The 56079-nt window shown below is 72.9% G+C and carries 50 protein-coding genes (1 of these 50 only partly in view); 24 read left to right on the top strand and 26 right to left on the bottom strand.

From position 1 onward, the window contains the following. The coding region (locus tag BM076_RS05675; RefSeq protein WP_093712272.1) for a substrate-binding domain-containing protein at positions 1 to 188 on the top strand (188 nt) is incomplete at its 5' end. A gap of 175 nt (positions 189 to 363) precedes the next feature. Further along, positions 364 to 1833 carry a GH1 family beta-glucosidase gene (locus BM076_RS05680; protein WP_093712273.1) on the top strand — a complete coding sequence of 490 codons (1470 nt, stop codon included), beginning with the start codon at positions 364 to 366 and terminating at the stop codon, positions 1831 to 1833. 95 nt (positions 1834 to 1928) lie between these two features. Here the strand turns inward: BM076_RS05680 and BM076_RS05685 are convergent, their stop codons facing one another. Further along, a complete protein-coding gene (locus BM076_RS05685) occupies positions 1929 to 2402 on the bottom strand; it encodes an Lrp/AsnC family transcriptional regulator (RefSeq protein WP_093712274.1) in 474 nt (157 codons plus the stop codon). 130 nt (positions 2403 to 2532) lie between these two features. Between BM076_RS05685 and BM076_RS05690 the strand changes: the two genes are divergently transcribed. Further along, on the top strand, positions 2533 to 2973 hold the full coding sequence (locus BM076_RS05690; protein WP_093712275.1) for a DUF2000 domain-containing protein: 441 nt from the start codon (positions 2533 to 2535) through the stop codon (positions 2971 to 2973). A gap of 138 nt (positions 2974 to 3111) precedes the next feature. After that, on the top strand, positions 3112 to 5199 hold the full coding sequence (locus tag BM076_RS05695) for a SpoIIE family protein phosphatase (protein WP_093712276.1): 2088 nt from the start codon (positions 3112 to 3114) through the stop codon (positions 5197 to 5199). Positions 5200 to 5265: 66 nt separating this feature from the next. Here the strand turns inward: BM076_RS05695 and BM076_RS05700 are convergent, their stop codons facing one another. After that, on the bottom strand, positions 5266 to 5877 hold the full coding sequence (locus BM076_RS05700) for a LysE/ArgO family amino acid transporter (protein ID WP_093712277.1): 612 nt from the start codon (positions 5875 to 5877) through the stop codon (positions 5266 to 5268). 66 nt (positions 5878 to 5943) lie between these two features. On the opposite strand from BM076_RS05700, the gene BM076_RS05705 reads away from it, so the two are divergent. After that, positions 5944 to 6888 carry a LysR family transcriptional regulator ArgP gene (locus BM076_RS05705; protein WP_093712278.1) on the top strand — a complete coding sequence of 315 codons (945 nt, stop codon included), beginning with the start codon at positions 5944 to 5946 and terminating at the stop codon, positions 6886 to 6888. A 25-nt stretch (positions 6889 to 6913) separates the two neighbouring features. Here the strand turns inward: BM076_RS05705 and BM076_RS05710 are convergent, their stop codons facing one another. From BM076_RS05710 to BM076_RS05720, 3 genes are all read right to left on the bottom strand, one after another. After that, positions 6914 to 9877, bottom strand: a complete 2964-nt coding sequence (locus BM076_RS05710; protein ID WP_093712279.1) for a glycoside hydrolase family 3 C-terminal domain-containing protein — start codon at positions 9875 to 9877, stop codon at positions 6914 to 6916. 197 nt (positions 9878 to 10074) lie between these two features. Beyond that, positions 10075 to 10602, bottom strand: a complete 528-nt coding sequence (locus tag BM076_RS05715; RefSeq protein WP_093712280.1) for a hypothetical protein — start codon at positions 10600 to 10602, stop codon at positions 10075 to 10077. Positions 10603 to 10696: 94 nt separating this feature from the next. Then, positions 10697 to 11419 carry an SDR family NAD(P)-dependent oxidoreductase gene (locus BM076_RS05720; RefSeq protein WP_093712281.1) on the bottom strand — a complete coding sequence of 241 codons (723 nt, stop codon included), beginning with the start codon at positions 11417 to 11419 and terminating at the stop codon, positions 10697 to 10699. Between the two features lie 114 nt (positions 11420 to 11533). On the opposite strand from BM076_RS05720, the gene BM076_RS05725 reads away from it, so the two are divergent. After that, positions 11534 to 12196: a TetR/AcrR family transcriptional regulator gene (locus BM076_RS05725; protein WP_093712282.1), complete on the top strand. Its 663-nt coding sequence runs from the start codon at positions 11534 to 11536 to the stop codon at positions 12194 to 12196. Positions 12197 to 12199: 3 nt separating this feature from the next. Here BM076_RS05725 and BM076_RS05730 read toward each other — a convergent pair whose 3' ends face one another. Further along, positions 12200 to 12532, bottom strand: coding sequence for a hypothetical protein (locus BM076_RS05730; protein WP_093712283.1), 333 nt, complete (start codon positions 12530 to 12532; stop codon positions 12200 to 12202). A 113-nt stretch (positions 12533 to 12645) separates the two neighbouring features. Here BM076_RS05730 and ykgO point away from each other — a divergent pair, with 113 nt between their 5' ends. Then, positions 12646 to 12768 carry a type B 50S ribosomal protein L36 gene (ykgO, locus tag BM076_RS05735; protein ID WP_033172643.1) on the top strand — a complete coding sequence of 41 codons (123 nt, stop codon included), beginning with the start codon at positions 12646 to 12648 and terminating at the stop codon, positions 12766 to 12768. 367 nt (positions 12769 to 13135) lie between these two features. Next, the gene (locus BM076_RS05740; RefSeq protein ID WP_093712284.1) at positions 13136 to 13795 is read left to right on the top strand and encodes a zinc ribbon domain-containing protein; all 660 of its coding nucleotides are present in this window, start codon (positions 13136 to 13138) and stop codon (positions 13793 to 13795) included. A 98-nt stretch (positions 13796 to 13893) separates the two neighbouring features. Here BM076_RS05740 and BM076_RS05745 read toward each other — a convergent pair whose 3' ends face one another. Both BM076_RS05745 and BM076_RS05750 read right to left on the bottom strand, forming a co-directional pair. Further along, positions 13894 to 14544, bottom strand: a complete 651-nt coding sequence (locus BM076_RS05745) for a TetR/AcrR family transcriptional regulator (protein WP_093712285.1) — start codon at positions 14542 to 14544, stop codon at positions 13894 to 13896. Between the two features lie 41 nt (positions 14545 to 14585). After that, entirely contained in the window at positions 14586 to 16058 is a 1473-nt protein-coding gene (locus BM076_RS05750) for an MFS transporter (RefSeq protein WP_093712286.1), read from the bottom strand. Between the two features lie 226 nt (positions 16059 to 16284). On the opposite strand from BM076_RS05750, the gene BM076_RS05755 reads away from it, so the two are divergent. Continuing rightward, complete coding sequence (locus tag BM076_RS05755; protein ID WP_093712287.1) at positions 16285 to 17022, top strand: class I SAM-dependent methyltransferase; 738 nt, start codon at positions 16285 to 16287, stop codon at positions 17020 to 17022. Between the two features lie 33 nt (positions 17023 to 17055). Here BM076_RS05755 and BM076_RS05760 read toward each other — a convergent pair whose 3' ends face one another. After that, positions 17056 to 18585 (bottom strand): extracellular catalytic domain type 1 short-chain-length polyhydroxyalkanoate depolymerase, encoded by a 1530-nt coding sequence (locus BM076_RS05760; RefSeq protein ID WP_093712288.1) that lies wholly within the window; start codon positions 18583 to 18585, stop codon positions 17056 to 17058. A 398-nt stretch (positions 18586 to 18983) separates the two neighbouring features. Here BM076_RS05760 and BM076_RS05765 point away from each other — a divergent pair, with 398 nt between their 5' ends. Next, a complete protein-coding gene (locus BM076_RS05765) occupies positions 18984 to 19823 on the top strand; it encodes a 3-hydroxybutyrate dehydrogenase (RefSeq protein ID WP_093712289.1) in 840 nt (279 codons plus the stop codon). A 205-nt stretch (positions 19824 to 20028) separates the two neighbouring features. Continuing rightward, positions 20029 to 21966 (top strand): helix-turn-helix domain-containing protein, encoded by a 1938-nt coding sequence (locus BM076_RS05770; RefSeq protein WP_093712290.1) that lies wholly within the window; start codon positions 20029 to 20031, stop codon positions 21964 to 21966. Between the two features lie 111 nt (positions 21967 to 22077). On the opposite strand, the gene BM076_RS05775 is transcribed toward BM076_RS05770, so the two are convergent. From BM076_RS05775 to BM076_RS05795, 5 genes are read right to left on the bottom strand one after another with little or no spacing between them, the layout of a single operon-like run. Next, complete coding sequence (locus tag BM076_RS05775; RefSeq protein WP_093712291.1) at positions 22078 to 23196, bottom strand: branched-chain amino acid ABC transporter permease; 1119 nt, start codon at positions 23194 to 23196, stop codon at positions 22078 to 22080. Continuing rightward, complete coding sequence (locus tag BM076_RS05780) at positions 23193 to 24080, bottom strand: branched-chain amino acid ABC transporter permease (protein ID WP_093712292.1); 888 nt, start codon at positions 24078 to 24080, stop codon at positions 23193 to 23195. The genes BM076_RS05775 and BM076_RS05780 overlap by 4 nt, the downstream gene beginning before the upstream one ends. Beyond that, complete coding sequence (locus BM076_RS05785) at positions 24080 to 24871, bottom strand: ABC transporter ATP-binding protein (RefSeq protein WP_093712293.1); 792 nt, start codon at positions 24869 to 24871, stop codon at positions 24080 to 24082. The genes BM076_RS05780 and BM076_RS05785 overlap by 1 nt, the downstream gene beginning before the upstream one ends. Then, positions 24868 to 25647 carry an ABC transporter ATP-binding protein gene (locus BM076_RS05790; RefSeq protein ID WP_245795757.1) on the bottom strand — a complete coding sequence of 260 codons (780 nt, stop codon included), beginning with the start codon at positions 25645 to 25647 and terminating at the stop codon, positions 24868 to 24870. Before BM076_RS05790 ends, BM076_RS05785 begins: the two co-directional genes overlap by 4 nt. Positions 25648 to 25650: 3 nt before the next feature. Then, the gene (locus tag BM076_RS05795; protein WP_093712638.1) at positions 25651 to 26898 is read right to left on the bottom strand and encodes a substrate-binding domain-containing protein; all 1248 of its coding nucleotides are present in this window, start codon (positions 26896 to 26898) and stop codon (positions 25651 to 25653) included. 185 nt (positions 26899 to 27083) lie between these two features. On the opposite strand from BM076_RS05795, the gene BM076_RS05800 reads away from it, so the two are divergent. Further along, entirely contained in the window at positions 27084 to 27857 is a 774-nt protein-coding gene (locus tag BM076_RS05800; protein WP_093712294.1) for a CoA transferase subunit A, read from the top strand. Positions 27858 to 27859: 2 nt separating this feature from the next. Next, positions 27860 to 28510 (top strand): 3-oxoacid CoA-transferase subunit B, encoded by a 651-nt coding sequence (locus tag BM076_RS05805; protein ID WP_093712295.1) that lies wholly within the window; start codon positions 27860 to 27862, stop codon positions 28508 to 28510. A 28-nt stretch (positions 28511 to 28538) separates the two neighbouring features. Here the strand turns inward: BM076_RS05805 and BM076_RS05810 are convergent, their stop codons facing one another. From BM076_RS05810 to BM076_RS05820, 3 genes are all read right to left on the bottom strand, one after another. After that, positions 28539 to 29444: an alpha/beta fold hydrolase gene (locus BM076_RS05810; protein ID WP_093712296.1), complete on the bottom strand. Its 906-nt coding sequence runs from the start codon at positions 29442 to 29444 to the stop codon at positions 28539 to 28541. Positions 29445 to 29591: 147 nt separating this feature from the next. Further along, positions 29592 to 31325: a glycoside hydrolase family 9 protein gene (locus BM076_RS05815; RefSeq protein ID WP_245795758.1), complete on the bottom strand. Its 1734-nt coding sequence runs from the start codon at positions 31323 to 31325 to the stop codon at positions 29592 to 29594. A 134-nt stretch (positions 31326 to 31459) separates the two neighbouring features. Further along, on the bottom strand, positions 31460 to 33082 hold the full coding sequence (locus BM076_RS05820) for a purple acid phosphatase family protein (protein WP_093712297.1): 1623 nt from the start codon (positions 33080 to 33082) through the stop codon (positions 31460 to 31462). Between the two features lie 417 nt (positions 33083 to 33499). Between BM076_RS05820 and BM076_RS05825 the strand changes: the two genes are divergently transcribed. Both BM076_RS05825 and BM076_RS05830 read left to right on the top strand, forming a co-directional pair. Next, the gene (locus BM076_RS05825) at positions 33500 to 35557 is read left to right on the top strand and encodes a phosphocholine-specific phospholipase C (protein ID WP_093712298.1); all 2058 of its coding nucleotides are present in this window, start codon (positions 33500 to 33502) and stop codon (positions 35555 to 35557) included. A gap of 131 nt (positions 35558 to 35688) precedes the next feature. After that, the gene (locus tag BM076_RS05830; RefSeq protein WP_093712299.1) at positions 35689 to 36069 is read left to right on the top strand and encodes a cupin domain-containing protein; all 381 of its coding nucleotides are present in this window, start codon (positions 35689 to 35691) and stop codon (positions 36067 to 36069) included. A gap of 37 nt (positions 36070 to 36106) precedes the next feature. Here BM076_RS05830 and BM076_RS05835 read toward each other — a convergent pair whose 3' ends face one another. Next, the gene (locus BM076_RS05835; protein ID WP_093712641.1) at positions 36107 to 37012 is read right to left on the bottom strand and encodes a LysR family transcriptional regulator; all 906 of its coding nucleotides are present in this window, start codon (positions 37010 to 37012) and stop codon (positions 36107 to 36109) included. A gap of 96 nt (positions 37013 to 37108) precedes the next feature. On the opposite strand from BM076_RS05835, the gene BM076_RS05840 reads away from it, so the two are divergent. The 3 genes from BM076_RS05840 to BM076_RS05850 are packed head-to-tail and all read left to right on the top strand — an operon-like array spanning position 37109 to position 40535. Next, positions 37109 to 37813, top strand: a complete 705-nt coding sequence (locus BM076_RS05840; RefSeq protein ID WP_093712300.1) for a succinate dehydrogenase cytochrome b subunit — start codon at positions 37109 to 37111, stop codon at positions 37811 to 37813. Between the two features lie 5 nt (positions 37814 to 37818). Next, positions 37819 to 39789: a fumarate reductase/succinate dehydrogenase flavoprotein subunit gene (locus BM076_RS05845; protein WP_093712301.1), complete on the top strand. Its 1971-nt coding sequence runs from the start codon at positions 37819 to 37821 to the stop codon at positions 39787 to 39789. Then, the gene (locus tag BM076_RS05850) at positions 39786 to 40535 is read left to right on the top strand and encodes a succinate dehydrogenase/fumarate reductase iron-sulfur subunit (protein WP_093712302.1); all 750 of its coding nucleotides are present in this window, start codon (positions 39786 to 39788) and stop codon (positions 40533 to 40535) included. Before BM076_RS05845 ends, BM076_RS05850 begins: the two co-directional genes overlap by 4 nt. A 73-nt stretch (positions 40536 to 40608) precedes the next feature. On the opposite strand, the gene BM076_RS05855 is transcribed toward BM076_RS05850, so the two are convergent. Then, positions 40609 to 40830, bottom strand: coding sequence for a hypothetical protein (locus tag BM076_RS05855; RefSeq protein ID WP_093712303.1), 222 nt, complete (start codon positions 40828 to 40830; stop codon positions 40609 to 40611). Between the two features lie 150 nt (positions 40831 to 40980). Here BM076_RS05855 and BM076_RS05860 point away from each other — a divergent pair, with 150 nt between their 5' ends. After that, a complete protein-coding gene (locus BM076_RS05860; RefSeq protein ID WP_093712304.1) occupies positions 40981 to 41349 on the top strand; it encodes a DUF427 domain-containing protein in 369 nt (122 codons plus the stop codon). A gap of 88 nt (positions 41350 to 41437) precedes the next feature. On the opposite strand, the gene BM076_RS05865 is transcribed toward BM076_RS05860, so the two are convergent. After that, positions 41438 to 42322 (bottom strand): hypothetical protein, encoded by an 885-nt coding sequence (locus BM076_RS05865; RefSeq protein ID WP_245795759.1) that lies wholly within the window; start codon positions 42320 to 42322, stop codon positions 41438 to 41440. Then, positions 42319 to 43602, bottom strand: coding sequence for a VWA domain-containing protein (locus tag BM076_RS05870; protein ID WP_093712305.1), 1284 nt, complete (start codon positions 43600 to 43602; stop codon positions 42319 to 42321). The genes BM076_RS05865 and BM076_RS05870 overlap by 4 nt, the downstream gene beginning before the upstream one ends. 71 nt (positions 43603 to 43673) lie before the next feature. Between BM076_RS05870 and BM076_RS05875 the strand changes: the two genes are divergently transcribed. After that, positions 43674 to 44243 carry a sugar O-acetyltransferase gene (locus BM076_RS05875; protein ID WP_093712306.1) on the top strand — a complete coding sequence of 190 codons (570 nt, stop codon included), beginning with the start codon at positions 43674 to 43676 and terminating at the stop codon, positions 44241 to 44243. A 10-nt stretch (positions 44244 to 44253) separates the two neighbouring features. After that, the gene (locus tag BM076_RS05880) at positions 44254 to 45114 is read left to right on the top strand and encodes an SCO6745 family protein (protein ID WP_093712642.1); all 861 of its coding nucleotides are present in this window, start codon (positions 44254 to 44256) and stop codon (positions 45112 to 45114) included. A gap of 30 nt (positions 45115 to 45144) precedes the next feature. Here BM076_RS05880 and helR read toward each other — a convergent pair whose 3' ends face one another. Further along, a complete protein-coding gene (gene helR, locus BM076_RS05885) occupies positions 45145 to 47367 on the bottom strand; it encodes an RNA polymerase recycling motor ATPase HelR (protein WP_093712307.1) in 2223 nt (740 codons plus the stop codon). Positions 47368 to 47665: 298 nt separating this feature from the next. Next, on the bottom strand, positions 47666 to 48319 hold the full coding sequence (locus BM076_RS05890; protein WP_093712308.1) for a CGNR zinc finger domain-containing protein: 654 nt from the start codon (positions 48317 to 48319) through the stop codon (positions 47666 to 47668). A gap of 124 nt (positions 48320 to 48443) precedes the next feature. Here BM076_RS05890 and BM076_RS05895 point away from each other — a divergent pair, with 124 nt between their 5' ends. Together BM076_RS05895 and BM076_RS05900 are read left to right on the top strand one after the other, a co-directional pair. Further along, the gene (locus BM076_RS05895; RefSeq protein WP_093712309.1) at positions 48444 to 49487 is read left to right on the top strand and encodes a pyridoxamine 5'-phosphate oxidase family protein; all 1044 of its coding nucleotides are present in this window, start codon (positions 48444 to 48446) and stop codon (positions 49485 to 49487) included. 78 nt (positions 49488 to 49565) lie between these two features. Beyond that, entirely contained in the window at positions 49566 to 50033 is a 468-nt protein-coding gene (locus tag BM076_RS05900) for a nuclear transport factor 2 family protein (protein WP_093712643.1), read from the top strand. Between the two features lie 24 nt (positions 50034 to 50057). On the opposite strand, the gene BM076_RS05905 is transcribed toward BM076_RS05900, so the two are convergent. Beyond that, positions 50058 to 51074 carry a LacI family DNA-binding transcriptional regulator gene (locus BM076_RS05905; protein WP_093712310.1) on the bottom strand — a complete coding sequence of 339 codons (1017 nt, stop codon included), beginning with the start codon at positions 51072 to 51074 and terminating at the stop codon, positions 50058 to 50060. Between the two features lie 182 nt (positions 51075 to 51256). Here BM076_RS05905 and BM076_RS05910 point away from each other — a divergent pair, with 182 nt between their 5' ends. Then, positions 51257 to 53212, top strand: a complete 1956-nt coding sequence (locus BM076_RS05910; protein ID WP_093712311.1) for a discoidin domain-containing protein — start codon at positions 51257 to 51259, stop codon at positions 53210 to 53212. A 65-nt stretch (positions 53213 to 53277) separates the two neighbouring features. Here the strand turns inward: BM076_RS05910 and BM076_RS05915 are convergent, their stop codons facing one another. Continuing rightward, positions 53278 to 54624, bottom strand: a complete 1347-nt coding sequence (locus tag BM076_RS05915; protein ID WP_093712312.1) for a benzoate/H(+) symporter BenE family transporter — start codon at positions 54622 to 54624, stop codon at positions 53278 to 53280. Further along, positions 54624 to 56079, bottom strand: partial view of an amino acid adenylation domain-containing protein gene (locus tag BM076_RS05920; RefSeq protein ID WP_245795761.1) — the 3' portion only. The gene runs 134 nt beyond the window's last position; the window shows 1456 of its 1590 coding nt (coding positions 135-1590); its start codon lies off the right edge, out of view; the stop codon is at positions 54624 to 54626. Before BM076_RS05920 ends, BM076_RS05915 begins: the two co-directional genes overlap by 1 nt.

A 56079-nucleotide genomic window follows, 5' to 3' on the forward strand; every position in this document is an offset into this window, starting at 1 on the left:
ACATGGTCTCCGTCGCCGAATGGACCGACCCGCCACTGACCACCATCCGCCAGGACATCGAGGAAATGGGCCGCCTCATGGCCCGGCTGCTGCTGAGGGCGCTGGAGCCGACGGCCGTCGAGCCCGGTGTGCCCGCGCTGTCCTCGATCGTCACGCCGACCCGGCTCGTGGTCCGCGCGTCCGCCTGACCCGTCCCGCGCCCCGGCCGCGCAATCGCGGTCCGCGGAAAGCGACATGAGGGCACAACCCGTCGTGCGGCCGCTCTTGACGGTGGGTCGCCGGAGCGTGCACGCTCCTGTGAAGCGCACTGAGAGCGCTCTCAGATATCGTTGTCAGACTCCCGCCCCGGAGGAGCACCCGCCCATGACCGCTGTCGACGACCAGGCCATCGTGAGCACCCTGCGGTTCCCGCCGGGTTTCCGCTGGGGAACGGCCACCGCCGCGTACCAGATCGAGGGCGCGACGCGTGAGGACGGACGGACACCGTCGATCTGGGACACCTTCAGCGGCACGCCCGGCCGGGTGCTCAACGGCGACACCGGGGACATCGCCGCCGACCACCGCAACCGGATGCCCGAGGACGTCGCCCTGCTGCGCGAACTCGGCGTCACCGACTACCGGTTCTCGGTGTCCTGGCCGCGTGTGCAGCCCACCGGCCGCGGCCCCGCCGTCCAACGCGGCCTGGACTTCTACCGGCAGCTCACCGACCGGCTGCTGGAGGCCGGCATCCGGCCGGTCCTCACGCTCTACCACTGGGACCTGCCGCAGGAGTTGGAGGACGCGGGCGGCTGGCCCGAGCGGGACACCGCCGCGCGCTTCGCCGACTACGCCACGCTCGTCGCGGAGGCGCTCGGCGACCGCGTCCCGATGTGGACGACGCTCAACGAGCCTTGGTGCAGCGCCTTTCTCGGCTACGGCTCGGGCGAGCACGCCCCCGGCAGGACGGATCCGGCCGCGGCCCTGCGGGCCGCGCACCACCTCAACCTCGGGCACGGCCTGGCCGTGGGCGCGCTGCGCGACCTGCTGCCGGACTCCGCCGACCTCTCCCTGGTGCTCAACCTGGCGGCCGTACGCGGCCGTTCGGACTCCGCCGCCGACCGTGACGCGGTCCGCAGGATCGAGGCGCTGGCCAACCGGATCTTCCTCGACCCGGTCTTCCACGCCCACTACCCGCGCGACCTGATGGAGGACACGGCCGCGCTCACCGACTGGTCCTTCGTCCGGGACGGCGACCTCGCCCAGATCTCCCGCCCGATCGATGTGCTCGGCATCAACTACTACAGCCCCACGGTGGTCGCCGCCGCAGCGGCGTCCCCCGTCGCCGTGCCGGGGCGCCCGGTGCCGCAGGCGCCGTCGGCCTGGCCCGGCACCGAGGGGCTGGTCCGCTTTCTGCCGGGCGAGGGCCCGCGCACCGCGATGGGCTGGCCGGTCGACGCCGAAGGGCTGGTCGAGCTGCTGCGCCGGCTGCACCGCGAACTGCCCCGGCTGCCGTTGATGATCACCGAGAACGGCGCCGCCTACCACGACTACGCCGACCCGTCCGGCGCCGTCCACGACCCCGAGCGGATCGCGTACCTGGAGAGCCATCTGGCCGCCGTGCACGAGGCGGTGCGCTCCGGCGTGGACGTGCGCGGCTACTTCCTCTGGTCGCTGCTGGACAATTTCGAGTGGGCGTACGGCTACAGCAAGCGCTTCGGCATCGTGCACGTCGACTTCGCCAGCCAGCGCCGCACCCTCAAGGACAGCGCCCGCTGGTACGCGGCGCTGATCGCGGACAACCGCGCCGCCCCGGGAGCGCCCGCACCCCGCCACCCGCACCGCAGGCGCCGCTGACGGCGGCGTACCGGACCGACTCGCGGGTACTGCCGCGTGCCGGACCGATCCGCGGGTGCCGGTGGCGGCGGACCGGCCGGTCGTACCGGACGTGGTCAGCGCGGCCGGGATCCCGTCGGGTCGACACGGTGCCGCTGCACATGCTCGTACGCCATCGTCGTCTGCACATCGGCGATCTCCCGGCGCTCGGTGAGCCGGTCGATGACGAAGGCGTAGACGCCGTTCACGTCCGGCACCGCGATGTGGATCAGGAAGTCGTGCGGGCCCGAGGTGACGAACAGGCCGATCACCTCGGGCAGCGCCGCGGCCCACTCGCGGAAGCCCTCGATCACCGGCCGGGCCGGCGGTCTGACCCGTACCGCGATCAGTGCCTGCACCGGGCGGCCGATCGCCGTCAGGTCGAGCGACGCGTGGTAGCCGGTGATCACTCCGCGGTCGCGGAGCTGCTTGACCCGTTCCAGCGAGGTCGAGGGGGACACGCCCGTCTTGGCCGCGAGATCACGGTTGGTCTGCCGTGCATCGTTCTGCAGCTCCCCCAGCAGGGCCTGGTCCAGCGCATCAAGTTCCATGAAATCCCTCAATCACCCGATGAAGTTCGGCAGCCAGGCATAGCGGCGGCACATGTGCCTAGCCTAGGCGGCGGATTCCCGATCTCCTTATGCCCGGTCCGCCGCGCGCGGAACCGAGGAAGGACGCCGCATGGACGTACGGACGGACCTGTCGACCCGGCAGGCGAAGCTCAAATGGGTCATCGTCGTGGACGAGGCGCTGCCCGCCGGGCGCCTGGTGAACGCCGCCGCCTGCATGGCCGCGTCGGTCGGCAGGGAACTGCCCGAGCTGGTCGGACCCGGCGGCGCCGACGCCTCGGGCGCCGACCACCCGGGGCTGCCCTGGGCGGGCTGCTCTGTCCTGGCCGCCGACGCCGACACGCTGCGCGAGCTGCGCGGGAAGGCCGCCGCCAAGGAGGGCGTGCTGGTCGTCGACATGCCGGAGGCGGCCCAGACCGCCCGGATCTACGACCAGTATCTGGAGCTGCTCGCGGGCACCAAGGGCGAGGACGTGGTCTACACGGCGATCAGCCTGGTGGGCCCGCGCAACGCGGTGGACCGGCTGGTGGGCCGGCTGCCGCTGCTGCGCTGAGCCGCGCCCGCGGCGCCTCGGCGTCCCGATGCCGTACGTCCCGATGCGGTACGTCCCGGCAGCCCCGTATCCCCGTGTGTCCCGGCGCCCCGGACGTCCCGACGCGCCCTCCGGCGCCCGGCGCGCGATGATCGAGGGATGAGCCGTACCGGTCGCGAGAAGGGCGTCCCCGAGCTGGAGCCCGAGGTCTTCGACCGTGCCATCGTGGCCGTGGCGCTCACCGCGGGCCCCGAGCACCGGCTGGTGTACTACAACGAGGCGTTCCACGACCTCTTCGGTCCCCGCCCGCTCGGCGTCCCGGTCGGCGAGGCGTTCGCGGAGCCCGCCGCGGAGCGCTTCCTCGACCTGCTCGGCGCGGTCCACGAGGACAAGGCACCGCGCCAGGTCACCACGCCGCGCACCACCGAGGGGACGGACCCCGGCGCACCCGGACGGCGGCACTTCGTCTACAGCCTCTCCCCGGTGGTCTCCCGGCACGGCCCCGGCGTGCTGACCGTCGCCATCGACACCACCGCCCACATCGAGGCGGCCGAACGCGCCGAGGAACTCTCCGAGCAACGGCACCAGGCACTGCAACGCTACGAGGCGCTGCTGTCGGCCGTCTCGCAGAACGTCTGGCTGATGAGTCCGGACGGCGTGATCACCGAACTCATGGGCGGCTTCGAGGAGTTCACCGGACTGCCGTGGCGGCCCAGGATCGACCAGGTGTGGCTGGACGCGGTGCACCCGCAGGACCGCGCCGGGCTCGTCCAGACCTTCCGGGACGCCGCGCGCGGCACCCCGTCGATGTTCGTGTGCACCTTCCGGCTGCGGGCCGCGTCCGGCGAATACCGGCGGGTGCAGTCCCGAGCGGTGCCGGTGGTGCGGGGCGGCGTCACCGTCGAGTGGGTCGGCACCACCGCCGACATCGAGGACCAGTGGCGCAACCGGCTGCGCGAACGCCTGCTGGCCAGGGTCGCCACCGTCACCGCCGCCCAGGACGTGGCCCAGGCGTTCGGCGCGACGGCCGCCGCCGTCGTGCCCGAACTCACCGACGCCTGCGCGGTGTTCCTGCTGCCCGCGCCGGGACTGCCGGGGCCCGGACCCGGCGGCGCGCCCACCGCCACCCGGATCGCCTCCACCGCCCGCGCGGGACTGCCCGACCTGCCGCCGCTGAGCGACCAGTCGTACCAGGTCGGCCCGGTCGTGCAGCAGGTGATCGAGAGCCGCAGGCCCCGGCTGGTCACCTTCCCCAGCGGCAGCCCGCCGTCCGGCATCGTCCCCGACGTCTCCACCGCCTGGCTGCGCACGGTGCGCGCCACCAGCCTCACGATCGTGCCGATCGTCATCGACGCGGCCGTCGTCGCCTTCGCCGTCGCCGCGGCCTGCGCCGACAGCCCGCCGCCTGGCCCCGCCGACCTGGCGCTGCTCGGCGAGGTGCTGCACGAGGTGCGCGACCCGCTGCGGCAGGCGCTGGAACTCCAGCGCACCCGGCAGACCGCCCTCACCCTCCAGCGCGCCCTGCTCACGCCCACCCCGCGCGTGCCGGGCGCCGAACTGGCCGCGCACTACCAGCCCGCCAGCAAGACCGCGGAGATCGGTGGCGACTGGTACGACGCGCTGCTGCTGCCGGACGGCTCGGTCGCCCTCACCATCGGCGACATCGCGGGCCACGACCTGGAGGCGGCCACCTCGATGAGCCAGCTGCGCAGCATGCTGCGGGTCATCGCCTACGACCAGGCGCACAGCGGACCGCCCGCCGACAGCCTGGCGCGCCTGGACCGGGTCGCGGACGGCCTCGGCATCGCCCCGCTGGTCACCGCCGTGCACGTACAGCTCACCCCGCGCCCGGGCGGCGGCTGGCACGCCGCCTGGTCCAACGCCGGGCATCCGCCACCGCTGCTGCTCCCGGTGTCCGGGCAGCCGCGTTTCCTGCGGGGCGAGGGCCCCGACCTTCCGCTGTGCGTGGACCCCTCGCTGCCGCGTACCACCTGGCACGAGGACCTGCGCACCGGCGACACCCTGCTGCTCTACACCGACGGGCTGATCGAGGTGCCGGGCACCGACCTCACCGAGGGCATGGCGCATCTGGCCGCGCACGCCGACGAGGCGCAGTCGGACGGCGTGACGCTCGCGGCCCTGTGCGGGCGGCTGCTCGCCGCCGCCGACTCGCGGCGCGACGACGCGGCCGTGATCGGCTTCCGGCCGATCGCGCAGGGCCGGGTGTGGACCGGGATGTGGCGCTGACCTGCCCGTACCGGCCGCGGGCCTCCTCGGTGCGTACGCGGGCGCGGTCCGCCCGGGCGGCCGGCGTCAGAGCCGTACGACCATCACCACGCCGAGCGTGATCATCGTGACCGCGATGACGGCGTCCAGTGCCCGCCAGGCGGCGGGGCGCGAGAAGGGCCGGCGCAGCAGCCGGGCGCCGAAGCCCAGCGCCGAGAACCACAGCACGCTGCCCGTCGCGGCGCCGACCGCGAACGGCCAGCGGCCGTCGCCGTACCCGTTGGCGACGGACCCCAGCAGCAGCACCGTGTCGAGGTACACATGCGGATTGAGCCAGGTCATCGCCAGGCAGGTGAGCACCGCCGCGCGCAGTGAGCCGCCCGAGCGGCCCGCCGGGTCCAGGTGCTCCGGGTGCAGGGCGCGGCGGGCGGCCAGCAGGCCGTAGCCGACCAGGAAGGCGCCGCCGACCCACGCGGCGACGGTGACGGCCGGCGGCCAGGCGTTCACCACGGCGCCGATGCCCGACACACCTGCCGTGATCAGCAGCACGTCGGACACGGCGCAGATCGCGACGACCGCCGCGACGTGCTCGCGCCGGATGCCCTGCCGCAGGACGAAGGCGTTCTGGGCACCGATGGCGACGATGAGCGACAGGCCGGTGCCGAGACCCGCCAGTGCCGCGAGAAGAGCTGCGTGCATGGCACCGAGGCTAGGAGCGCGTGTGGCATCAATCCAGCTAATGATTCTTAGCTACCCTTAGCAATTGTGATGATCGACCTTCCGCTGGACCAGGTCCGTACGCTGCTCGCGGCGGTGGACGAGGGCACCTTCGAGGCCGCGGCGGCCACCCTGCACGTCACGCCGTCCGCGGTCAGCCAGCGCGTCAAGGCACTGGAGCAGCGCACCGGGCGGGTCCTGCTGCTGCGCACCAAACCGGTACGGCTGACCGAGTCCGGCGAGATCGTCGTCCGCTTCGCGCGCCAGCTGACCCGGCTGGAGCGCGACGCCAGCGCCGAACTCGGCCTGTCCGACGGCTCGGAGGACGCCGACCCCTCGGGCGGTACGACGTCGCTGCCCATCGCGGTCAACGACGACTCGCTCGCCACCTGGTTCCTGCCCGCGCTCGACGCGGTCCCCGCCTCCTCGCGGATCTGCTTCGACCTGCGTTGCGACGACCAGGACCACACCACCGCGATGCTCCGGCAGGGGCTGGTGATGGCGGCGGTCACCTCCTCGCCGGAGCCCGTGCAGGGCTGTACGGTCCGCCCGCTCGGCCGGATGCGGTACCGGGCGATGGCCGCGCCCGTCTTCGTCGAACGCCGGCTGTCCGGCGGGCCCCTGCGCGAGACGCTGCCGCGGGCGCCCGCGGTGGACTTCGACCGCAAGGACGACCTCCAGGGCGCCTTTCTGCGCGGCCTCGCGCCGCGCGGCGGCGCCGAGCACAACGCCCCCGGCCGCGCCCGGCACTACGTCCCGTCCTCCGACGCCTTCGTCAGAGCCGTGGTGTCGGGGCTCGGCTGGGGCATGATCCCCGATCTCCAGGCCGCGCCGCACCGCGCGGACGGCACCCTGGTCGACCTGGCCTACCGGCGGCCGGTCGACGTCCCGCTCTACTGGCAGCAGTGGAAACTCGACTCCCCGGCGCTGGCCGCCGTCGCCGAGGCCGTGGCGCGGACGGCCGCCGTGGCCCTCGGGGAGCCGCGCGACTGACCGGCCCGGCGCCGGGGCGAGCCGCTCAGCCGTACGCGTTGAACTCGGCGATCGACCACCAGGACGACGCGCTGCCGGTCTGCGTCACCCGGATGTAGCGGGCGGCCTGCGCCGGGAAGGACGCCGTGACCAGGGCGGCGGACCCCGCTCCGGTCGCGACCGGAGCGCTCCACGTCGTGCCGTTCGCCGACAGGGCGACCTGGTAGCCGCGCGCGTAGTCGCTGGCGCTGCCCGCGGAGTCCATCGTGATCCGGTCGACCGTGTGCGACGCGCCCATGTCCACCGTCACCGTCTGGCCGTTGGTCATCGGTGTGCCGGTGCTCCAGCGGGTGGCCGCGTCCCCGTCCAGCATCCGCGCGGCCACGTCACCGCCGCCGGTCGCCGACGCGGACGCCGTCCAGCCGGTGCGCGGCAGCACCGCGTCCCCGCCGCCGGTGCCCGCCGCAATGGTGGTGTGACCGGTGAGCCGGATGTCGCGCGAGGAGGAGCCGACGTAGATGCTGTTGCTGCCCGCCGCGTTGGTCCAGCCGCTCGCCCAGTACTGGAAGCTGCGGGCGTCCAGCGTCACCGAAACATGCTGCGTCTGACCGGGGTTGAGGCTGACGCGCTCGAAGCCCCGCAGGCTCTTGGGCGGTTCGCCGGTCGTGGCGGGCTGACCGACGTAGACCTGGGCGACCTCCGCGCCCGCCGTGCTCCCGGTGTTGGTCACGTCGAAGCCGACGGCCACATTGCCGTTCGCGTCCGGCGCGGACACCGTCAGGCCGGAGTAGCCGAAGGTGGTGTAGGACAGGCCGAAGCCGAACGGGTAGGCGGGCGTCTTGTTCTGCGCGTCGTACCAGCGGTAGCCGACGTCGACGCCCTCGCTGTACTGGACCGTGTTGTTCTGCCCCGGCCACTGCGCGGTGGTGTGCGCGGGCACGTCCGCGATCGAGGCGGGGAAGGTCACCGGCAGCTTGCCGGAGAAATTGGTGTCCCCGTACAGCAGGCGGGCGATGGCCGTACCGTCCTCCTGGCCCGGGTACCAGTTCTCCACGATGCCGCGCACCGCGTTCGCCCACGGCATCGCCACCGCCGAGCCGCTGTTGACGACCACCACCGTGTTGGGGTTCGCGGCGGCCACATCGGTGACGAGCTGATTCTGCGCGGTGGAGAGGTTGATCGACGACAGATCGCCGCCCTCGGACTCGAAGTTGCTCACGAAGACCACCGCCAGATCACTGGCACGGGCCGTCGCGACCGCCTGGTCGTGCAGCGACTGGCCCGGCACCTGCCAGCCGAGCGTCGCATTGCTGCCGCCGCCCGCCTGGTAGTAGTCCACCTCGATGCTCACGGGCTGATTGGCCGTCAGGGTGACGGTGCCGGTACGGGTGGTGGGGCCCTGGTCGAACCAATTGTTGATGATCTGCTGCCCGTTGACGAACAGCCGGCTGCCGTCGTCGCTGTTGAGCGAGAAGGTGTAGGTGCCGGAGGTGGGCGGGGTCAGCGTGCCGGTCCACTTCGCCGACCAGTTGGTGGAGTTGACGCCGGGGGCGGGGGACTGGCCGCCCCACACGTTGTCGATCGCCTTGTCGACGCGGCTCGCGACCACCGCGCCCGACAGATCCTTGCTGTTGTGGTATTCGCCGAGCAGGCCGTTGCCGGTGCCCTGAGAGGGCTTCAGATAGCTGCTGCCGACCGGTGCGAGCGAGCCGTTCGCGGACGGCACCCCCTGCGCGTACGTCACGGTGGTGCCGCTGCCCGCGCGGGTGGTGAGGCCCTGGTACGGGGTGATCACATGCGGCGCGTTGACGCCCGCGCTGCCGCCGCCCTGCGTCATGGCGTTGGTGCCGGCGTCGTCGCCGATCACCGCCAGGGACTTCACGGCGGCGGAGACCGGCAGCGTGCCCGCGGTGTTCTTCAGCAGGACGCTGCCCTCCTCGGCGACCTGCTGCGAGATCGCGGCGTGCGCGGGGGAGGTGACGACGGCGTTCGTCGAGCCGGTGTTGGGGTGGTCGAACAGGCCGCGGCCGAACATCGACACGAGGATGCGGCGCACGTGGTCGTCGATCGTGGCCTGCGCGACCTGGCCGTTGTTCACGGCGTTGGTCAGCGCGGTGCCGTAGTAGTCCTTGCCCGGCATCTCCATGTCCAGGCCGTTGTTGGCGGACGCGACCGTGGAGTGCGTGGCGCCCCAGTCGGAGGTGATGAAGCCGGTGAAGCCGAGGTCGCCCTTGAGCAGGCCGTTCTGGAGCGGGCCGTTCTCGCAGGCGAAGGGGCCGTTGATCGCGGAGTACGAGCACATCGCGGAGTCGGCGTGGCCCTGCTTCACCGCGGCCTCGAACGCCGGGGTGTAGATCTCGCGCACCGCGCGGTCGGAGACGATCGCGTTGTCCGAGGTGTTGTTGCGGTTGGTCTCCTGGTTGTAGACCGCGAAGTGCTTGACCTGGGCCATCGGGCCCTGGCTCTGGATGCCCTGGATGTCGGCGGCGCCCAACCGGCCCGCCAGATACGGGTCTTCGCCCAGCGACTCGAAGGCGCGGCCCCAGCGGGGGTCGCGCACGATGTTGATCGTGGGTGCCAGCACCACATTGGTGCCCTTGCCCCACTGCTCGGAGCCCAGCACCTTGCCGTAGTCCTGCATCAGCGCGGTGTCCCAGCTGGCCGCGCCCGCCACCGGGGCGGCCATCTGCGTCACGTCGTTGAACCCGTCACCGGCCCCGACCGGGCCGTCCTGCAGGTGCAGCGGCGGGATCCCGAGGCGGCTGTTGCCGTCCACGCACCCGACGTAGCCGCACGACGCCCCGCCGTGCAGCATCGTCAGCTTCTCGGCCTGCGTCATCGCGGCCAGCAATTCGTCCGCCCGCTGCGCGGGCGTCTGCGCCGCGTCCGTCCACGGCTGCGCGGCCGCGTGCGCGGGCGTCACACCCCCGTAGACAGCGCTTCCTGCGGCGGCGAGCAATAACGCTGCCAAGGGCAGCGCGGGTCGTATCCATTGGCGCATGGGTCGCATGGGGGGACTCCAGTCGGTGAAGCGACAGCGAGCAGGGAGAGCGACGGCATGCGGCCCGCGAAGACGCGTGGGGGCGTCACCGGCGGGCTGCGTGAGCGACGATGGTCGCCCGCCGAACCCTTGTCAAGGCTGCGTGAAAGCGCTCTCCCGCGCTCCCGGGCCGCGCCGCCCGCCGTGCTCCGCGCCGCCGGCCGGGGTCACACCGGGTGGACGCTCGCTCGCTGGATCTGGCCGTCGGTCACCGTGTAGGTGCCCTCGAAGGACTTGGTGGTGCCGTCGGACTGGAGGGCGTCGAGGTGGAGGGTGACCGTGGTGGGGGTGGCGGCGAGGACGGTGACGATGTCGGCGGTGGTGTCGGAGAAGCCGCTCACGAAGTGGGAGTAGGAGGAGTCGAGGTTCTTGCCGCCCAGGGCCCAGGCGCGGCCGTAGTCGTGGGCGTTGATCGCGGCGAAGTAGTCGCCGACGACGGTCGCCGCGTCCGCCGGTGCGGGCGACGGCGGTGGTGGCGCGGCCGTGGTCGTCGCCGTCGTGGTGCGGGTGGCGGCGGGCGTGGTGGGCGTCGGCGGGGGCGGCGGATTCTGCGTCGTCACGGTGGCCGTCACCGTCGTGCCGGCGGCGGAGGACGCGCCGGCCCCGGCGTTGCCGTCCGTACTGCCGCAGGCCCCCGCGGTGGCCGCCGCGACGGCGACCAGCAGCGCCGCGGGCAGGAGTCGTACACGGGCCATGGGACTCACCTCAAGGTGGCTGTCCCCTTGTACCAGCCTGCGCCTGCCCGCCCGCGACCGCTCGCCGATCAAGGTCCGCCCGCCGCCGGAGGCGTCACGCGGCGGTGCGCCCGCCGTCCACCGGCACGTTCGCGCCGGTGATGTAGGCGGCCTGCGGCGAGGCGAGGAAGACGATCGCGCGGGCGATCTCCTCGGTGCTCGCGTACCGCCCGAGCAGCGTCGTCCTGCCCAGTGTCTCCGCCATCTCCAGCGGCGCGCCCTCGGTGAGCGTCGGACCGGGCGCCACGGTGTTGACGCGCACTCCGGCCGGGCCGAATTCCGCCGCCCAGGTGCGGGTCAGCGAGTTCAGCGCCGCCTTGGTCGCGCTGTAGACCGACGAGCCCGGCAGCGCGATCGTCGCCGCCATCGTGCTGATGTTGATGATGCTGCCGTCGCCGCGCGCCGCCATCCGCGGCGCGATCGCGGCGGTGAGGAAATACGGCGCCCGCACATTGACCCGGAACATCTCCTCGTACGACGCCGCCCCCTGCTCACCGGTCGGCGCGAAGTCGAAGATCCCCGCGTTGTTGACCAGGATGTCGACGTCCGCCGCCTCCTCGGCCAGGCGCCGCACCGAGTCGAGGTCGGTCATGTCGACGGCGACGAAGCGGGCCTTCCCGCCGTCCGCCTCGATCGCGGCGACGGTCTCGGCGCCCCGTTCGGCGTTGCGCCCCGCCACGATCACCTCGGCGCCGGCCTTTGCCAGCTGCTTCGCCGTCTCCCGGCCGATGCCGGAGGTCGAACCGGTGACCAGAGCGCTGCGACCTGCAAGTTCCATGATGCTCGCCTGAATTCTGTGCTGAAGGGATGTCGCTGGAATGGAGCGATGGCTCCATTCTTGGCACGGAAAGATTGGAGTGTCAACTCCAGAAAAAGCGGTACCCTGGGCACCATGACGCGCACCGGCACACGCACCGACACGGCGGACGAGACGGACGGGACGGGCCCGCGCCTCACGCGCAAGGGCCTGGCGACCCGGGGGCGGATCGTCGCCGCCGCCGCGGACCTGATGTTCGAGCGCGGCGTCGCCGGCACGAGCACCGACGACGTACGCGCGGCCGCAGGCGTCAGCACCTCGCAGATCTACCACTACTTCACCGACAAGAACGCCCTGATCAGAGCGGTCATCGCGCATCAGACGGACGCGGTGCTCGACGCCCAGGAGCCGCTGCTGAGCCGGCTGGACAGCATGGCGGCGCTGCGCGCCTGGCGCGATCTCGTGGTCGATCTGCAGCGGCAGCGGCATTGCGAGGGCGGCTGCCCGATCGGCTCGCTGGCCAGTGAACTCTCCGAGGGCGACCCTCAGGCCCGCGCCGATCTCGTCGACGGCTTCGCCCGCTGGGAGGGCGCGATCCGCGACGGCCTGCACGCCATGCGCGACCGCGGGGACCTCCGCGCGGACGCCGACCCCGAGCGGCTGGCGCTGGCCACACTCGCGGCGCTCCAGGGCGGCCTGCTGCTGACGCAGATGCGGCGCGAGACCGCGCCGCTGGAGGCGGCGCTGGACTCGATGCTCGACATCATCGAACGGTGGACCGTGACGACCGCCGGATGACGGTCAGTTGCCGCCCGTACGCCCCGCGGTGTCGTCCCCCTCGTCCCCCTCGGCGTCCTCGCCTTCCTCGTCGTCCGCCATCGAGCCCGGACTGGAGAAGTCCGGGCTGCTGAAGCCGGGGGAGGAGATGCCGATCTCGTCGGGGACCAGATCGTCCGCGGAGCCGGATTCGTAGTCCGGGCCGCGGAAGGGCGGGACCTCGAAGTCCGGCGGGGTGTAGTCCGGCACCACGTCGTCCGGGCCGGTGAAGTCGGGGCTGGAGAAATCCGGGCTGGAGAAGCCGGGACTGGCGAAGTCCGGCTCGTCCGCCCCGTCGTCCCGTCGGTCGTCGCCCATCGCGTACCGTCCTCTCCCCGCGGCCGTGCGGCCGCCGCCCGGCCGTGGAATGAACCCGGCCGCAGCACCGTTGTCGTGCGTGCAACGAACTGTACGAGCAGGAAGGTGCCCCCATGAAGGTGCGTAATTCGCTGCGTTCGCTCAAGAACCGGCCGGGCGCCCAGATCGTCCGCCGCCGCGGCAAGGTCTATGTGATCAATCGCAAGGACCCGCGGAGCAAGGCCCGCCAGGGCTGAGCCGTGCGGGCCGCGCCCGCCGCCCACGATCCGTACCGCCCCGGCCGTCCCGCGCGGACGACGGGGGCGGACCCGTATTCCGGACCTGTACCCGGACCCGAACCGAGGCCGCAACGCCGGCCCGTATCCCCGCCCCGCGTCCGCGTCCCGGAATCGGCCCGACTCCCGCAGGACGTCCAAGTTCCGGTTGCCCGTGCCGGACCGGCACACGCATGTGCGAAAGTGTCCTGTGCCCGTGTGCCGGGCCCGGCGACGGGCCAACGGTCCGGGCGCGGAAACCGGAGCGGCGTGCGGGGCGTCCGTGCCGGTGGGGGAACCGGCGGGTCAGGGGGCCCGGCCGGACGGTGCGCGCGGTGGAGGCGTGGGAATGAGTTCCGAGATCTACTTCAGCAACAACTACCGGGACCTGTGCCAGGAGCACGGCACCGGAGCGGGCTTCCAGTTCGAGTTCTCGTGCCGGCGCTGCCAGGACACCTGGCGCTCGCCCTTCGAGGCGTACACCAGCGGCCGGGTGGCCGGCTGGCTCGGCAAGGGCGTGAGCGCGGCCTACGGGATGCTGGGCCGCGGCGGCTACGGCGTGTCGAGCGCCGCGGACGGCCTGGCGGGCGCGGGCTTCGGCAACGCGCGCGACACCGCCTTCCAGCGCGCGATCAGCAATGCGCAGGGCCACTTCAACCGCTGCCCGCGCTGCACCGACTACGTGTGCAACCGTTGCTGGAACGCCGGCCAGGGCATCTGCCTGACCTGCGCTCCCGACACCGCCGCCGAGGCGCTCGCCGCCCAGCAGCGCGGCCTCAACGACATGGTCTCCGAGCGCGCCTACACCGTGGGCCAGCAGGCAGGACAGTCCTTCGACGTGACGGCGCCGCGGCAGCTGGTCTGCCCGCAGTGCGGGACGGAGACGCACGGCGCCGCCTTCTGCTCCGGCTGCGGCCACCGGCTCGCCCAGCCCGACACCTGCACCTCGTGCAGCGCCCAGGTGCCGCAGGGCGCCGCCTTCTGCCCGGGCTGCGGCACCCGCCGCTGACCCGCCGCCGGCCCGTCGTCGGCCGTACGCGCACGTGCGAAGGGCCCGCCCCCACGATCGGGGACGGGCCCTCACCGCAGCGGGACGGCTCCTGCGTCCTACGCGCCCCGGCCGCACGACGTACGTCCCGCGCCGCCGCTGATCTGTGTCAACTGCTCGCGGGTCGCGGGGGCGTGGGCCGACGGGACGTCGGGCGCGCGCAGCCCGGCGAACTGGATGTCCAGATGGCGCTGCCACGCCTCGGGCGCGATCGGGCCCGCCGTCTCGATGATGCCGCGCAGCGCCCAGGCGGCCGCCATCACGTCACCGAGCACGATGCTCGGGCCGATCCGGCCCTTGTCCTGCGCCTGGACCAGGAGTTCGGTGATCAGGTCGCGCAGCTCCTCGACCCGCGTGGCCTTGGAGTGGCCCACGGCCTTGACCGCGTAGCCGCGGTGCGTGCTCATCGACTCGCCCATGGCCCGCAGGAAGACCTCGAGGCCGGTGCCGTCGCCGAGGGTGAGCGCCTTGCGCGCCTCGTCGACCAGCTCGCAGACCATCAGGTCCACGATCTCCTCGACGAGGGCGTCCTTGTTGGGGAAGCGCCGGTAGACGGTGCCGACGCCCACCCCCGCGCGCGAGGCGATCAGCTCCATGCTCGCCTCCGTACCGTATTCGGAGACGACCTCGCGCGCGGCCTCGATGACCAGCTGCTGATTCCGTACGGCGTCGCGCCGCATCGGCCGGTCCTGCGTGTCGTGCCCTGCCATCCGTCACTCCCGGTCGATGCGGCCGTGTCCCTGCCGTGCGGTCACTCGGGTTTGTCCCCTACGACCGTACCGCCGGGGACCACCGCCATCTCCGCGTGCGCGGGCTCGTCGGCGAATTCCACCAGCCGGGTCTTCTGCCGGCTGACCGGAATGAGGATCGCCGCGAAGGCCGCGACCAGCAGCGCGCCGCCGAGCATGGCGAAGCCGTTGGTGTAACCCGACTCGCGCGGCAGGCCGTCGGCGGCCGGGCTCGCGGTGACCACGCTGGCCATCAGGGCGGCACCGATGGAGCCGCCGATGGTGCGGATGTTGGCGTTCATGCCGCTGGCCACGCCGGTCTGCTCCGGCGGCACCGCCGCCACGATCAGGCTGGACATCGCGGAGAAGGCCAGGCCGAAGCCGACGCCCATGACACCGGTGGCGATGTACAGCTCCCAGGTGGCGCCGTGCGCGAAGGCGAGCAGCGCCAGTGAGACGGTGCTGATCAGCGAGCCGACCAGGACGACGGTCTTGCCGCCGATCCGCTGGGCGAGCCGGCTGGCGCCGAGGCCGACGATGAACATGGCCACCGACATCGGCAGCAGGATCAGACCGGACTCGGTGATGCTCGAACCGAAGCCGTAGCCGGTGGACTTCGGCGTCTGCACGAATTCCGGCAGGAAGGCGAAGGTGGCGTACATACCGATGCCGAAGAGCAGCGCGACCAGGTTGTTGGTCCACACCGCGGGCAGCCGCATCATCTTCATGTCGATCAGCGGGATCGCCGAGCGCAGCTCGACCCGGACCCAGGCGTAGGCGAGGACGACGGCGGCGATCAGCAAGCCGGCCACCTTGCCGGAGCCCCAGCCCCACACCGGCGCCTGGCTGAGCGCGACCAGCAGGGCGACCAGCCAGCCGGACAGCAGGACGGCGGGCAGCCAGCTGATCCGGCCGGGCGTGCGGATCGGGGACTCGGGGACGAGGAAGTGCGCGGCCACCGCGGCGATCACCGTCATGATCATCGGCAGCCAGAACAGCCAGTGGTAGTCGAGCGCGCTGACGATCGGTCCGGCCAGCACGATGCCCAGGCCCGAGCCGACCGCGATCAGCGACGCGATGGCGCCGACGGCGCCGTTGAGCTTCTCGCGCGGGAACTCGTCGCGGATGATGCCGAAGGCCAGCGGCAGCACGCCGCCGCCGATGCCCTGGATCACCCGGGCGATGATCATCACCTGCACGTTGGAGGCGAGCGCGGCCAGCAGCGAACCCACCGCGAGGGCGGACATCGTCGCCACGAAGACGCGTTCCTTGCCGATCATGTCGCCGATACGGCCCATGATCGGGGTGAATATCGACGCCGACAGCAGATAGGCGGTCAGCACCCAGGTGACGGTGTTCTGGGTGGTGTGCAGGCTCTCCTGGATGGTCGGCAGGACGGGGGTGACCAGGGACTGCAACAGCGCATAGGCGGCAACACCGGCCGCCAGGACCGCGAACGTGACCTGGTGGTGCGTTCGCCGGGTCTCGGACGCCATGGAACTCCTCAGACTTGAAGCGGAACGATCATTCCGTTAAGGCTCCAGGCTAGCGCATCAGGAATACCGATTCCGTTTCGTGGCGGTGAGGTGTTTCGCACACAACGCCTTGTCACGGACGGGAATAAAGAGCGCGTAAGCATCCCGCCCGCCCCCCTCTGCCCGCCCGTCCGACCGTCTCCGTCCGGCACACCCGCCACCGCCCGGCACGCCCTAGGGTGGCCGGATGTTCTCCGATCAGGGGCCGAGCCTCCGCGAGCTGGCGGTGCAGGCGCTCTCCTCCGTCGAAACCGGCTACGACCTGCTCGCGCCGAAGTTCGACCACACGCCCTTCCGTACGCCCGACGCCTTCCTCGACGCGGTCGCCGACGCGCTCGAACCGCTCGGCCCGTTCGGCGCGGGGATCGACATCTGCTGCGGTACGGGCGCGGGGGCCAGCGCGCTGCGCCGGCTGTGCCGGAACCGGATCACCGGTGTGGACTTCAGCGCGGGCATGCTCGCCGCCGCCCGGGCGGCCGACGCCGGGCACGGCAAGGACGCGGCCGGACCGCGTCCCGAGTGGGTCAGGGCCGATGTGCTCGCGCTGCCGTTCCGCGGGACGTTCGACCTCGCCGTGAGCTTCGGCGCCTTCGGCCACTTCCTGCCCGCGCAACGCCCGCGGCTGTTCGCCGAGGTCCGCCGCGCGCTGCGCCCCGGAGGTCTCTTCGCCTTCCCGATCACCGCGCCGCCGCCCGCCGATTCCGCCCTGCACTGGGCACTTCGCGGTTTCGACGCGGGCATGCGGGTGCGCAATCTTCTGTGGCGGCCGCCCTTCGTCATGTACTACCGGACGTTCCCGCTGAGCGGCGTGCTCGCCGACCTCGGCCGCGCCGGATTCACCGTCACGCACACCGCCCTGGAGGAATTCGGCCGCCGCCCGGACGGCAGCCCGCGCTGCCGACTGGTGCTGGCCCGCAGCGCCTGACGCGGCGCCGCGGGCCGGGACACGACCGGCGCGCTACGCCGTGCAGCCGCTGTCGGCGATCACGTAGTAGTTGTCACCGGTCTCGCGCAGGGTGTGGGTGACGAACACATTCCATAGCCCCATGTTCTGGTTCGAGCCGTTGGCGTAGGCGTAGCCGCCGCTCTGATGGGCGCGGCCCGCCGCCACCTGGCTGTAGTTGCTGGCGGTGAAGCACTGTCCGCTGCCGCCGCCGGGACCCGAGCCGGTCGTCGTCGCCGTGACGGCCGCCGAGCGGCTGCCCGCCGCGCCCGCGGAATCGACCGCGGCGACCGTCCAGGAGTACGCCGTCCCGGCCGTCAGACCGCTGTCGGTGTACGTCGTGCCGGTGGCCGAGCCGACCTTCGTACCGCCGCGGTAGACGTCGTAGGACGCGGCGCCGCTCACCGCCGACCAGCTCAGCGACGCGGTGGTGTCGGTGGTGCCGGTGACCGTGAGCCCGGCCGGGGCGGGCAGTGTGCCGGTGCCGCCGCCCGGGTCCGACCCGTCCAGGCCCCAGAAGCGGGCCGTGTAGTAGCTGGAGCAGATCGTGTCGAGGTAGTAGGCGCCGCTCGCACCGCACTGCTCGGTGCCGGAGCCCGGATCCACGGCCAGGCCGTGCCCCATGCCGGAGATCGTGTACAGCTCCACGGCCGGCCGGCCCGAACTGTCGTTGTACGTGGCCAAGGTGGTGCCGCCGGGCAGGCTCTGGGTGCTGGAGGCGGTCTGGCCGATGCCCCACACATCCGTCCACTGGTCGCGCAGTTCCGTGGCGTTGACCGGGTAGACCGTGTAGTCGGACGAGCCCTGCCAGATCGCCACGCGCGGCCACGGCCCGGTCCAGCCCGGGTTGGACGCACGGACCTTGTCGCCCCACTGCGCCGGGGTGAGATTGAGGCTGCCGTACTGGCAGCCGGAGGCGGCCGTCTGACTGGTCGCGCACTGGGCGGGCAGCCCCGAGTCGACCGAGCCGCCGGCGAAGACGTCCGGGTAGTCCGCCAGCAGATCGGCGGTCATGCCGCCGCCCGCCGACAGGCCGGTGACGTACACCCGGCCGCTGTCCGAGCCGTACTGCGTCACCGCGTGGCTCACCATCGACACCACCGACGCCGCCTCGCCCTTGCCGCGGGTGTCCTTGGCCGGGTCGAACCAGCTGAAGCAGGAGAGCGAGTTGTTCGCCGAGCCGGTCTGCGGCAGCACCAGAGCGAAGCCCCACAGGTCGGCGTACTTCTGCCAGCCGGAGTTGGCGAAGTAGTCGCTCGCGCTCTGGCCGCAGCCGTGCAGGGCGACCACGACCGGCGCGCCCGCGGGCAGACCGGCGGGCGCGTACTCGTACATGGCCAGATTGCCCGGGTTGGAGCCGAAGGACGTCACCTGGGTCAGGCCGGCCGCGGCGGCCGGACCCGCGCCGGCGACCGCGCTCAGGCAGGCGGCGAGCAGGGCGAGGACGCCGAGCAGAGCGGAGGCCACGGCCCGCCGCGCGGACCGGGCACGGGGGTGGGGGCGGGTACGGCTGTGGGCAGGCGGTGGTGCGGGGTGCGGGTGCATGGCGGACTCCTCGGGAGGGGGGTGGCCCGCGGGCGGCTCGGCCGGCGGGCTCCGGCAGCGGGTTCCGGCGGGGCCCGGAGGCGGAGGCTGAGAGCCGGGGCGAGCCCGGGTGTGACGGGGACCACGTGTCGGCTGGACCGTAGAACCGCGGCGGCCGCCCGGGACACGTGACGGACCCCTACCGCTGCGGCCCGGAAGTGGCGGCCGTCGCCATTGCGCGGCCCGCGCCCCGGTGCGGGCGGCGCCGGGGCGCCCGGGGTGTGCGGCGCCGGGACGGGCCGCGCCCGCGTGGCGGCGGCGCGGCCGGTACGACATGGGTGCGGCCGCCACCCCGGGACGGGGAAGTATGGTCACCGGCCACGTGTGCGGGCCCCCGCATCGTTTCTAGCGTGGCCGCCATGGAGAGCACTCAGAGCCACGGCGCCGAGCGGTCACCCGCCGCGCAGACGGCAGCAGCAGCCGGCCCCGGCGGACGGCCCGCACCGGACGGCCCGCGCTTCCTGACCGGGCGGACCGCTCTGGTCACCGGAGCCGCCGGCGGCATCGGGCGGGCCTGCGCGGTGGCCCTGGCGCGGGCCGGCGCCGCCGTCCATGTGGTGGACATCGCCGCCGACGCCGCCAAGGAGGTCGCGGCTGAGATCGGCGGCACCTGCTGGGTCACCGACCTCGCCGACCCCGACGCCGTGGACGCGCTGCCCGCAGACGCCGACATCGTCGTCAACAACGCGGGCCTCCAGCACATCGCGCCCCTCCAGGACTTCCCGCCCGAGCGCTTCGCCCTGATCCAGCGGGTGATGGTCGAGGCGCCCTTCCGCATCCTGCGCCGCACCCTGCCGCACATGTACGCGGGCGGCTGGGGGCGGATCGTCAACATCTCGTCGGTGCACGGGCTGCGGGCCAGCCCGTACAAGTCCGCGTACGTCGTCGCCAAGCACGCGCTCGAAGGGCTCAGTAAGACCGTCGCGCTCGAAGGCGCCGAGCACGGGGTGACCAGCAACTGCGTCAACCCCGGCTATGTGCGCACCCCGCTGGTCGAGGACCAGATCGCCACGCAGGCCGTCGCGCACGGCATCGCCGAGTCCGAGGTGGTCGAGAAGGTGATGCTGGAACGCACCGCGATCAAGCGGCTGATCGAGCCCGACGAGGTCGCGGCGGCCGTGCTGTGGTTCTGCTCCCCGCACACCGGCTACATCACCGGCGCGTCGCTCCCGGTGGACGGCGGCTGGACCGCGCACTGACCTGCGACGCGAGGGGGGACGATCCGGGGTTCGGTTCTGTAGGGTCGGCGTCTCCCCCCCCGTCCATGCGTACGTCCTGTCCCTCCGGCCCGGTGGCTCCTCCATGTCCGCAGAACCCGTAGACGCAGCTGATCCCGTGACGTCCGCCCGTCCGGAGAAGGACGACGCGGCGGACCCTGCTGGGCCCGCGCCCGTCGCCCGGTCCATGCGCCGGCTGCTCGAACTGATCGCCGCCGACGCGCCCGCCGAGGATTTCGGGGCGGTCGTCGCGCAGGCCAGGGTCAACGGCGCGGGCGCGGCCGACCTGTCGGAGCTGGAACAGGCCACCGGGACGGCGTTGCGGGTCCGCCGGGTGCTGCGGCAGCACCGCCGCCGGGAGACCGAACTCGCCGCGCTCTTCGACACCGCGAGCGACCTGGCCGCACTCCGAGACCTCGACGCCGTCCTCCAGTCCATCGTCCGCCGCGCCCGCATGCTGCTCGGCACCGACACCGCCTACCTGACCCTGCGCGACGACGACGCGGGCGACACCTACATGCGGGTCACCGACGGCTCGGTCTCGCCGCTGTTCCAGAACCTCCGGCTCTCCTACGGCGACGGCCTCGGCGGCCTGGTCGCGCTGACCGCCCGCCCCTACGCGTCCCCCGACTACCGCACCGACGAGCGATTCCGGCACACCGGCCGGATCGACGAAGGCGTGCTGGACGAGGGGCTGGTCGGCATCCTGGGAGTGCCCCTGCTGCTGGGCGCGCGCGGCGGCCCGCCCGCCACGGGCCCCGCAGGGGAGGGCGGCGGCAATGGCGGCAATGTCATCGGAGTGCTCTTCGCCGCCGACCGCACCCCGCGCCCCTTCTCGCCGGACGAGGTCGCGCTGCTGTGCTCGCTGGCCGCGCACGCCGCGATCGCCATCGACACCGCCAGGGCCATCACCGACCTCGCCGAGGCCGGCGCCGTGATCCGCGAGCACGCCGCCGCGATGCAGCGCGCCGAGGAGGCGCACGACCGGCTGACCGACCTGGTGCTGCGCGGCGGCGACCTGTCGGAGGTGGCCGCCGCCGTCGCCGGACTGCTGGACGGCGCGCTCACCATTCACGACCCCGACGGCCGCCGGCTGGCCGCCGTGGGGCGCGGCGGCGCCGCCTTCGACGGCCACCCGCCGGAGCCCGCTGCGCTGGTCCGGCACGCCGCCGACTCGCACGCCGCCGCCCGCGCGGTGTTCCGCGACGGCCGCTGGACCTGTGCGGTGCTCGCCGGGCAGGAACTGCTCGGCAGCCTCGTGCTGTACGGCCGCGACCGGCTCGACGACCCCGACCGGCGGCTCTTCGAACGGGCGGGGGTGGTCACCGCGCTTCTGCTGCTGCTCAGCCGGTCGGTCGCCGAGACCGAGAACCGGGTGCGCGGCGAACTCGTCGCCGACCTGCTGAGCGCGGCCGGCCGCGACCCGGCGGGATTGGTCGTCCGGGGCCGCAGGCTCGGCGTCGACCTGGACCGGCCGTGCCTGGTGCTCGTCGCCGAGACCGTCGCCGACGTCCGGGACCGGCTGCCGGGCGCCGCCGTGCAGTATCTGTTCGGCGCCGACGGCATCAGCGCGGAACAGTCCGGCACCGTGGTGCTGCTGGTCCCGGACGGCGGTGTGCTGCCCGGTGACGCGGCCAGGGCCGCGGTCGCCCAGCTCGGCCATCTGGTCGGCGCGCCCGTGACCGTTGCCGCGAGCGGACCCGCCACCGGGCCCGTGGCGCTGGCCGCCGCGCACACCGAGGCGCTGCGCTGCCTGCGCGCCCTCCAGGCGCTCGGCAGGGTCGGCGACGGTGCGAGCGCCGTCGAACTGGGCTTCCTCGGCGTGCTGTTGGGCAACGGCCGGGATGTCGACTCCTTCGTCACCGCCACGCTCGGACCGCTGCTCGACTACGACGCGCGGCGCGGCACCGAGCTGGTCCGTACCCTCGGCGCCTACTTCGCCTGCGGCGGCACCCTGACCCGCACCAAGGACGAACTGCACCTGCACGTCAACACAGTGGTGCAGCGCCTGGACCGGATCCAGGCGCTGCTCGGCGCCGGCTGGAACGACCCGGACCGCGCGCTGGAACTCCAACTCGCCCTGCGGCTGCACCTGTTGTCGGGACACGAGCCGGGGACCGTGTGACCATCCCGCCGTACGCGCTCACCGAGGCGGGCGCCGCCGACGTCCCCGCCGCCGCCCCAGCGCGCTCTCGCGCCGCTGGGACGCGGCGGGGGACATGATCGATTCCTACGGTCAACTTCCTTGTGCGGTAGGGGCGGTACGGGTACGGCGGGCGGCGCCGATCCGTTCCGGCAGCCGCACCACCCCGCCGGGCAGCACGTACACCACCACCACGAACAAGGTGCCCAGCAGGAACAGCGGCTGGGAGAGCGGCACCCGCAGTACCGACGGCAGGTCCGCGACCGAGCCGGACCCCGCCAGATCGCCCAGCCGGTGGTCGGCCCAGGTGTAGAGGACGCCGCCGACCAGCGGTCCCCAGCGCGAGCCGGAGCCGCCGAGCACCACCATCACCAGCAGCGACAGCGTGAAGTCGGAGGTCGTGGTCTGCGGGGTGGCGCCGCCGGTCAGCAGCAGATGGACGATGCCGCCGACCGCCGCCAGTGCGCCGGCCAGCACGAAGGCCGTCAGCTTGAAGCCGTACGGCCGCAGGCCCAGCACCTCCACGCGGCGTTCGTTCTCCTTGATGCCCTCCCAGACCCGCCCGGTGGGGGAGCGGACCGCCCAGTGCACGACGGCGACGGTCACCACCAGATAGGCCAGCGCGATCCAGTACAGATTCACGGTGTTGCCGATACCGACCAGCGACGCGGGCAGCTTGTCCGCGGGCGCCGCACGCCCCTCCTCGCCGCCGGTCCAGCCGCCCGGGTCACGCTCCACCAGGATCGACCCGGCCTGCGCGAAGGCCAGCGTCACCATCGAGAAGGCGATCCCGCCCACCCGCAGCGACACCGAGCCGAGCACCGCGGCCAGCGCGACCCCGAACAGCAGCCCGAGCACCGCGGCGGCGCCGAACGGCAGCCCCGCCTCGATCATGATCACATCGGTGGCGTACGAACCGGCCGCGAAGTACAGCGCATGGCCGAAGGAGAGCAGGCCCGTACGGCCGAGCAGCAGGTCGTAGCCGGTGGCGAGCGCCCCGAACACCAGGCAGAGCGCCAGGAGTTGGAGATTGCCCGCGCTGCCGATCGGACCGTCGAGCAGCCCCGGCAGCGGCAGCGAGCTGTACGGCGCCGCGAGCAGCGCGGCCAGGGCCGCCATCGGCCACCAGCGGGCGAACCTGCCCAACCGCCCGGTGGCGGCGGGCGGCGCGGCGGCCGCCGTCTTTTCGCGCGGCTGTGTCGCGAGCGTCATGCGAGCCTCCCGGTCGCGCCGTGCGGCCGGAGCAGCAGCAGCGCCGCGAGCAGCACGACGACCGCGAGATCGCCGAGCCCCGACGCGGTGTAGTAGTTGGCGAACTGCTGGACGAGACCCACCCCGACGGCCGCCAGCGCGGCGCCTGACACCGAGCCCATCCCTCCCATCACGACCACCACGAAGGCGAAGATCAGCAGCGAGGTGCCCTGGCCGGGGTCGACCGAGCCGTAGTAGAGGCCGCCCAGCGCGCCGCCGAGCGCCGCCGCGGCCCCGCCGATCGCGAAGACCAGCGTGAAGGCGCGCCGTACGTCGATGCCGAGCGCGGTCACCATCGCCCGGTCCTCGACCCCGGCCCTGACCACCAGGCCGTGCCGGGTGCGGCCGAGGAACAGCCGCAGCGCCACCAGCACCACGAGCGCCGCGCCGATCAGCACCAGCCGGTTGACCGGGATGCGCGCGCCGAGCAGCCCGAAGGTGCCGGACAGCGCCGTGGGTCCAGGGAAGGTGCGCGCGTCGGCACCCCAGACCGCCGACAGCAGCGCGGGCACCGCGAGGCCGACGCCCACGGTGGCCAGCACCTGCTCGCGCGGCCGTTCGTACAGCGGCCTGATCAGGGCCAGTTCGAGCACCATCGCGGCGACGGTGCCCACCGCGGTGCCGAAGGCGACGGCCCATACGAAGCCGGCGCCGCCGGACCCCGCGCCCGGCAGGTGCCCGGACGCCGCCCACCAGGTGGCGTAGGCGCCGATCGACAGCAGCGCGCCGTGCGCGAAGTTCAGCACGTCCATCAGGCCGAAGATCAGCGAGAGGCCCGACGCCACCAGGAAGTACAGGGCGCCGAGGCCGAGCCCGGTGGCGGTGAGCAGGACGACGGTGGACATCAGGCGTCCGCCTTCCGGGAAGTGGTGGACAGGTCGCTCCCGCCGCCGGCCGCCGCGGCGGTGTGCCGTCCGACGCCCAGCAGGGCGCGGGTGGCGCCGGTGTCGGCGAGGAGGTCCGCGGCGGGCCCGCGGTGCGCGGTCCTGCCGTCGGCCAGCACCACGCAGTGCTCTGCCAGCCGCCGCACCAGCGCCAGATTCTGTTCGACCAGCAGCACCGGCACCGCCTGCGCCGCCCGCTCCAGCACCCGCGCCACCTCGGTGACGACCTTCGGGGCCAGGCCCTTGGTGGGCTCGTCGGCGATGATCAGCCGGTTGCCGTTGAGCAGCGTGCGGCCGATCGCGACCATCTGCTGCTGCCCGCCGGACAGCGTCCCGGCGCGCTGCGCCGCCCGCTGCCGCAGCTCCGGGAACAGCTCGTGCACCAGCGCGTACGCGGGCTCGCCGGCCCCCGGCCGCTCCGCCAGCCGCAGATTCTCCGCGACCGTCAGCGCCGCGAACACCCCACGGTCCTCCGGCGCGTAGCCGATCCCGCGCCGCACCAGGGCGTGCGTGGCCAGCCGTACGGTCTCCTCCCCGGCGAAGCGGACGCTGCCGGTGCGCGGCACCAGGCCCAGCACACCGCGCACCGTCGTGGTCTTGCCCGCGCCGTTGCGGCCGAGCAGTGCGGTCACCCCGCTCGCGGCGACGTCGAGATCCACCCCGTGCAGGATGTGCCGGCCGCCGATGACAACCCTCAAGTCCCGTACGCACAAGAGCGGTTCGGCGGCGAGGCCGGGCGCGTCGGTGGTCACAGCGCCTCCCCGAGATACGCCTGCTGGACCGTGGGGTCGGCCATCACGGCCCGCGGGGTGTCGAGCGCGAGCAGCGTGCCGTGGTGCATCACCGCGAGCCGGTCGGCCAGACCCAGCAGCACGTCCATGTGGTGCTCGACCATCAGCACGGTGCGGCCCTCGTCACGGTGGAGCGACCGGATCAGCTCCGTCAGCGCGGGCACCTCCTCGGCGCTCACCCCGGCCATCGGCTCGTCGAGCAGCATCAGCCGCGGCTCACCGACCAGCAGCACCGCCAGTTCCAGCTTCCGCTTCTCCCCGTGCGACAGGGCGCCGGCGAGCGCGTCCGCCCGGTGCGCGAGGCCGGTGCGCTCCAGCACCTGCCCGACGGCCTTCGCGTACGCGCCGGCCCGCCGCCAGATCCGGTACGAGCCGCCGCCCGCCGCCTGCGCCGCCAGCCGTACGTGGTCCGCGACCGTCATGCCCGGCCACAGGCTCGAGGTCTGGAAGGTGCGGCCCAGACCCCGCCGGGCCCTGGCCGGCACGCTCTGCGCGGTGATGTCCGCGCCGTCCAGCGCGATCGAGCCGCGCCCGGCCGGCACCAGGCCGCTGATCAGGTTGAACAAAGAGGTCTTGCCGGCGCCGTTGGGGCCGATGAAGGCCAGGAATTCGCCTTCGCGCACCTTGAAGGAGACGTCCTCGACGATGGTCGCGCCGCCGACCGACCAGCCGACGTCGCGCAGCCGCAGCACGGGCGCCACGGCCGCCGCCGGCGGCACGGGGATCGTGGTCGTCACCGGTCAGCCCGCCATGTGCTGGGCGGGCGGCGTCACCGCGTCCATCGGCAGCCGGCTGATCAGCTCGGGCTTCGCGGCCGCGCCCGTACCGGTGAGCTTCGCGGTGAACATCGGCTGGAGCAGCGCGTGATCGGCCGCCCTGACCTGCTCGGCGCCCTTCGGCCCCTGGAAGGACCAGCCCTCCAGCGACTTGGCCATCGCGGTGGCGTCGTCGGCGCTGCCCGACTGCACGGCGTGCACGATCATCTGCGCCGCCGTGAAACCGTCCGGGCTGAACAGGTCGGGTGTGCCGCCCGCCTTGGTGATGCCGTCCAGCATCGCCGTCTCCACCGCGGTGTGCGCGGCGCCCGGGAAGTAGTGCGCCAGGAAGGACACCTTGGACCCGGCCGCGCCGAACAGCGGGTACGAGGCGATGCCCGCCAGCCCCGTCACCACCTTCGTGGAGGTCACCACGCCCTGCTGGTCGAGCGCCGTCCACAGCGCGGGCGCGCTCGCCCCGGCCCAGGCCACGAAGACCAGATCGGGCTTCTTCGACTTCACCTGCTGCGCGAAGGGGGTCAGGTCGCCCGCGCTCGGCGGCGCGAGCACCGAGTCGACGGTCGCGCCCTGCCCGCCCAGCACCTGCTTGACGGCCGCCACATTGGCCTGCCCGAAGGCGGAGTTCTGGGTGAGGACCGTGACCTTCTTGCCCTTGGAGTCGCCGAGCAGGGTCCCGGCGGTGAGGATGTCCTGGTACGACTGCCGGCCGGAACGGAAGGTGTACGCGTTCACCCCGGTCAGCGCGTCGGTCGCGGCCGGACCCGCGATGTACAGCACCTTGTTCTGGGCGGCCAGCGGCGCCAGTTGGAGCGACACACCGGAGTCGGTGGTGCCCGCGATGATGTGCGTGCCCTTGCCGATCAGGGTCTTCGCGGCGGCGACCGCCTTGGCCGGGTCGCCCGCGTCGTCCTGCTCGGTGACCACGATCCTGTGTCCGTCCACGGCGCCCGTGCCGTGCGTGGCGTACGCCAGACCCGCGGTGAAGCCGTCCAGATACTGCTTGCCGTACGCGGCCAGCGGACCGCTGCGCGAATAGACCAGACCCACCTCGACGGCGGTGGCGCCCTTGCCGCCGGAGTCCGACGAACCGCCCGCCGTACCGGCGGCGCTGCACCCCGCGAGCAGCACACCGGCGGTCAGCGCGGCCAGCGCGGGGACGGATCTCGTGCGGAGGATGCGGGATCGATGTGTGCTCGAAGTGCTGCGACGCATGGCGGCCGGCTCCCGGGGTGGTGGATTGTTGCGCAAACCGTAGAAGCGCCCCGGCGAACCGGACATGTGGGCGGCACACGCTCCTTACCGGCCCGCCATGTCGGCAGGCCCCATGGCGGGTCCGCGAGCGCGCCGCGACCCTCGATCGCACACCTCTCAACGACCCCCACGGGGAAGGCGGACGCATGGACAAGGTGGTGGCCTCGGCCGGCCGCGCGGTGGCGGACATCCCGGACGGCGCGACGCTCGCCGTCGGCGGATTCGGCCTGTGCGGCATCCCGTCGGCGCTGATCGCGGCGCTCGCCGACGCGGGCCGGACGGACCTGCGGGTCGTCTCCAACAACTGCGGCGTGGACGACTGGGGGCTCGGCCTGCTGCTGCGGCTCGGCCGGATCTCCCGGACGACCTCCTCGTACGTCGGCGAGAACAAGGAATTCGCCCGCCGCTACCTGGCGGGCGAACTGGAGGTGGAACTCACCCCGCAGGGCACCCTCGCCGAGCGGCTGCGGGCCGGCGGCTGCGGCATCCCCGCCTTCTACACCCCGGCCGGCGCCGGCACCCAGGTCGAGGAGGGCGGCCTGCCGTGGCGGTACGCGCCGGACGGCACCGTCGCGGTCGCCTCGCCGCCCAAGGAGGTACGGGACTTCGGCGGCGTCCGCCACCTGCTGGAGGAGGCCATCACCGCCGACTTCGCGCTGGTGCGCGCCGAAGTGGCCGACCGGCACGGCAACTGCGCCTTCCACGCCGCCGCCCGCAATTTCAACCCGCTGTGCGCGATGGCGGGCCGGATCACCCTCGTGGAGGCCGAACGCATCGTGGAACCGGGGGAGTTGCCGCCGGACGCGGTGCATCTGCCGGGCGTGTACGTGGACCGGATCGTCGCCGCCGACCCGGCGGACAAGCGCGTCGAACGCCGCACCGTCCGCATCGCCGCCACCGCCGACTCCCGGGAGAATTGACCATGCCGCTCGACCGCGACCAGCTCGCCGCCCGCGCCGCCCGCGAACTGCGCGACGGACAGTACGTGAACCTCGGCATCGGTCTGCCGACCCTGATCCCCGGCCACCTGCCCGCGGGCGTGCACGTCGTCCTGCACTCCGAGAACGGCATCCTCGGCGTCGGCCCCTACCCCGAGCAGGGCCGGGAGCACCCCGATCTGATCAACGCGGGCAAGGAGACGGTCACCGTGGCGCCCGGCGCCGCGTACTTCGACTCCGCCGCGTCCTTCGGGATGGTCAGGGCCGGCCGGATCGACGTCTCGGTGCTCGGCGCCATGCAGGTCTCCGCGCACGGCGACCTCGCCAACTGGATGATCCCCGGCAAGGTCGTCAAGGGCATGGGCGGGGCGATGGACCTGGTGCACGGCGCCCGGCGGATCGTGGTGGTGATGGAGCACACCGCGCGCGACGGCTCCCCGAAACTCGTCGACGAGCTGACCCTGCCCGCCACCGGCCGCCGTGTGGTGCACCGCGTCGTCACCGACCTCGCCGTCGTCGACGTCACGGCCGACGGGCTGCGACTGGCCGAACTCGCCCCGGGCGTCACCGTCGAGCAGGTCCGCGCGGCCACCGGAGCGCCCCTGCTGGTGCCCGAGGCGGTGGTCCACGGCTGACGCGGCGGTACGCGGCGCGGCCCGAGGATCAGCCCCGGGCCGCGGCGCCCGCCGACCGCCGCGCCGCGTCGGCGAGATGACCGGCCACCAGACGGGCGCCGGCGTCGCCGAGCAGCACTGAGTAGTGGTTGACGTCCGGCACGAAGTGCAGGGCCACGCCCTCGGATTCGAGGCCGCTGGCCGCAATCACCTCGGGCGCGTACAGCCCGGTCGGCTCGTCGGACAGGCCGCGCTCGGCCCACAACAGCCGGGTGGGGAGGGTGAGTTCGTGGATCGCGGCGAAGACCTCGGGATTGCGCAGCTCGTCGGCGGCGTCCTCGCGGATCGCGTCCGGGCTGCACGCCGACCTCATGCGCGGGGCCGTACCGGTCAGATCGCGGTCGAGATACGCGGCGACCAGCGGCCCGTCCAGCCGCGCGAAGGCCGGATGGGCCGCCCAGAAGGCGTGATAGGCGGCCCGGTCGGCGAACTCCCGCTCCAGCTTGCGCATCGCCGGGCCGATCACGGCGTGCAGCACCGCGTCGATGTCCACATCCGCCGGCACCGGGAAGCCCAAACCGCCGTCCACCAGGACGAGTTCGCCGTAACGGCCCGGATCGCGGCGGGCGGCGATACAGGCCGCGTAGCCGCCCATCGAGTGTCCGGCGAGCACCGCGCGCCCGACGCCGAAGTGACCGAGGACGGCGAGCATGTCGTCGGCGTGCCGCGCCATCGAGAACGGACCGGTCACCGTACGGCTGAGCCCCCGGCCGCGCAGGTCGGGCGCCAGCAGCTCGATGTCACCGAGCGCCTCGGCGACCGGGCCCCAGGCGAGGCCGTTGCTCGCGATGCCGTGCAGCGCCAGCACCACCGGGCCGCCCGCGGCCCCGGGCCAGCGCCGTACCGACAGCCGTCCGCCCGGCACTTCGACGCCGACGTCCTCGAATTCCCGCATGCGCGCTCCCGCGGTCCGCTGCGCCGTCCCGTACGGCCCGAGCAGGATAGGCGTGTCGGGCCTGCCGGGACATGTGGCCGGCCGCCACAAGCCGCCGCCGCGGTATGGCGGCAGGCGCCGGGCGCGGGTTGCCCGGCCGCCCGCGGCTCAGCGGGCGGCGGCGACCGCCAGCAGGAACCAGCCGGTGTGCGGGATCCACTGCTCGGCCCAGCGCCAGGCGTCCCCCTTGGGCGCGTCGGCGGGGAGGAAGGCGATGTCCTCCTCGTCGGTCCAGCCGGAGGTGATGCCGTTGACGATGCCGCCGGGGATGTTCGGGAAGTCGGACTCGTAGTCGACGTTGTTGCGGCCGCGACCGTGCAGCATCGAGACGTCGAAGGGATTGCGGCCGGTGATCCAGGCGAGCTGGTCGTCGGCGAAGGCGCGCAGCCGGTCGCGGTCCGCCCCGGACACGTCCGGCAGTTCCGCGCAGGCGCTGGCGGCGGCGGACAGCGAGGCGATCGTGGCGTTCTCGCCCTGCCACCAGTAGCCGGTCTCATTGGCGTGCGGGAAGAAGAAGGCGTCCCGGGGCGCTTCGTCGGCCGGCTGCACCCGCTGGCGCGGCAGGCCGAACGGATTGGGCACGGCGTGGCTGCGCGCGACGGTGTCGAGCGTCGCCTCGAGCGCCAGCGCTCCCGCCGCCGCGGCCTGCGGCGCGTCCGGCAGCACCGCCGCGAACCGGGCGAGCGCGATCGCGGGCAGCCCGGCCTCGGCGGCGTGGAAGAAGGGCCGCCCCTCGTCGTCGGCCCGGAACCAGCCGGGGCCACCGCCCGCGGGCCGCACATACCGGTCGAGCAGCGAGCGGACTCGGCGCCCGGCCGCCTCCCGGGCGAGCCCGCCCGCGTCGCCCTTGGCGGCGACCAATTCGGTGGCGGCCAGCAGCGCGGTGTAGTCGTCGAGTACGGTCTCGACGCCGTCCACGACGTATTCGGTGTTGTGCAGCTCCAAGTGCGTGAAGCCCTCGACGGCCGCCGCCAGATACTCGGGACCGGTGAAGTCGCCGTGGTCGTCCAGCGTCGAGGCGCGGGCCAGCGCGGCGATCGCCAGGCCGCCGCCGTGCCGGTACGCGGCCTGGTAGCGGTCGGTGCGCACGCATTCGGGCAGCGGCGCGGTCACCACCCGCTCCTCAAGGCGCTTGGTGAGCGCGTCGAAGATCCCGGTGTAGAAGTAGCCCTCGGGCGCCCGGAAGCGGACCAGGAAGTCCGCGCCCCACAGCGCCTCGTCGCGCAGCCGTGCGCCGAGCGAGCGGACCAGCAGCGGATGCCGCTCGGCCACCGCGTCCCGCGCGGCCATCATCGCCCACGCGCACAGCGGGATCTGCTGCGGACTCATGGTGCGGGTGTACGTGAGGTGGCTGAGGAATTTGCTGGTGTCGCCGCTCGCGTCGAGCCAGCCGCCGCGCGCGTCGACCTCCCGGCCGCTGTCGTCGCCCCACAGTGCGGCGTGCCGGTCCTTGCGGTCGATCTCGCCGCTGGAGCGCACGGCCTTGAAGTAGGCCAGCACGTCCGACATGGTCTGCCGCTGGAGCCGGTCGGCGGCGATCTCGAAGGGCGCCGACAGGCAGGCCCGGCCGCGGCCGTCGACCAGCCGGACGGTGTAGCGGCCGGGCGCGAGGCCGGCGGGCAGCGGAATCCGGGAGTAGGGGCCGCCGTGCCAGCCGGGCACCGACTCCACCGGGCCGGCGGTGAGTTCGTGCAGCGTGCCGCCGTCGGGGCCGAGCAGCTGCACCCGGCGCGGGGCTCTGCCGTCGGGCAGGACCGCGACGGCCGCCGGCGTACCGGCGAGACCGTGTCCGAGGTGGGCGACGCGTACCGCCGAGGAATCCGAACCCGTTGCGATGGGCACCTGCGGGCACCGTCCCTTCTCTCGTGCCCGCAAAGGTATGCAGTGGACTGCAATTGGTCAACAGTGCTCCGGCGGCGTCCCGCGCTCCCGTGGACCGGACGGTCGGCGGGAGCGCGGGGCAGCTCGTCAGCGCCTCAGCGGTGGCCGTCCGACCGCTTGCGGTGCAGCGTGAACGTCTCGAAGACCGACAGCTCGCCGTTGGGCTTGTTCACGTTGTAGTACGTGACGTGCATCCGTGTGGTGTCGCCCGGGTGGCGGCCCGGGTCGACGGTGAACGCCGCGAAGCCGTACGGGTGGTCGACGTCGCGTACGCCCGCCCAGACCGCCTGCTCCTGGACGTAGGTCGCGGTCCGCTTGCCGTTGGCGCCAGGCGTCGCGGAGACCGCGGTGATCACCTTGCCGGTGCCGTCCTTGAAGAACGACTGGTTGGTGGTGCCGGAGACACCGCCGCCGCCGAGCACCATGTGCACGGTGCCCAGACCGGTGTCGATGTCGTCGGTGGCGTGCGAGGCCGGGTTCGGCGTCAGCGTCTCGCTGCCGCTCACCACGCCCCGGACGGCCAGCGACCGCTCGTAGTTGTGCTCGTGGCCGCAGACCACCAGGTCGACGCCGTAGCGGTCGAACAGCGGCCCGTACTTCTCGCGCAGGCCCAGGTCCGAGCCGTTGGCGTCGGTCGAGCTGATCATCACCTGGTGCATGGCGACGACCACCCAGTCGATCTCCCGGTCGGACCTGGCCTTCTTCAACTCCCGCTCCAGGAAGGCGAGCTGACGGCCGCCGGAGTAGCCGTTGATGTAGACGTCGCCGCCGTCCTGGAGGCAGTTGTCGTCGTTCTGCAGCACGATCACCCGCACGGAACCGGCGGTGAACGCGTACCAGAGGTTGTCCAGCTCGCGGTCCGTCTCGGTCGACGGCAGCTGGAAGTAGGTCTGGTAGGCGCCCAGGCCGAGTTCGCCGTTGGCCGCCTCGATCTCGTGGTTGCCCGCGGCGGGCATCCACGGCCGGAAGCGGGCCGACCGCGAGTTGTTGGTGAAGAAGTTGTTCCAGGTGCGGACCCGGTCCAGGTCGAGGTTCGCGTAGCACAGGTCGCCGTTGAGCAGGTGGAACAGCGGCGCGACCTGCTCGATGCCGGTGACGATGTCCTTGGTGGCGGGCGTGGAGTTGGCGTCCAGGCCCACCGCGCCGGTGCCGGTCCAGGTGACCTGCGGCGCCGACTGGTCGCCGAAGCTGGTGAAGGTCAGCGGCTGCCGGCCGCGCGGCGCGGCCCTGAAGGTGCCGCTGTCCGGGGCGGCGCCGTCGTGCGAGACCAGATAGAGGTAGTCGGTGCCGGGCGAGAGCCTGCTGATGGTGGCGTGGTGCACGTACACCACGCGGCCCGACTTGCCGTCGGTGTACGACCGGGTCCGCGCCGAGGCGGTGGAGCCCAGGCCGTGGCTCATCGTGCCGTAGCGCACCAGCGGGCGCTTGACCGGGCCGTCGGTCAGCCAGGAGACCACCATCTGCGTGGCGGGGTCCTTGCCGAAGGTCAGATGCAGCCCCTGCACCGGCGACGCGCCACCGGCGTCGGGCGTGGAGTGGAAGGCGGGGGTCGCGGACGCGGCCGGGCCGGTGGACGAGGCGGGCGCGGCGGACGCCGGGCCGGCGGTGAGCAGCGGCGCCGCCACGGCGCCGACACCCGCGGTGCCGAGCAGGCCGACCGCGCTGCGGCGGCTGAGGCGGTCCGCCGACGGACCCAGTGTCTCCATCTGTGCAACCATCGTCGCTCCTTGCTGCGCTGCGGGCTCTCGCGATGCGAACCTCCGCAGGCTCCCGCCCGACGGCGACGGCCAGTTGAACGCCGCCTGTCCGCGATACGTCGGAATCCTGTGGCCGCCCCGGCCCCCGGCCCCCGGCCCCCGGCCGCCGTCCGACGCGCGTGCCCGCCCGGCCCAGGTCCGTATCCCGCGTGCGGCCCGCCCGCCAGCGGTCCGTACCCGACGCGCGCCCGCCCGTTCCGTACCTGCCGGGGCTGTTCGCGACGCGTACCGCCCGGTGTCACGCACCGGACACCGCGCCGCCTTCTGCGCTCGCTGCTGTGGGAGCAGACTTCCGCAGCCCCCGTTCTCCTCACCGGCGACGCCCGTCCACCGCGGACGCCCGTCCCCCCCCTCGACCGCGAAGAGGTCCTCGGATCCATGTCTGAACTCAACCGGCGGCGTTTCCTCCAGATCGCCGGCGCCACCGCGGGCTTCACCGCCCTGTCCAGCAGCATCACCCGCGCCGCAGCGATCCCGGCCGCCCGCAGGACCGGCACCATCAAGGACGTCGAGCACATCGTCGTCCTGATGCAGGAGAACCGGTCCTTCGACCACTACTTCGGCGCGATGAAGGGCGTCCGCGGCTTCGGCGACCCCCGCCCGGTCGCGCTGCCCGGTGGCACGTCGGTGTTCCACCAGCCGGACGGCGACAAGGAAGTGCTGCCCTTCCGTCCGGACGTGGACGACCTGGGGCTGCAGTTCATCGAGGGCCTCAACCACGAGTGGACCGGCAGCCACGCCGCGGTCAACGACGGCCGCTACGACCGGTGGATCCCGGCCAAGGGCAGCGCCACGATGGCGCACCTGACCCGCGACGACATCCCGTTCCACTACGCGCTGGCCGACGCCTTCACCGTCTGCGACGCCTACCACTGCTCGTTCATCGGCGGCACCGACCCCAACCGCTACTACATGTGGTCGGGTCACACGGGCAACGACGGCCGGGGCAACGGCCCGGTGCTGGACAACTCCGAGGCCGGGTACGACTGGACGACGTATCCGGAGCGGCTGGAGAAGGCCGGGATCTCCTGGAAGATCTACCAGGACATCGGCGACGGCCTGGACGCGGCCAACTCCTGGGGCTGGATCCCGGACGCCTACCGCGGCAACTACGGCGACAACTCCCTGCTGTACTTCGAGAACTACCGCAACGCCAAGCCCGGCGACGCGCTCTACGACAAGGCGCGCACCGGCACGAACGCCAAGGCGGGCGACGGCTTCTTCGACGTACTCAAGGCCGACGTCAAGGCGGGCAGGCTGCCGCAGATCTCCTGGATCGCCGCCCCCGAAGCCTTCTCCGAACACCCCAACTGGCCCGCGAACTACGGCGCCTGGTACATCTCCCAGGTGCTGGACGCGCTCACCTCCAACCCCGAGGTGTGGAGCAGGACGGCGCTGTTCATCACCTACGACGAGAACGACGGCTACTTCGACCACGTCGTCCCGCCGTACGCCCCGCTGACCGCGACCGGCGGCGCCTCCACCGTCAGCACCGAGGGCGAGATCTTCGCCGGCAACGGCACCTACGCGGCCGGCGCGTACGGGCTCGGCCAGCGCGTCCCGATGCTGGTGGTCTCGCCCTGGAGCACCGGCGGTTACGTCTGCTCCGAGGTCTTCGACCACACCTCGATCCTGCGCTTCATGGAGCGCCGCTTCGGGGTGCGCGAGCCCCACATCTCGCCCTGGCGGCGCACGGTGTGCGGTGACCTCACCTCGGCCTTCGACTTCACCCTCAAGCGCGACCGCCCGGCCCGGCTGCCCGGCACCGACGACTACCGGCCGGCCGACGGCGACCGGCACGACAGCTATGTGCCGGTGCCGCCCGCCGACCAGGCCGTGCCCCGCCAGGAGCGCGGCTCCCGGCCGACCCGCCCGCTGCCGTACCGGCCGCTGGTCGACGCGGCCGTCACGCCGTCGGCCGGCCGGGTCACCCTGACCTTCGGCGGCGGTGTCGCCGCGGGCGCCTGCTTCCACGTCACGTCCGCGAACCGCGCCGACGGCCCGTGGACGTACACCACCGAGGCGGGCAAGAAGATCTCCGGCAGCTGGGAGACGGCCGGCACCGACGGCGCGTACGACCTCACCGTGCACGGCCCCGGCGGCTTCCTGCGGGCCTTCCGCGGCTCCGCGCGGCGGTCCGGGCCCGAGGTGACGGCCCGGCACGACGCGGTCAGCGAACGCGTGGAACTGACCATGACCAACTCCGGCCACCACGACGTCCGGCTCACCGTCGGCGACGCCTACGGTCGCGGGCGGCACACGTACACGGTCAGGGCCGGGCGCCGCGAGACCCACTGGGTCGAGGTCGGCTCCGGCCGCCGCTGGTACGACCTGACCGTCGTCGCCGACCACGACGGCGCCTTCCTGCGGCGCTTCGCGGGACATGTGGAGACCGGGCGGCCGGGCGTCAGCGACCCGGCGATCCGTACCCACTGAACCGGTCCACGGGGAGGGCAGGCGGCACCGCGTCAGGAATGTACAAGACGCGGGGCCGCCTTCCGGGGCACCCTCGGTACAGCAGCCGGACATGACCGTCCGGGCCGTACGCACCTGATGGAGTGCCCCGCATGACCGCACCGACCCGGAAGACCGCCCCGGTCAACATCGCCGACAAGCTCGCGCAGTTCAGCGACCTGTGGTCGCAGCGCACCATCGCCGCGCTCAACGACTACGAGGTCAAGGTCGCCAAGGTGCACGGCGAATTCGTCTGGCACGAGCACGAGGACACCGACGAACTCTTCCTCGTGGTCAGCGGGCGGCTGACCATCCAGCTCAGGGACGGCGACGTCGTGCTCGGCCCCGGCGAGATCTACGTCGTGCCCAAGGGCGTCGAGCACTGCCCGAAGGCCGACGAGGAGACCGCGATCCTGCTGCTGGAACCCAAGGGCACCCTCAACACCGGCAGCGCGGGCGGCCCGCTGACCCTGGCGGCGGTCCCGCTGGACTGACCGGCACGCGAGGTGCCGCCGCTCCGCCGGGCCGTGCTCAGCGGGCGGTGTCCGGCGCGGGCGCGGCCCGGGAGGCCAGCAGGACCTGCTGGAGCACCCGGGCGGCGCGCGGCGGGGCCACGTCGCTGCGGTGGGCGAGGGCGATGGCGCGGCGCAGACCGGGCCGGGCGAGGGGAGTGACCCGCAGGTCGTGGCCCGCGCGGGACGCGACCATGCTGGGGACGACGCCGAGCCCGAGCCCGGCCCTGACGAAGCCGAGGACCGCGTCCATCTCCCCGCCCTCGACGGTGAGATAGGGCTCGAAGCCGGCCGAGCGGCACGCGGCGAGCGTGAGGTCGCGCAGGTCGTAGCCGTGCCGGAACATCACCATCGGCCGCCCCTTGAGGTCGCTGATCCGGGCCGGCGAGCGCAGGGGTTCCGCGTCGGCCGCGGAGACCGCGACCAGGTCCTCCTGGAAGAGTTCGACGGTGGTGAGCGCGGGGGAGGGGCTGGGCAGCGGCAGCACGACCAGTGCGAGGTCGAGGGCGCCGCGCGCCAACTCCCGTACCAGGTCGTGCGAACCGCCCTCCTCGATGAGCAACTGCACGCCCGGGTGCCGGTCGTGGAAGTCGCGCAGCACGTCCGGCAGCAGCCCGGTGCACAGGCTCGGGGTCGCGCCGAGGCGGACCCGCCCGCGCCGCAGCTGGGCCAGCTCCAGCACCTCGTGCCGGGCGGTGTCGGCGTCGGCGAGGATGCGCCGGGCCAGCGGCAGCAGCGCCTCGCCGGCGTCGGTCAGTGCGATGTTGCCGCGGGCGCGGCTGAACAGCGGCGCGCCCAGTTCGTTCTCCAGCGCCCGGATCTGCTGGGACAGCGACGGCTGCGAGACGTGCACGGCCTCCGCGGCGCGGGTGAAGTGCCGGGTGTCCGCCACGGCGACGAAGTAGGCGAGCTGCTGGAACTGCATGATCCCCAGGGTAGCGGCCATGATAGCCACTGGCTATCGAGACGAGCCGGATCATGTCTTGGACCTCTTGAGGCCGCCGCCCTTACGGTCAGGTTCATGGCACTGGCAACGCGGCCCGACCGCCGTCCGTCGATGGCACGCACCGTCTGGGACTCGACCGTCGGCAAGAAGGCGATCATGGCGGTGAGCGGCCTGATGATGCTGCTCTACCTGATCGTCCACATGTACGGCAACCTCAAGATCTTCTTCGGCCCCGGTACCTTCAACGACTACGCCCACTGGCTGCGCACCCTGGGCGAGCCCTTCCTGCACTACGAATGGCTGCTGTGGATCATCCGCGTCGGCCTGGTCGCCGCCGTGGTGCTGCACGGCGTGTGCGCGTACCAGCTCAGCCGCCTCGACCGGCGGGCCCGGCCGGTCGCGTACGCCCACCCCCGCCCGCGCGCCAGCTACGCCACCCGCACGATGCGCTGGGGCGGGGTGATCCTGGCGCTGTTCATCGTCTGGCACATCCTCGACCTGACCACCGGCACCGTGCAGCGCGGCTTCGAGCCGGGCCACCCGTACCAGAACGTCGTGGCCGCCTTCCACGACTGGTGGAACAACGTCGTCTACATCGTGGCGATGCTCGCCCTCGGCCTGCACATCAGGCACGGCTTCTGGAGCGCCGCCCAGACCCTCGGCGCGGGCAGCGCCGGCCGCGACCGGGCGCTCAAAGCCACCGCGAACACACTCGCCCTGCTGCTGACGGCCGGCTTCATCGCCGTACCCGTCGGCGTCATGACCGGAATCGTGAGCTGACCGACATGCCCGAGACCCCCGCCGCGACCGCGGACTACGCGCGGTACGCCACCGGCGACCCGATCGCCGACACCAAGGCCCCGCAGGGGCCGGTCGAACAGCGCTGGGACAGCCGCCGCTTCGGCGCCAAACTGGTCAACCCCGCCAACCGCCGCAAGCACACGGTGATCGTCGTCGGCACCGGCCTGGCCGGCGGCTCGGCCGGCGCCACCCTGGCCGAACAGGGCTACCACGTCGTGCAGTTCTGTTACCAGGACTCGCCGCGCCGCGCCCACTCCATCGCCGCGCAGGGCGGCATCAACGCGGCCAAGAACTACCGCAACGACGGCGACTCGATCCACCGGCTCTTCTACGACACCGTCAAGGGCGGCGACTTCAGGTCCCGCGAGTCCAATGTGCACCGCCTGGCGCAGATCTCCGTCGAGATCATCGACCAGTGCGTGGCGCAGGGCGTGCCCTTCGCGCGCGAGTACGGCGGCCTGCTCGACACCCGCTCCTTCGGCGGCGTCCAGGTCTCCCGCACCTTCTACGCCCGCGGCCAGACCGGCCAGCAACTGCTGCTCGGCGCCTACCAGGCGCTGTCCCGGCAGATCGCCGCCGGCAATGTCGAGATGCACCCCCGCACCGAGATGCTGGACCTGATCGTCGTGGACGGCCGGGCCCGCGGCATCGTCGCCCGCGACCTGATCACCGGGGAGATCCGCAGCCACTTCGCGGACGCCGTGGTGCTGGCCAGCGGCGGCTACGGCAATGTCTTCTACCTCTCCACCAACGCCATGAACTCCAACGCCACCGCCATCTGGCGGGCGCACCGCCGCGGTGCGTACTTCGCCAACCCCTGCTTCACCCAGATCCACCCCACCTGCATCCCGCGCACCGGCGACCACCAGTCCAAGCTCACGCTGATGAGCGAGTCGCTGCGCAACGACGGCCGGATCTGGGTGCCGCGGACCAAAGGGGACACCCGGCCGCCGGCGAGCATCCCCGAGGACGAGCGGGACTACTACCTGGAGCGGATCTACCCCTCCTTCGGCAATCTCGTGCCCCGCGACATCGCCTCCCGCGCCGCCAAGAACGTCTGCGACGAGGGCCGCGGCGTCGGCCCCGGCGGCCAGGGCGTCTATCTGGACTTCGCCGACGCCATCGCCCGGATGGGCCGCCGGGCGGTCGAGGAGAAGTACGGCAATCTCTTCGAGATGTACGAGCGGATCACCGCCGAGAACCCGTACGAGGTCCCGATGCGGATCTATCCGGCCGTGCACTACACGATGGGCGGCCTGTGGGTGGACTACGACCTGCAGACCACGGTGCCCGGCCTGTTCGCGGTCGGCGAGGCCAACTTCTCCGACCACGGCGCCAACCGGCTCGGCGCCTCCGCGCTGATGCAGGGCCTGGCCGACGGCTACTTCGTCCTGCCGGCCACCGTCAACGACTACCTGGCGCGCCACCCGCACCAGGAGGCGGTGACCGACGAGCACCCCGCCGTCCAGGAGGTGCTGGCCGAGACCGAGGACCGGCTGCATCTGCTGCTCGCCGTCGACGGCGACCGCACCGCCGACTCCTTCCACCGCGAACTCGGCGAGCTGATGTGGGAATTCTGCGGCATGGCCAGGACCGAGCAGGGCCTGCGCAAGGCGCTGGACCGGATCCCGCAGATCCGCGAGGAATTCTGGCGGCGGATCAAGGTGCCGGGCAGCGGCGAGGGGTTCAACCAGTCGCTGGAACGCGCCAACCGCGTCGTGGACTACCTGGAACTGGCCGAGCTGATGTGCCTGGACGCGCTGCACCGCGCCGAGTCCTGCGGCGGCCACTTCCGCGAGGAGTCGCAGACCCCGGACGGTGAGGCCGCCCGCCGCGACGAGGAGTTCTCCTACGCCGCCGCCTGGGAATTCACCGCGACCGGCGCCGCTCCCGTCCTGCACAAGGAAGACCTCGTCTTCGAGTACGTCCACCCCACCCAGCGGAGCTACGCATGAAGCTCACCCTGCGCGTATGGCGCCAGCAGAACCCCGAGGCGCCCGGAGCCATGGCCACCTACCAGGTCGACGACGTCTCGCCCGACATGTCGTTCCTGGAGATGCTCGACACGCTCAACGAACGGCTCACCGTCGAGGGCGAGGAGCCGGTCGCCTTCGACCACGACTGTCGCGAGGGCATCTGCGGCGCGTGCAGCCTGGTGATCAACGGTGACGCGCACGGACCCGAGCGCACCACGAGCTGCCAGCTGCACATGCGGTCCTTCGCGGACGGCGACACCATCGACGTCGAGCCGTGGCGGGCCGCCGCCTTCCCGGTCGTCCGCGACCTGGTGGTGGACCGCTCCGCCTTCGACCGGATCATCCAGTCCGGCGGCTATGTCAGCGTGCCCACCGGCGCCGCGCCCGAGGCGCACGCCACACCCGTGCCCAAGGCCGCCGCCGACACCGCCTTCGAGCACGCCGAGTGCATCGGCTGCGGCGCCTGCGTCGCGGCCTGCCCGAACGGCTCGGCGATGCTCTTCACCTCGGCGAAGGTCAACCACCTCAATGTGCTGCCGCAGGGCGCGCCGGAACGCGAGACCCGGGTGCTGGACATGGTCGCGCGGATGGACGAGGAGGGCTTCGGCGGCTGCACCCTCACCGGGGAGTGCGCGACCGCGTGCCCCAAGGGCATCCCGCTGACCTCGATCACCGCGATGAACAAGGAGTGGCTGCGGGCCACCCGCAAGGTCCCGCGCCGCTAGGCCGTGTCGCCGCCAGGGCGTGTCCTGGCCGTCGCCCGGCGCCGTACGGGAACTCGGCGGGAGTCCCGCGCGTTCAGAGCGTGGTGAGCTTGCTGTAGGGGCTCATGATCCGCTTCTGGAGCGAACCGAAGTCCACGATCACCGCGACACCCTCCTCGACGGCGGTGACCCGGCCGAGGCCGTAGGCGTCGTGGGTGACCCGGTTGCCCACCTCGAATTCCTTCGGTGGCGGGGCGACCGGAGTGCGGAAAGGACTGGTGGGCAGGGAGCGCTTCACTGCATCAGGCTTTGTCATCGTGCTCAGTATGCTCCAGCGGCGGACCCCGGGTCTGCGCCCGGACCGTGATCTGCGCCTTCCCGCCAGCCGTCCCTCGACCTGTATAGACCTGTCTGTCTACACTCGGTGGGGTATCGCCCCCACGCCGCTCCCACCGATGGAGTCCGCATGACACGCACAGTGAAGACACCCGGCCCGGACCACCCCATCACGGTCGAGCCGAATCCGGAGCGCGTCGTCGTCCGCGCCGCGGGCAAGGTCATCGCCGACACCACGAGCGCGCTGACCCTGCGCGAGGCCGATTACCCGCCGGTGCAGTACATCCCGCTCGCGGACGTCGAGGAGTCGGCGCTGCGGCCGAGCGACGCGCAGACGTACTGCCCCTACAAGGGCGACGCCTCGTACTACTCCCTGGTGACGGCCGACGGCGAGATCGCCGACGCGGTGTGGACGTACGAGAAGCCGTACGACGCGGTCGGCCCGATCGCCGGGCATGTCGCCTTCTACCCGCAGCATGTGGAGACGGCCGCCGAGTAGCGGTCCGCTGTACGCACAGATACACGCAGGGGCAGGGCCCGTCCGGAGCGCCGGACGGCCCTGCCCCTCTTCGTGCTATCGCCCGGCGCTAGTCCATGCCCCGGTTCGCGTACTGCGCGGGCTCGCGCGGCGGCTCGCCCGGCCGCGGGCGCCCCGGGGTACGGATCGGGCCGCGGGCCAGCCGGTGCCCGCCGAGCGCCGCCAGGGCGGCCAGCAGACCGCCGCCCGCCGTCCACAGCCAGCGCGGCGACCACCAGGTGCCCGCCCAGCCGTCCGCGGGCGCCGTGTGCGGGGTGTACGCCGACACCACCGGCGCGACCGAACCGTCCACCGCCTGCCGCCCGGCCGTGCCGTCCGAGGTGGCCTTCACCGCGGCGTGCACGGGCTGGCCCAGGTCGGTCGACGGCAGGTCGAGCACCGTCAGCCGCAGGAAGTAGGAGCCGCGCAGCGGGTCGTTGGACCACGGCTCGGCCCAGGAGCGGATCGTACGCAGCTTGCAGACCAGCTCGACCGACGTCGCGTCGGCGGCCGCCGTCCTGGTCTGCGCGCCGAAGCGGCACGGCTGGCGGCGGCGCAGTCCGTCGTAGACGTCGAGCTGCCAGGTGGACGCGCCGTGCCGGGCCGCGGTCTCGGGGAAGGTCACGGTGGCCCTCACCGTCACGTGCTGCCCGGTGTCGGCGGCGAACGCCCAGTAGAGGTAGTCGCCCGCCGACGCGTCCGCGGTGGCCTCCTGGCCCTGCCGCAACACCGTCGCGGTACGGAAATTCGTACCGGCCTCGGTCGGCGCGGCGTCACCGTCGCCCGGGGACGCCGACGCGCTCGCGCCCGGATCGGCGCTGCCGCTCGCGCTCGGGTCGGCCGACGGGTCGTCGGCGAGCGCCGTGCCCGCGCCGAGCGCCAGCGCCGCGGCGGCCAGCACACCGGCCGCGGACACGGTCAGCAGCCGCACGGCCCTGCGTGATGTCGTGCTCATCGGACGGTCCTCCCCGTGCTCAGCCGCCAGCGGGAGACCCAGCCCGCCAGCAGTCCCAGTACCGCGCCCGACACGGCGAGCGTGCCCAGCAGCCACCAGCCGCTGCCGAGGCCGAAGAAGGCCACGTCGGAGGGCTGGTCGGGCGAGTCCACCAGATCGATCGACAGCTCCACCGGCAGCCCCGGGGTGGTCTTCACCGACGGGCCGGCCGAGAAGGAGTTGCCGACCTGGAGGCAGACCGTCTCCGGCGGCGTGTCGGAGTCCTTGTGCGGCTTGGGATAGCGGATGCCGGCCGAGACGACATCGGTACGGCCGGTGCCGTCCTCGTCGTCCCGGACGATCTCGCGGCCGTGCGTGGTGACGCCGCGCAGCAGGACACCGTAGTTCGCGTTGACCGCGCGGTCGGCGGAGACGCTCACCGAGGCGCGCAGCTCCTGCCCCGACGGCACGTCGACGCGGTACCAGCGGTTCTCCGAGAACAGCTCGCGGTCGGTGTAGACCCCGGTCTTCAGCTGCGGCGCGTCGGTACAGGTCGCCGCGCCCTGCGTGGCCACCGGTGCCACCACGGCGTCCGTACTGCGGCCCACCAGCTGCTTGACCTTGGAGGTGAGCTGCTGCCGGTGCTGGACGGCGGTGTACGTGCCGCCGGTCGCCTCGGCGATGCAGCTGAGCTGGTTGCGGGTGGAGGAGTCGGCGACCAGGCCGAGCGTGTCGATGACCAGGTGAATGCCCTTGGCGGCGATGTCGCGTGCCACGTCGCAGGGGTTGAGCGGCGCGCAGGTGTCCTCGCCGTCGGTGATCAGCACCAGTCGGCGGGTGCCGTCACCGCCCTTGAGGTCGTCGGCCGCCTTGAGCAGCGCGGGGCCGATCGGCGTCCAGCCGGTCGGTGCGAGCGTCGCCACCGCGGTCTTGGCCTCGTCGCGGTCCAGCGGGCCGACCGGGTAGAGCTGCCGGGTGTCCTTGCACCCGGTCTTGCGGTCGTTGCCCGGGTAGTCGGCGCCGAGCGTCCTGATGCCCAGTTCCACGTTCTCCGGAACCGAGTCCAGCACGTCGTCGAACGCCTGCTTCGCCGCGGACATCCGGGTCTGCCCGTCGATGTCCTTCGCCCGCATGGAGCCGCTCACATCGAGCACCAGCTCCACCTTCGGGGTGGCCTTCGCCGAATCCGCCGGCGGCGCCGACGGATCGTCGGCGACCGCGCTCGCGGGCAGCAGACCGCAGGCCAGGACGGCCAGCAGACCACTGCCAACTCCGGCCGCCAGTAGCTTTCTTATGATCATCGCCGGATCGTAGTGAAGGTAGGGTCGAAACCTGAAGTCGGCAGGTCAGGGCCGCGGACGACCGGAGGGTCATGGGCGGGAACAAGCGTCGGATGCTGGCCGGTGAGTGGTATCTCCCGGATGATCCGGAACTGGGCGCGGCCTCGGCGCGGCGCGCCGAACTGTGCCTCCGTTACAACACATTGGCCCTGTCACCCGACGAACGGAACACGCTACTGCGGGAGTTGCTCGGAGAGGTCGGCGAAGACGTACGGATCCGGGCGCCGTTCCACTGCGACTACGGCACGTACATCACCATCGGCCCGCGCACCTTCGTCAATTTCAGCGCGGTCCTCCTCGACGCCGGGCCGATCACCATCGGCGCCGATGTGCAGATCGGCCCGAACGTCCAACTGCTCACCCCGACCCACGAACTGGACGCCGAGCGGCGGCGGGCGGGCTGGGAGCGGGCGCTGCCGGTGACAATCGGCGACAATGTCTGGCTCGGCGGCGGCGTGATCGTCTGCCCCGGCGTCACCATCGGCGCGAACACCGTCGTCGGCGCGGGGTCGGTGGTCACCAAGGACCTGCCCGCGGGTGTGCTCGCGGTCGGCAATCCGGCGCGCGTCGTCCGGACCCTGGAACCGGCGTCCGGAGCGTAGGGTGGCCGACATGACGCTACTCGCCGGTAGGAAATGCTTCCGACTGCTCGAACCGCTGCATTCGATGGTGTACTTCGCGCCCGAGACGCAGGCGGAGCTGACCGCGGCCGGCCTGGAGAAGAGCCGCATGTGCTACTTCGCGGGCCGCGCCGCCGCCCTCGGGCCGGTCGGCGCCGCCGTCGTCGCGAGCACCTTCTACAACTTCAACCCCGCGCTGGTGGCCCGGCACATCCCGCGCGCCTGGACCATGGCCACCCCGGAGGCGATCACCGCCGCGCGGCTGCGCGCGGTCGACGCCGTACAGCACCGGCTGCTCGGCGCCGCCGCCGACGCGTCCGAGATGGCCGAGGCGGCCGGTCTCGCCCTGCGCGCCACCGAGGCGTGCACCGGCGCCGGCCGGCCGCTGTACGCGGCGCACGCCGAACTGCCGCGGCCCGAGCAGCCGCACCTCGCCTTCTGGCACGCCACCACCCTGCTGCGCGAATACCGCGGCGACGGCCATCTGGCCGTGCTGCTCTCCGCCGAACTCGACGGCCTGGAAGCGCTGATCACCCACACCGCCACCGGCAAGGGCTTCCTGCCCGACTTCGCCAGGGCGAGCCGCGGCTGGAGCGAGCAGGAGTGGGACGCGGCGAGCGAGCGGCTGCGCGAGCGCGGCGTGCTGGACGCGGCGGGCACCCTCACCGAGGCGGGCGTCGAACTGCGCCGCCAGATCGAGAGCGAGACCGACCGCCTCGGCCGCGCCCCGTACGAACATCTCGGGGAGGAGGGCACCGCGCGCCTCACCGAGCTGGCCCAGGGCCTGACAATGCGAGCGCTCGGCGCGGGCGCCTTCCCCGCCGGCGTGTTCGCGATGGGCACCATGCGCTGACGCCCGTGCGCAGTGCCCGTACCGCGGCCATCAGTTGCTGGTGAGGACCACCAACTGCCGTGTCGCGCGCGTCATCGCGACATAGCGGTCCACCGCGCCCTCGACGCCCTCGCCGAAGGACCGTGGGTCGACCAGGACGACGAGGTCGAATTCCAGGCCCTTGACCAGCTCGGGGGTGAGGAAACGGACGCGGGGGGTGTCCGCGTACGCGTCCGCGCCGAGGTCGGCGGACTCCGCGGCCCCCGGCGCGCCCGGGGCGGCGATGACGCACGCCGTCCCCTCGTCGTGCGCGGTGAGCCACGCGTCCAGCGTCGCCCGCAGGTCCGTGACCGGGCCGTGCGCGACGGGAATACCGCCGCGGCGGATCGAGGTCGGCACATTGGCGTCCGGCAGCGCGGCCCTGATCACCGGCTCCGCCGCCGCCATGACCTCTTCCGGGGTGCGGTAGTTGACGGTCAGCGACGCGAGCGTGATCCGGTCGAAGCCGACCCGCTCCAGGCGTTCGCGCCACGACTCGGTGAAGCCGTGCCGGGCCTGGGCGCGGTCGCCGACGATGGTGAAGCTGCGCGACGGGCAGCGCAATAGCAGCATCTGCCACTGCGCGTCGGTCAGTTCCTGCGCCTCGTCCACGACGATGTGCGCGAACGGCCCCGCCAGCCGGTCCCGGTCGGCATCCGGCAGCGCGTCCTGGTCGATCAGCGTGTCCTGGAGGTCCCGGCCGCGCAGCATCCGTACCGCGCCCTCGGCCTCGTCGCCCTCCTGCTGGATCGCGGCGGCGGACAGGATGTCGTCGATGACCTGCGACATGCGCGCGCGTTCCGCGGCGACCGCGGCCGTGCGCCGCCGCTGCCTGACGTCCGCCTCCGGGTCGCCGAGCCGCTGCCGGGCCGCGTCCAGCAGCGGCAGGTCCGACTCGGTCCACGCCCGCGGCTCGTCGCGCCGCAGCGCCCGCACCTCCTCGGGCGCGAGCCAGGGCGCGCACAGCCGCAGATACGCCGGGACGGTCCACAGGTCGCCGACCAGATCCGCCGGGTCGAGCAGCGGCCACGCGCGGTGCAGCGCCGTGACCAGCTCGCGGTCCTGCCGCAGCGACCGCAGGAACAGCTCGGGCGAGACCCCGTCCTCCTCCTCGTCCAGGCCCTGCTTGTCCCACAGGATCGCGGCCAGCGCCTCCCAGATCTGCTCGCGCGCCTCATTGTGCGGAAGGCCCGGGTCGGGGGCGCGGAACGCCTCCGCCCAGTCGTCCGCGCCCACCCAGACGTCCGACCAGGCCGTCGTGGCCGTCATCCCCTTCGCCGGCGGCTCCTCGTAGACGGCGACGGCCTTCTCCACCGCCCGCACCATGTCCGCCGTCGACTTCAGCCGCGCCACCTCCGGATCGCTCTCCGGCGGCGCCGTCGCGCCCTCCGGCAGCAGGTCGCGCAGCGTACAGGTCAGCACGCCCTCCTCGCCGAGGCTGGGCAGCACATCGGAGACGTAGCCCAGATACGGCTCGTGCGGGCCGATGAAGAGCACACCCCCGCGACGGTGGCCGAGCCGCGGATCGGAGTAGAGCAGATACGCCGAGCGGTGCAGCGCGACGACGGTCTTGCCGGTGCCGGGGCCGCCGTCCACCACCAGGGCGCCGCGCGAGCCCGCGCGGATGATGGCGTCCTGGTCGGCCTGGATGGTGCCGAGCACGTCACGCATCCGGGCCGACCGGTTGCCGCCGAGGCTGGCGATGAAGGCCGACTGGTCGTCGAGCGCGGCGTGCTGCTCCAGGCCGTCGGCGGTGAACACCTCGTCCCAGTAGTCGCTGATCCGGCCGCCGGTCCAGCGGTAGCGGCGGCGGCTGGCCAGGCCCATGGGACGGGCGTGCGTCGCCGCGAAGAACGGTTCGGCGGCGGGGGAGCGCCAGTCGACCAGCAGCCGGCGGCCCTCGCTGTCGGTGAGGCCGAGGCGGCCCACGTACAGCGGTTCGGAGCCGTCCTCGGCCACGACGTGGCCGAGGCACAGGTCGAGGCCGAAGCGGCGCAGGGCGCGCAGCCGGCCGCTGAGCCGGTGGATCTCGGTGTCCCGGTCCATCGCGGCGCGGCCGATGCCGCCGGGTGTCCTGCGGACCTCGTCCAGCCGCTGCGACACCTCGGCGATCGCCTCCTCCAGGCTCACGGCGATCGCCGCGAAATGCCGCTCGTCGCGGGAGATCAGCTTCTGGTCGGCCTTCGCGGAAAGCCGTTCGGGGAGCCGGAAGGCACTGTCGCGCACGGGATTCACGCGACCACCCCGGCACCCGGGCGGCGGCGCCCGGACAGCGCCCCGCCCGCACGTCGGTATTCGGGAAATGACAACGACGACAACAACGACAACGACGACAGCACTGCACGCACTTCGTGAATCACCTATTTCCGCAGGTACCGGCTTCGGCGTGCGATTGTGCAGCACGAAGGGGGCCTTGCCGCAAGGCCCCCTGTGCGCTATAAGTTGAGAGTGGAAAGGAGCGGGTCTCCTTTCCTTTTTTGCTGTACGGGTCCGCCTTATGGGTTCGCTGGACGGGTTCGCCGTACGGGCGGCTCTACGGGGTGTCGCGGTCGGCCGCGAGGTGCCGCTGGTAGTGGCGGGCGACCCGGGCCCGGTTGCCGCAGGCGGCGGAGCACCATTCGCGGCGCGGGTGGGTGCGCAGGAAGTAGAGCACGCAGCCCGGCGCGTGGCACGCCCGCAACTGCGCCCGCTGTTCCCCGGCGAACAGCCGGATGGCGTCCTCGGCGATACGGGACATGGCGGTGACCGACCGCGGGCGTGCCGAGCGGTCGGTACGGCTCGGCGCGCCGCCCTCCGGCCAGGTCAGATGCGACCACGTCGGGGCGTCCGCGCAGGCCGAGTTGAGTACGGCGACGGCCGCGTCGACATCGGGCGTGGGCGAGGCGGCGGCCGGACGGTCGTCGTCGGTCGCGGCGGCGGCCAGCCGGCGCAGCGCGTCGCGCAGCCGCCGGTAGCGCGCGGCGAGCGCGGCTCCCTCGTCCGGGTCCCATCCCCCCGCGGTCCCGGCCTCGCCGGACCGCGGCTCCAGGCGTGGCCGCACCGCCCGCAGCCAGCGGGCGAGGCCGTCGGCGTCGGCCAGCGCGTCGTGCACGCCGTCCCGGTCGGCCCAGACGGTGTTCATCAGCTCGATCGGCAGCGGCTCACCGAGCACCGGCGCGTCGGCCCGGGGTGGCTGGGTGCTGTCCATGGGACCGAGTCTAGCGCCTTCCTAATGGATGACTCATATCTCATCCATTTGACATGGTGGGGTGGCAGGAGCAGGCTCTCTAACGGGACACACCGATCCGCAACCGTTAGGGCAGGGGGCCGCCATGACCGTCGTCAGCGGATTCCACGAGGGCGAACTCGCCGTACAGCGCCGGGCCGGCGTCGGCGCCGCCGCCGCGCGCCTGACCGGCATGCTGTCCGCGCCCGCGCTGACCGGCGGCGCCGGGCGCTTCCTGCGCGACCGGGACCTCGCGGTGCTCACCGCGCACGACCACGAGGGCCGGCTCTGGACGGTGCCGCTGCTGGGCGCGCCCGGCTTCCTCGACGTCGTGGACGACGCCACGCTCGACGTGCTGGCGCTGCCCGCGCCGGACGGACCGCTCGGCGGGACCGGCACGGACCCGGCCGGCCCGCTCAGGGGCGACCAGGTCGGCCTGATCGCCGTCGACCTGGCGGTACGCCGCAGGCTGCGGGTCAACGGAACGGTCGTCGCCCTCGGCCCCACCGGCTTCGCGATCGCGGCCGACCAGGCGTACGGGAACTGCCCGCAGTACATCCAGCGGCGCCAGGTGGACATCCTCGACGAGCCGGATTCAGAGGTTGGGGCGGAGCCCGATTCAGAGGCCGATTCGGAGGCTGGGGCGGGCACCGACGCCCGCCAGGGCCCGGCCGGGGACGGACGGGCGCGGGGCCGTACCGCCGCCGTACGGAGCGACCGGCTCGACGCCGGGCAGCGGCAGTTGATCGCGCGGGCCGACACCTTCTTCCTGGGCACCACCCACCCGGAGCACGGCACCGACGCCTCGCACCGGGGCGGCGCGCCCGGCTTCGTACGCGTCGAGAGCGACGGCGCGGGCGGCGACCGGCTCTGGTGGCCCGACTATCCGGGCAACAACATGTTCAACAGCCTCGGCAACATCGCCGCCGACGGCAGCGCCGCCCTGCTCTTCGTGGACTTCCCGACCGGCACCGCCCTGCATCTGTCCGGCACCGCCGAGGTCGAATGGACCGGACCCGGTGTCGCGGGCGACGACGGCGGCACCGGCCGCCGGGTCCGCTTCACCCCGCGCCGGGTCGTCGGCACCGCGACCCGGCTGCGCGCCACGCGCCCGGTCCCGTACCCGGGCAACCCGCCGCTCACTGTCTGACCCGCCGTCACAGACCTTTGCCCGCGACAGACTTGAGCAACTCCCTTCCCGCACCGCACTGTTCAGGAGACCCGTATGATGAGCGCGCCCCGGCCGCCGCTGCCGCCCTTCACGCACGAGACCGCGATCCAGAAGGTTCAGGCGGCCGAGGACGCCTGGAACACCCGGGACCCGGAGCAGGTCAGCCTCGCCTACACCGAGGACTCCCGGTGGCGCAATCGCGACACCTTCGTCACCGGCCGGGCGGAGATCGTCGCCTTCCTGACCGCCAAGTGGCAGCGCGAGCAGGACTATGTGCTGCGCAAGAGCCTGTGGGGCTTCCGCGGGAACCGGATGGCGGTCCGCTTCCAGTACGAGTGGCACGACGCGGCCGGGCAGTGGTTCCGCTCGTACGGCAACGAATTGTGGGAGTTCGACGAGCACGGCCTGATGCGGCGGCGCGAGGCGAGCATCAACGACCTGGCCATCGGCGAGGGCGAGCGTCGCTACTTCGGACCGCGCCCGGAGGCCGAGCGCGGCGCGGGCCACGACATCGAGCTGTTCTAGATCGAGCCGTTCCAGGGCAGGGCGTTACGGCGCGGGCGCGGGGCCGGTGGAGCCGCGGATCACCAGATGCGTGGCCAGCTCCACATGGAGGGTGTCCACGGTGTGCCGGTCCAGCAGCCGCATCAGTAGCGAGACCGCCATCCGCCCCATCTCCTCCAGCGGCTGACGGACCGTCGTCAGCCGCGGCACCGTGCTGCGGCTGAGGTCGATGTCGTCGAAGCCGGTGATCGACAGGTCCTCCGGCACCCGAAGTCCCCGTTCGTACGCGGCCCGCAGCGCCCCGACCGCCGCCTTGTCGTTGAACGCGACGAGTGCGGTGGGGCGTTCGGGCAGGTCCAGCAGCTCGCAGGCGGCGCCGTAACCCCAGTCGGCGGTCGGCTCGATACTGCGCAGCAGCTCGGGGGAGGGCAGCACGCCCGCGTCCGCGAGGGCCGAGGTGTGGCCCGCCAGGCGGGACTTGCTCGCCAGCCAGTCACCGGGACCGCCGATGACGCCGATCCTGCGGTGCCCGAAGTCGACCAGATGCGCGCTGACGCTGCGGGCGGCGGCGAGATTGGCCGCGGACACCGAGGCGATGTCGCGGGGGAGCGGGGTGCGCGGGTCGACCACCACGAAGGGGAAGTCCTGCTCCCGCAGCGCCTCCAGCTCCCGTTCCGGCTCCGGCGGCACGATCAGGATCGCCCCCGCGATCCCCGGGTCGCCGGGCAGCCCCGGCAGCACCCGTGTCCCGCGCGCCGCGTCGCCCGCGCTCAGCACCACCCGCCTGCCGTGCAGATCCAGCGTCTCGGCGATCGAGGAGACGATCACCCCGAAGTAGTCGGTCAGCACATAGGGGCAGCGCACGAGGATCGCACCGCCGGCCGCGCCGCGCCTGGCCGGGGCGGGAGCGCCCAGCCGCTCCACCGCCCGCCGGACCAGCGCCTGGGTGTCGGGGGCGACATTGGCCCGCCCGGTCATCACCCGCGACACCGTCGCGATGGACACGCCGGCCTCCGCGGCGATGGCGCGGACCGTCACCCGGGCGCCCGGCGGCCTAGCCACCTGTTACAGCAATTCGTTTCATGACCGCAGCTTAGCGGCCCGGCGCGCCGCGGTCACGGCGGGAGTCCGCAGAATCCGTGCGGGATATTGACAGGGAACGGCGTCGGCCGCTTAGTTGGTTTTCGCTCGGATTCCAGAAAATGTTTCATTCTGTTTCAGCCATTCACTGTCCGAGGAGAACGATGAGGAGACGTGCCACAGGTGCCGCGGCCGTCACGGCCGCCGCACTCTGCCTTGCCTGCGTACCGGCCGCCGGCACCGCCGCGGCCACGCCCGCCGGCCACGGCCGGCCGGCGCCCGCACCCACCGCCCAGGTGTGGCTGACCACCGCCGACGGGTCGCAGCAACTCCAGCGGCAGGCGCCGGTCGCCTTCGACCGCGGTCCTTCCGACCTCACCACCATCACCGTCGACCCGAACCGGACCTACCAGCGCATGGACGGTTTCGGCGGCGCCCTCACCGACTCCTCCGCGGCCGTACTGAGCCGGCTGCCGAGCCGGACGCGCGACGCGGCGATGCGGCAGCTCTTCGACCCGCGCGACGGCATCGGCGTCAGCTTCCTGCGGCAGCCCGTCGGCTCCTCGGACTTCACCGCGTCCGCCACCCACTACACCTACGACGACATGCCCGCCGGGCAGACCGACTTCGGCCTGCGGCACTTCAGCGTCGCCCACGACCAGGCGCAGATCCTGCCGCTGCTGCGCCAGGCCAAGCGGCTCAACCCGCGGCTCACCGTGATGGCCACACCCTGGAGCCCGCCGGCCTGGATGAAGGACAGCGACTCGCTCGTCGGCGGCCACCTCAAGGACGACCCGAGGATCTACGACGCCTACGCCCGCTACCTGGTGAAATTCGTCCAGGCGTACGCGGCGGCCGGCGTCCCCGTCGACTACCTGACCGTGCAGAACGAACCGCAGAACCGCAAGCCCAACGCGTACCCCGGCACCGACCTCCCGGTCCAGGCCGAGGTCAAGGTCATCCAGGCGCTCGGGCCGCTGCTGCACAAGGCCAGTCCGCGCACCAGGATCCTCGCCTACGACCACAACTGGACCACCCACCCCGACGACGTCGCCACCGCGGGGGAACTGGGCGAGGACCCGCAGACCGACTACCCGTACGAGGTGCTGGACAGCCCCGCCGCCAAGTGGATCGCGGGCACCGCCTACCACTGCTATTCCGGCGACCCCAGCGCGCAGACCGCCCTGCACGACGCGCACCCCGACAAGGGCATCTGGTTCACCGAGTGCTCCGGCTCGCACGGCGCCACCGACACGCCCGCGCAGATCTTCCGCGGCACCCTGACGTGGCACGCGCGCACCATCACCGTCGGCACCACACGCAACTGGGCGAAGTCCGTCGCCGACTGGAACATCGCGCTGGACGCCGACGGCGGCCCGCACAACGGCGGCTGCGACACCTGCACCGCGCTGCTCACCGTCCAGCCGGACGGCACCGTCACCACCAGCGCCGAGTTCTCCACCATCGGCCACCTGTCGAAATTCGTGGCGCCAGGCGCCGTGCGGATCGGCAGCACCAATTACGGCACGACCGGCTGGAACGGCCAGCTGACCGATGTCGCCTTCCGCAATCCCGACGGCTCCACCGCCCTGGTCGTGCACAACGAGAACGACGACCCGCGGAGCTTCGCCGTCGCGGTCGGCGACCGCACCTTCGCATACTCCCTGCCCGGCGGGGCGCTGGCGACCTTCACATGGCCCCGGTCGGCTGACCTGACCAGCCGGCTCCGCGAGGTCCCGCTGGAGGGCGCGAGCGCCACCTCCCAGCCCGCCGGGCAGGGCGCGGCCGACCTCGCCATCGACGCCGACGGCTCGACCCGCTGGTCCAGCGGCGCCGCCCAGACGCCGGGACAGTACGTCCAGCTGGACCTCGGCAGGCGGACGCAATTCCGGCGGGTCGCCGTCGACAGCGGCGACAACCTCGGCGACTACGCCCGCGGCTGGCAGATCTCCACCAGCGACGACGGCACCCACTGGCGTACGGCCGCGGCCGGCGCCGGGACCGGCCAGCTGACCGATGTCGACCTGCCGCGGACGACCACCGCCCGCTACGTCCGGGTCACGCAGACCGGCACCGCGGCCAACTGGTGGAGCCTGGCCGACATCAGGCTCTACCGCTGAGAAAGGGGCGGCGCCGTGCGGTGAGCGCTCACCGCGGGTGCCGTCCTTTCGGGGGCGGCCCGGACCTATCGGGGGTCGGGCCGCCCCCGACGCACGTCCTGCGCGGGAAGCGCCTGCTCGCCCCGGTCCGCGCCGCGGTTCCGGCGGGTGTCCTGCCAGTACCGCAGGGCGTAGAGAAGGCCGCCCGCGCCCAGACCCCAGAAGGCGCCGCTGACACCGAAGAAGGTCACGCCCGAGACGGTGACGACCAGGGTCACGACGGCGGGTTCGCGGTGGTGGGCGTCGGCCATCGCACCGGTCAGCGAGTTGCCCAGCGCGCCGAGCAGGGCGAGGCCAGCGACGGCCTCGATGACATTGGGCGGCGAGGCGTTGACGAAGGCGACCGCCGCCGCGGCGCCCAGGCCCAGCAGGATGTACGCGCCGCCCGCGACCGCCGCCGCCCGGTAGCGCTTGCGCGGATCGGGACCCGCCTCCTCGCCCGCGCACAGCGCGGCGGTGATCGCCGCGAGATTCACCGCGTGCCCGCCGAAGGGCGCGGACAGCAGGCTGAAGACGCCGGTCCAGCCGAACAGCGGGCCCGGGTCCGGCCGGTAGCCGTTGACATTGAGCACCGCGATGCCCGGGATGTTCTGCGACGCCATCGTCACCACGTACAGCGGCAGCGCGATGCCGACCGCCGCCGCCACGGTGAAGTGCGGTGCGACCAGCACCGGGTGCGGCCACATCGGGCCGAGCGTGCCGGTGTCGATGTGCGTCGTCGTGGCGATCAGCACCACGGCCGCCACCACCGCGGCGGGCACCGCGTACAGCTTGCGCACACTGCCGACCACCGCCCAGGTCAGGACGACACCGAGGCCGACGGCCGGGTCCGACTTCACCGCGTGCGCCGGGGCCAGGCACAGCGGCAGCAGGATGCCCGCGAGCATCGCGTTGGCCAGCGGTGTGGGGATCGCCGAGACCCACCGGCCGAGCGGTTTCCACAGCCCCGACAGCACGACCAGCACCCCGGTGAGCAGGAACGCGCCCACCGCCGCGGGGAATCCGCCGTGCGTGCCGGCCGAACCCGCCAGCAGTGCCGCGCCCGGTGTGGACCAGGCGATGCTGATCGGCAGCCGGGAGCGCAGGCTCAGCACGATGGCACACACACCCATCGCCACGCACAGCGCCATCAGGCCCGACGCTGCCTCGGTGTGCGACGCGCCGACCTTCGTCAATCCTTCGAGCACGACGGCGAAGGAGCTGGAGAAGCCGACGAAGGCCGCGACGAGCCCGGCGGCCGACGCCCGCAGGACCGCGGCACGCTCGCCGCCCGGCTCCTGCTCGGGCTCCGCACCCCGCCCCGTCGGGTCCTGGCCGGTCGGATCCAGGCCAGTGGCGTCCTGGCCGGCGGCGGGCGTACGGGGGGCGGGCATCAGGACTCCTCGGACGGTGTGCGGCGCGCGTGGGCCGCCAGCAGCGCGGCACGGTCGATCTTGCCCGTGGCGGTGAGCGGCAGCGTGTCGCACAGCTGGATACGGGTCGGGACCATGAAACCGGGCAGCAGGCCGCGCAGATGGGCACGGAGCGCCTGCACGGTGCAGGCCGGGTCGTCGGTCACCACGAAGGCCCACACCGGTTTCTCGCCGCGCGCGCTCATGGTGACGACGCTGCGCCGGACCGCCGGGTGACGGTCCAAGTGGTGGGCGATCTCGCCCAGTTCGATGCGGTAGCCGTTGACCTTCACCTGGTCGTCGCGGCGGCCGTGGAAGACGACGGCGCTGTCCCGCGCCCGCAGCCTGCCGTAGTCGCCGGTGCGGTAGAGCCGTTCGCGCACACCGTCGATCTCGCGCTCCACGAACAGCTCCGCGGTCAGTTCCGGCATGCCCAGATAGCCGGGTGACAGACCGTCACCGGCCAGCCACAGCTCGCCGGTCCGGTCCGGCTCGCACAACTCACCGGCGGCCGAGGCGTCGTCGTCGATCACGTACAGCCGGGTGTTCTGGATCGGTCGGCCGATGGGGAGTTCGGCCGCGTCGGCGGCCAGCTCGTCCACCGGCTGGTACGTGGCGAAGGTGGTCGACTCGGTGGGCCCGTAGACATGCACCAGCCGGCCGGGCCCGTAACGGCGGACGGCCTCCGCCATCCGCGGCACGGAGGCGCGCTCCCCGCCGGTCAGCACCGTGCCGACGCCGGCCAGTGCGTCGGGTGCCTCGTCGACCACCGAGTTGAACAGCGCGGTGGTCAGGAACAGCACATTGATCCGGCGCTCGCGCAGCACCCGCCCCAGCTTCGACAGGCTCAGCCGGGGATCCGGGTAGAGCACACAGGTGCCGCCGGTCAGCAGCGCGCCCCAGATCTCGAAGGTCGCCGCGTCGAAGGTGACCGGCGCCAGGTGCAGCAAGCGGCTGTCCGGGCCGAGCCGGGCGTAACGGGCGCCGTGCACCAGCCGGTTGATGCCGCGGTGCCGGATCGGCACCCCCTTGGGGCGGCCGGTGGAACCCGAGGTGAAATTGATGTACGCGACGGCGTCGGCCGCGACCTCGACGTCGGGCGCCGCAGCGCCGGGCGATATGCGGCCCTCGGCCACCGGCACGATCCGGCAGCCGTCGAGCCGGTCCGCCAGGTCCGCGGGCCGGTCGGTGAGCACCCACCGGCAGTCGGCGTCCGCCAGCAGGCCGCGCAGCCGTTCGCCGGGCCAGGCGGCGTCGACGGGCAGGTAGCAGCCGCCGCATTTGAGGACCGCGAGCAGCGCGACGATCAGTTCGGGCGAACGCTCCAGGCAGACGCCCACGGTCGCGCCCGGCCGCAGACCGCGGGCGAGCAGTTCCCGGGCGAGGCCGTTGGCCAGCCGGTCCAGTTCGCCGTAGCCGACCGTGCGGTCGCCGTGC

The sequence above is a fragment of the Actinacidiphila alni genome, from assembly GCF_900112845.1.
In the GTDB taxonomy this organism is placed as follows: domain Bacteria; phylum Actinomycetota; class Actinomycetes; order Streptomycetales; family Streptomycetaceae; genus Actinacidiphila; species Actinacidiphila alni.

Coding starts and splice junctions, on each gene's coding strand:
- BM076_RS05795 (WP_093712638.1), bottom strand. CDS start 26,898: ATGCGTCGCAGCACTTCGAGCACACATCGATCCCGCATCCTCCGCACG.
- BM076_RS05880 (WP_093712642.1), top strand. CDS start 44,254: ATGACGCTACTCGCCGGTAGGAAATGCTTCCGACTGCTCGAACCGCTG.
- BM076_RS05780 (WP_093712292.1), bottom strand. CDS start 24,080: ATGTCCACCGTCGTCCTGCTCACCGCCACCGGGCTCGGCCTCGGCGCC.
- BM076_RS05725 (WP_093712282.1), top strand. CDS start 11,534: ATGACGCGCACCGGCACACGCACCGACACGGCGGACGAGACGGACGGG.
- BM076_RS05700 (WP_093712277.1), bottom strand. CDS start 5,877: ATGCACGCAGCTCTTCTCGCGGCACTGGCGGGTCTCGGCACCGGCCTG.
- BM076_RS05915 (WP_093712312.1), bottom strand. CDS start 54,624: ATGCCCGCCCCCCGTACGCCCGCCGCCGGCCAGGACGCCACTGGCCTG.
- BM076_RS05890 (WP_093712308.1), bottom strand. CDS start 48,319: ATGGACAGCACCCAGCCACCCCGGGCCGACGCGCCGGTGCTCGGTGAG.
- BM076_RS05810 (WP_093712296.1), bottom strand. CDS start 29,444: ATGCGGGAATTCGAGGACGTCGGCGTCGAAGTGCCGGGCGGACGGCTG.
- BM076_RS05875 (WP_093712306.1), top strand. CDS start 43,674: ATGGGCGGGAACAAGCGTCGGATGCTGGCCGGTGAGTGGTATCTCCCG.
- BM076_RS05770 (WP_093712290.1), top strand. CDS start 20,029: ATGCGCCGGCTGCTCGAACTGATCGCCGCCGACGCGCCCGCCGAGGAT.
- ykgO (WP_033172643.1), top strand. CDS start 12,646: ATGAAGGTGCGTAATTCGCTGCGTTCGCTCAAGAACCGGCCGGGCGCC.
- BM076_RS05850 (WP_093712302.1), top strand. CDS start 39,786: ATGAAGCTCACCCTGCGCGTATGGCGCCAGCAGAACCCCGAGGCGCCC.
- BM076_RS05825 (WP_093712298.1), top strand. CDS start 33,500: ATGTCTGAACTCAACCGGCGGCGTTTCCTCCAGATCGCCGGCGCCACC.
- BM076_RS05855 (WP_093712303.1), bottom strand. CDS start 40,830: ATGACAAAGCCTGATGCAGTGAAGCGCTCCCTGCCCACCAGTCCTTTC.
- BM076_RS05865 (WP_245795759.1), bottom strand. CDS start 42,322: ATGAGCACGACATCACGCAGGGCCGTGCGGCTGCTGACCGTGTCCGCG.
- BM076_RS05845 (WP_093712301.1), top strand. CDS start 37,819: ATGCCCGAGACCCCCGCCGCGACCGCGGACTACGCGCGGTACGCCACC.
- BM076_RS05830 (WP_093712299.1), top strand. CDS start 35,689: ATGACCGCACCGACCCGGAAGACCGCCCCGGTCAACATCGCCGACAAG.
- BM076_RS05730 (WP_093712283.1), bottom strand. CDS start 12,532: ATGGGCGACGACCGACGGGACGACGGGGCGGACGAGCCGGACTTCGCC.
- BM076_RS05775 (WP_093712291.1), bottom strand. CDS start 23,196: ATGACGCTCGCGACACAGCCGCGCGAAAAGACGGCGGCCGCCGCGCCG.
- BM076_RS05805 (WP_093712295.1), top strand. CDS start 27,860: ATGCCGCTCGACCGCGACCAGCTCGCCGCCCGCGCCGCCCGCGAACTG.
- BM076_RS05760 (WP_093712288.1), bottom strand. CDS start 18,585: ATGCACCCGCACCCCGCACCACCGCCTGCCCACAGCCGTACCCGCCCC.
- BM076_RS05840 (WP_093712300.1), top strand. CDS start 37,109: ATGGCACTGGCAACGCGGCCCGACCGCCGTCCGTCGATGGCACGCACC.
- BM076_RS05870 (WP_093712305.1), bottom strand. CDS start 43,602: ATGATCATAAGAAAGCTACTGGCGGCCGGAGTTGGCAGTGGTCTGCTG.
- BM076_RS05680 (WP_093712273.1), top strand. CDS start 364: ATGACCGCTGTCGACGACCAGGCCATCGTGAGCACCCTGCGGTTCCCG.
- BM076_RS05750 (WP_093712286.1), bottom strand. CDS start 16,058: ATGGCGTCCGAGACCCGGCGAACGCACCACCAGGTCACGTTCGCGGTC.
- BM076_RS05800 (WP_093712294.1), top strand. CDS start 27,084: ATGGACAAGGTGGTGGCCTCGGCCGGCCGCGCGGTGGCGGACATCCCG.
- BM076_RS05860 (WP_093712304.1), top strand. CDS start 40,981: ATGACACGCACAGTGAAGACACCCGGCCCGGACCACCCCATCACGGTC.
- BM076_RS05715 (WP_093712280.1), bottom strand. CDS start 10,602: ATGGCCCGTGTACGACTCCTGCCCGCGGCGCTGCTGGTCGCCGTCGCG.
- BM076_RS05690 (WP_093712275.1), top strand. CDS start 2,533: ATGGACGTACGGACGGACCTGTCGACCCGGCAGGCGAAGCTCAAATGG.
- BM076_RS05910 (WP_093712311.1), top strand. CDS start 51,257: ATGAGGAGACGTGCCACAGGTGCCGCGGCCGTCACGGCCGCCGCACTC.
- BM076_RS05820 (WP_093712297.1), bottom strand. CDS start 33,082: ATGGTTGCACAGATGGAGACACTGGGTCCGTCGGCGGACCGCCTCAGC.
- BM076_RS05835 (WP_093712641.1), bottom strand. CDS start 37,012: ATGCAGTTCCAGCAGCTCGCCTACTTCGTCGCCGTGGCGGACACCCGG.
- BM076_RS05720 (WP_093712281.1), bottom strand. CDS start 11,419: ATGGAACTTGCAGGTCGCAGCGCTCTGGTCACCGGTTCGACCTCCGGC.
- BM076_RS05900 (WP_093712643.1), top strand. CDS start 49,566: ATGAGCGCGCCCCGGCCGCCGCTGCCGCCCTTCACGCACGAGACCGCG.
- BM076_RS05765 (WP_093712289.1), top strand. CDS start 18,984: ATGGAGAGCACTCAGAGCCACGGCGCCGAGCGGTCACCCGCCGCGCAG.
- BM076_RS05685 (WP_093712274.1), bottom strand. CDS start 2,402: ATGGAACTTGATGCGCTGGACCAGGCCCTGCTGGGGGAGCTGCAGAAC.
- BM076_RS05745 (WP_093712285.1), bottom strand. CDS start 14,544: ATGGCAGGGCACGACACGCAGGACCGGCCGATGCGGCGCGACGCCGTA.
- BM076_RS05710 (WP_093712279.1), bottom strand. CDS start 9,877: ATGCGACCCATGCGCCAATGGATACGACCCGCGCTGCCCTTGGCAGCG.
- BM076_RS05755 (WP_093712287.1), top strand. CDS start 16,285: ATGTTCTCCGATCAGGGGCCGAGCCTCCGCGAGCTGGCGGTGCAGGCG.
- BM076_RS05695 (WP_093712276.1), top strand. CDS start 3,112: ATGAGCCGTACCGGTCGCGAGAAGGGCGTCCCCGAGCTGGAGCCCGAG.
- BM076_RS05895 (WP_093712309.1), top strand. CDS start 48,444: ATGACCGTCGTCAGCGGATTCCACGAGGGCGAACTCGCCGTACAGCGC.
- BM076_RS05740 (WP_093712284.1), top strand. CDS start 13,136: ATGAGTTCCGAGATCTACTTCAGCAACAACTACCGGGACCTGTGCCAG.